The organism is Agrobacterium sp. H141 (assembly GCF_057158725.1).
In genome coordinates, this window is sequence record NZ_JBXENI010000003.1 from 107,672 (window position 1) to 165,342 (window position 57,671).

Genomic DNA, 57,671 nt, shown 5'->3' on the forward strand with positions numbered 1-57,671 from the left:
AAAGGTATCCCATGACCGATTACGTTCTGTCCGACGCCACACGCAACAAGCTCAAGCGTGCCTCCACCGCTTCGATCGCAACGCAGCTCTACAAACGCGGACTGCGCAACCAGTTCATCCAGGGGGTGCGCCCCGTAGCGGCCAAGCCCGAGACAATGGTGGGCCAGGCCTTTACGCTGCGCTACATTCCGGCGCGAGAAGACCGCAATGCCCTTGAGGTTTTCCGCAACCCAGAGCACCCGCAACGCGTGGCAGTCGAGACCTGCCCGCCCGGCCACGTGCTGGTCATGGACGGACGCAAGGATGCCTCCGCAGCAACCGCAGGGTCGATCCTGGTGACGCGGATGGCCGTGCGTGGCTGTGCCGGCATCGTCACCGATGGCGGTCTCCGCGATGCGGCGGGTATCGGCGCGCTCGATATGCCGGCCTTCTTTGCAGGTCCCTCGGCGCCGACCAACCTGACCAAGCATGAGGCCCTCGACATCAACGTGCCGATCGGTTGCGGCGATGTTGCAGTGTTCCCAGGCGATGTGATCGTCGGTGACAGCGACGGTGTCATGGTCATCCCCGCGCATCTGGCAGACGAAATCGCCGAGGTCTGCGCCGGCATGGAAAGCTTCGAGGAATTCGTACTGGAAGAGGTGCAGAGCGGGACCTCGATCATCGGTCTCTATCCGTGCACCAAGGAAGAGAACCAGAAAAAATACGAAGAATGGCGCGAAAAGACAGGCCGATAAGACGCCTCGACTTCAACCCAGGCACTCGCTTCCACTTGGGGAAAGCGAGTGCCAAGAATTGAGATTACGCAACTGAATTTACCGGGCGACAGCCGCTCGAGCTGATCGCCTGTACCGGGCGCGACCAGCGTGTCGCTTGGTCCCTCTCTGTCTCAGCCGACCGTGGCAGAGAGCGCGGCATTGCCAGCCACCGCGCGATCGGGCTGGTGTGGATCCCATTGACCACCTCACGCGCATCACCGCCTTCTGTGTCTGCCGCGCCATCTACGGCTCGATCTTTCGCCGCGATCTTTCCGCACCGGAATATCGCGAGCGCCACAAAAAAATGATCGCTGATGCAGTGCTTGACTACCTGAAAGCCTAGCTGGCTGATACTCCTTCAATCGAACATAGGTGGACAATATCGGATCGGTTCGCTGCGGAACCAATTCATTCCAAGACAAGGACCGCAAATATGACATGGCGCATGCCTTCCGAAACCGCCCGCCATGACCGCACCTGGATGGCATTTCCGCGTACGGGCACGACGCTTGGAGACGGCGAGGCATGGCGTGAGACGGGCTATGCAGCCTGGACCGCCGTGGCCCATGCCATTTCTGAGTTCGAACCGGTCACAATGGTCGTTGATCCGTCCGAGCGCGAGCGCGCCCGTCGCATGCTTGGCAGCCATATCGAACAGATCGAGGCCCCGCTTGACGAATTCTGGATGCGCGACTTCGGGCCGACCTTTGTGCTCGATGACGATCGTCCCGGTGTGCTGGGCGCGGTGGACTGGATCTTCAACGGCTGGGGCGATCATGGTTGGGCGGACTGGAAAAAGTCGGCCGAGATCGCGCGCTTCATCGCGGCCCATTCGGGAGCAGAACTGGTGTCCAGCGTCCTTGTCAACGAGGGCGGCGGCATCCATGTCGATGGCGAAGGCACTGTTCTTGTCACCGACACCGTGCAACTCGATCCCCGTCGCAATCCCTATGCCGACCGCAGCCGGGTCGAAGCCGAGCTTGCCAGAACCCTCGGCGCGACCAAAGTCATCTGGCTGCCGCGCGGCCTGGCCCGCGACTACGACGAATTCGGCACCAGCGGCCATGTCGATATCGTTGCAACCATTGCCTCGCCCGGCGTGCTGCTTTTGCACCGTCAGAGCAATCCAGAACATCCTGACCATCAGGTGATGCAGGAGCTGCGCGCCCATCTCGAAAAAACCACAGACGCAACCGGACGACGCTGGACGATCTTGGAGCTCGATGCGCCGGCACAAATCCGGGACGAAGAAGGGTTCGTCGATTACAGCTATGTCAATCATCTCGCCGTCAATGGCGGCGTTGTCGCCTGCGGCTTCGGCGACGAGGAGGCGGATGCGGCGGCCAAGGATGTCCTGCAGCAGGCCTATCCCGGTCGACAGGTGGTCACCCTGGATTCCCGCGCCATATTCGCACGGGGCGGCGGCATCCACTGCATCACCCAGCAGCAGCCCTCTGTCCCGTCGAAGGTCGCGTAATATGAGCAAGTTCGATGTGATGGAAAAGTCGATCGCGGACTTGCGCGCAGCGCTCGAGGCGGGCGACGTCACGAGTGTAGATCTCGTGGAGGCGTACCTCACCCGCATCCGCCACTATGATCTGCCCGGCACCGAAACCGCCTTGAATTCCATGGTGGTCATGAACCCCGACGCGGTTGCAGAAGCCGAAGCCTCCGATGCAAGGCGGCGCGAGGGCAAAATCCTGTCTCCCCTCGACGGCATTCCTTACACCGCCAAGGACAGCTACCTCGTGCGCGGGCTGACCGCGGCTGCAGGCAGCCCGGCGTTTGAACACCTGATAGCCCAACGGGACGCCTTCACCATCGAAAGGCTGCGGGCGGGCGGTGCCATCTGCCTTGGCCTCACCAATATGCCACCCATGGCCAATGGCGGCATGCAGCGCGGCGTCTATGGGCGTGCCGAAAGTCCCTATAACGCGGAATGGCTCACAAGTGCCTTCGGATCCGGATCGTCGAATGGTTCGGGCACGGCTACAGCCGCCTCGTTCGCGGCCTTTGGCCTTGGCGAAGAGACGTGGTCAAGCGGAAGGGCACCAGCCTCCTACAACGCGCTGTGCGCTTACACACCATCGCGTGGCATCATTTCGGTTCGCGGCAATTGGCCTCTGGTGCCAACCATGGATACCGTCGTGCCCCACACGCGCAACATGGCCGACATGCTGGAAGTACTCGACGTCATCGTTGCCGACGACGCGGAAACGCGGGGTGACTTTTGGCGGGCTCAGCCGTGGATCGAACTACCGCAGGCTTCAGCTGTGCGACCGGCGAGCTATCGAATGCTCACGGACGAAAGCAATGGTGACCTGCGCCATGCGCTGGCCGGCAAACGCTTTGGCATTCCACGCATGTACATCAATGCCGATCCCGACGCGGGCACAAACCCGCAAGGCGGAATTGGCGGTTCGACCGGGAAACCGATCGAGACACGCGCCTCCATCATCGAGCTGTGGCAACAGGCCAGACGCGATCTCGAAGCTGCGGGCGCAGATGTGGTACCCGTCGATTTTCCTGTGGTGTCCAATTACGAGGCCGATCGACCGGGCGCGCCGTCTATCCTGACGCGCGGTCTCCTCAGCACCGACTTCCTGAAACATGAGATCATCGATCTATCCGCCTGGGCCTGGGATGACTTCCTGCAGGCAAACGGCGATCCGGCCCTCGATAGTCTGGCCGCGGTGGATGGGGCGATGATTTTCCCACGTCCGCCGGGTGCCTTGCCGGATCGATACACCGGCTTTTCCGACGATATTTCGACATATCCGGAACAGGTGCGCGCCCATCCCTATCGCTCGTTGGAGGATATACCCACCCTTGAGGCCGGTTTGCGCGGGCTCGAAGAAACGCGCCGCCGGGACCTCGAACTCTGGATGGACCAACTCGGTCTCGATGCGGTTGTCTTTCCCGCCGTCGCAGATATCGGCCACGCCGACATGGACGTCAACGAGGCCCACGCCGATCTCGGTTGGCGAAACGGGGTCTGGGTCGCCAACGGAAATCTGGCCATCCGCCATCTCGGCATCCCGACGATAACCGTGCCGATGGGCACTATGGACGACACCCGGATACCGATAGGCCTGACCTTTGCCGGCCGCGCCTATGATGACAACAAGCTGCTGACCATCGCGGCTGCATTCGAACGGACAGGCAAACGCCGTATCGCGCCACCGCGCACTCCGGCACTCTGACAGCGCGCTTCAGGGGCGCCATGAACTCGATGAACCCTTACCGGCTACGGCATTCCAGCGCGCTGATGAGAGGCGGAGATTACTCTAATCGGATCGAGCAACAACTTGTTGGCTGCGGTGAAAACAATGACCCCGACGTGACCGGGAGCTGCGGGCGATCTCTCGGCCTGGATCAGTTCCTCGCTGGATTTCGCAAGGCTCGCATACCGATCATGACCAAGTCCATCGCTGTCTTTCAGTGCCGTGATATCGAAAATCCTGAGATTCATGTCGCGTGCTATCGTGGCTATTCTGGGATCGTGAACATCGGCCTGCCCGACCCGCGGGCGCTCCTGGCCAAGGAGGCTGGAGAAGGACAGAGCCCTGTCCTGCTTTGACACCAGCAAGGTGATGGGGTGCGGCAACCTGCCAATGTCGGCAAGCTGTGACCGGAAGAGATCCACATCTATATCGGCGGCAGCCAAGTAGATCTCGAGCTTGTGGCTGACATCCTGACGCTCTTCGAGCTGCAATTGCCTGACTGCCTCGATTGCGATCAGACTTCCCATGCTATGCGCAAACAGCACGATATGTTTGACGCCTCGCGCGCGGCTCACCAATTCCAGCAATCTTGTCAACTCTGTCCGTGACGCAAGCGCCTCGTCCCTATCCGCGACATAACCGGTCAGGCTTCCCTGTGATGGCCATGCGAAAAGCACAGGAGGCGGCACATTCCCGGCATCGGCGCCAAGTTGCGCGGTCCAGTAAACAGCCTCCTGGTAGCTGTAGTTATACCCATGGACGAAGACCGCGATGGTGCCGCTCTCGTCGACGGACAACTCCAGCTCCCTCAGGAATTCTGGCCTATCCAGCGGATCACGCTCGGTGACGAGAAACTGTTTGCGCGGATCCGGCGAGGGTTTGGGATAGACGACACCAACCGTCGGGCGCTGCTTCGGAATTGAAAACCGAAAGGCCTCGAAAGTCAGCTTGTCGGAGCGCATGTCGACCGGATCGTCGCTCTTTGCACTCAAGTTACGGTTTGTCGCAGAGAGGATGGTAATTTTCCTCTCAGAGGAATCCGCCACGGCCACGGGCTTGAGGATCTCCTCCGTGGGACGGGATGCACAGGCCTGCAGAGAAAAAATCAATGCGATGGCCACGACAAGTCTGCTGGCAAATGTGTGGCGGAAGAACGACATCGACGCCCTCAGAATAACTCGAAGTGAAAACGAGAGACACCCGGGGGCGGGGGTGGGGCGGGATCCACGGGTGTCTCTCATCACTGCCGCTTAGGTTGCAGCAGATTCTGTCTGTGGCACGTCATCCTGAGGTGGTTTTATACGAAACCAAACGAGATAGAGCGCCGGCAAGAACAGCAGAGTAAGCACGGTGCCGACAATGATCCCGCCCATCATGGCAAAGGCCATCGGGCCCCAGAAGATCTCCCGGGCAATCGGTATCAATGCCAGACTTGCTGCCGCAGCCGTGAGCATGATCGGACGCATTCTATGCTCGGCGGCCACTCTTACGGCATTCCATCCATCCTTGCCGGATCTGCGCAGGGTATCGATCTCGACAACCAGGATGACCGAGTTACGGATCAGAATACCGATCAGCGCCAAGACCCCAAGGATGGCAACGAAGCCCAGTGGAGCTCCACTTGGCAAGAGCGCCGCAACGACACCGATCAGGCCGAGCGGAGCGACAATAACAACCATGACCAGACGCTGGAAGCTTTGCAGCTGGAACATCAATATGGTTGCAATGGTCAAAAGCATGATCGGTATGACGGCCGCAATCGGAGCCTGGCTATTGGCACTGCTTTCAACCGACCCACCAGTCTCGACCGTATATCCGTTCGGCAACTTGGCGGCAAAATCCTTGATGAAGGGCTGCAGGTACTTGTCGACAGTCGCTGGCTGGGTGCTGTCTGTGATCGCAGCCTTCAGTGTCACTGTCGGTATGCGGTCACGACGCCAGATCAAGGGCTGCTCGAGCTCGTAGTGGAAAGTGGCAATCGAGGCGAGTGGGATCGAATTGCCATCGGCCTTCGGCAACTGCAAGTTGCGCAGAGTTTCGATCGACTCCCTTTCGCTTTTCGTCGCACGACTGACAACATCGATGAGGTAGATACTGTCACGGATCTGGGTGATCGTCGAACCGCCCGTCAGATTGTTGAGTGCCGTCGCGATATCGCTGGAACTGATACCCAACTGGCGGGCCTTATCCTGCATCACGTCAACCTTGACCACACGCGCAGGCTCGTTCCAATCCAGAACGACGCGGCCAAGTCTGGTGTCGTTGGCCATCACGCCAGCAAGATCCTGGGCGTAAGTGCGTACCTTTTGCGGCTCTGGTCCACTGATGCGATATTGGATCGGGCGACCGACCGGCGGGCCGAGTTCCATCTTTTTGATAAAGACATCCGTACCGGGATATTCCTCTGTTGCAGCAGCGGACAGTTCTTCGATCAGACGATCACGCGCCTCTATATCCTTTGCCACCACGACCATTTCACCGAAGTTGTCGGTACTGGGCTGCACATCGAACGAAAGCACGAAACGCTTGGCACCCTGACCGACATAGGAGGTCCAGTGATCGACATCGTCGTTGGATGCCAGGTGATCGGATTCGAACTTGTCCATTTCGGCTTTGGTTTGCGCGATGGTGTAGTTCTGTCGCGCTGTCCAGTCGATGATCAGCTCAGGACGGTCTGAAGCAGGGAAGAACTGCTGCTGCACGAAGGTCATGCCATACAGGGAGCTGGCGAACATGGCGGCTGTGATCAGAATTGTCACCTTGGGCCAATGCATGCAGCCGGAAAGAATGCGGGAAAAAGCACCGCCCAGATAGCTCTTGTGTTCGTGATGCTTCTTCATCGTTTTCGGCAGCATCAAGACGCCGAGCAGAGGAGCGAAAAGGACTGCGACAATCCAAGATGTGATCAGGGAAATTGCAATCACCACGAACAGCGAGAAGGTGAACTCACCGGCCGCGCTGTCGTTAAGACCGACCGGAATAAAGCTGGCAACCGTCACCAGGGTACCGGTCAACATGGGAAAGGCAGTGGAGGTCCAGACAGCAGTGGCGGCCTTGGACAGAGGTTCACCCGCCTCGAGCTTCGACACCATCATCTCGATGGCGATCATCGCATCGTCGACAAGCAGGCCGAGCGCGATGATGAGGGCGCCAAGTGAAATACGCTGCAGCGATATGCCGAGATATTCCATGAAGATGAAGGTGATTGCCAGCACCAGCGGAATGGAAACGGCCACAACCAGACCGGCTCGCACTCCAAGGCTCACGAAACTGACAACAAGCACAATGGCGATGGCTTCGAAGAGAGCCTTGGTAAAACCGCCGACCGCTTCATCGACGACAACCGCTTGGTCCGCCACATGATGCACACCGATACCGATGGGCAGATTGGCGATGACCTTATTCATCTTTTCCGTCAGCGCTTCGCCGAAATGAAGCAAATTCGCTCCCGGCTTCATACCGATGGCAAGACCAATGGCGGGCTTGCCGTCGACACGAAACAGAGCTTGCTGCGGATCGGAATAACCCCTCGTTATCGTTGCGACATCGCTCAGACGAAAGAACCTGTCATTGACGCGAAGGTTAATGTCGCGCAACGCGTCAGCTCCGGCAAACTGGCCCGACACGCGTATATTGATGCGTTCCGCACCGGTTCGAAGCGTGCCAGATGCGACCACCGCATTCTGGTTCTGAAGCGTCTCGAGAATCTGCTGCTGGGTCACACCCAGTGCTGCCATCCGCTTCGTTGAAAAATCCAGATAGATGACTTCGTCCTGTGCGCCGACCAGGTCGACCTTGCCGACATTCGGTACCGACAGGATTTCCTGGCGCGCAGATTCGAGATAATCCCTCAGCTGTCGTTGCGTCAGGCCGTCAGCGGTAAAGGCATATATGTTGCCGTAGACGTCACCGAAACTGTCGATGAAACTGGGGCCTTGCACCCCATCCGGCAGAGTGGACGCAATATCATTGATCATATTGCGGACACGGACCCATGTCGGCTTCACATCCGCCGCCTTGGTATTCTCCAGCAGGTTCACATAGATCGTTGTTTGGCCGGGTGTACTGAGACTCTTGGTGTAATCAAGAGAATCAAGCTCCTGCAGCTTTTTCTCGATCCGATCGGTCACCTGGCTTGTCATCTCTTCAACCGAGGCTCCGGGCCAGGAGGCCTGAATGAGCATGGTCTTGATCGAGAAGTCCGGATCTTCCTCACGGCCGAGGTTGATATAGGAAAAAACGCCTGCCACCGTGGCAAGGATCATGAAATACCAAACGAGCGACTTGTGCTGCAGGGCCCATTCGGAAAGGTTGAACTTGTTGTTCATAGGGGCGTCTCATCCGGAATTTTAACAGGTTGATTTTCTGTGAGCGAATGCACGCCCGCGGTAACGACGCGCTCACCCTCGGTGAGACCGCTGAGTACATCCACGCCGTCCGTTGCAGAGGGGCGTATCGTAACCGTGCGCTTTTCGACCGTCTTCGCATCCATATCGACGACCCATACGAAATGTTCGTCCTGATCACCTCCCACCGCGCTTAGTGGCAACCAGATATGGCCGTCGCTCGGTGACACGGGAAAAGCGGTGACGGTGCTGCCAAGGCGATAGCTAGCGGGCGCAGCCTCGAGTGCGATCTTCGTCCGTCTCGTCCTCGTCGCCGCATCGGATTGCGGAGAAGTCTCACGGACAATGCCCCTCACCCTGGTGCCGGAACTGGCTTCAAGCGCAACCTCATAGGGCATGCCGATCGCGGTCAACTTGCTGTAGCTGTCGGGAATATCGACAACGGCATCGCGCGCCTCCAGCCGGGCAATCGTCATGACCGTCTCTCCCGCGGAGACAACCTCTCCCACCTGGGCAGACACCGACGACACCACGCCATCGGACTCGGCTTTGAGTACGGCATAACCAAATTGTTCACGTGCCTTTGAAAGGCTCGCCTGCAACTGCTCGGTTGAAGCCTTGGCAGCCTCACGCGATTGAATGGCTTCTTCCAATTGCTCTTTTGTACTGGCCTTGGCGGCAAACAGCTTTTCTTGCCGCTCTTCGTTCGTGCGCGCGAAGTCCAGCTTGGCAACGGCAGAGGCGAGGTCGGCTTCCGCCTGATTGACGGCAAGTTGCAACGCCGTTGGATCGAGCCTTGCAAGGACCTGCCCCTTCTTGACCAGATCGCCGACGGTGACATCGCGCGCTATAATGCGCCCAAGCACCTGGAAGCTGAGATCGGTACTGAATTTGGCTTCGACCGTGCCGGCGAATCCAAATGTGGTTGGCTCTCGCGGCTCCGCAATCATGGACAATACGGGCCGCACAGGTTCTTCGGCAGCTTTTTCCTGCGAGCATGCGCTCAAGGCAGCGGCCATGATGACGATAGGAAGGACGATCCCGGACTTCATTGTGCAGCCTCATCGATGTAGGAAACTGGTTGTCCGGCACGCAGGAACTGGCCACCATCGATCACGACGAGTTCGCCGGCTTCCAGTCCGTCTGCCAGGACGACATTTGCCGCATCGTAGCGTTCGATCTTGACTGGCTTCATATCGACCTTGTTTGTCTTTGGATCCATGACCCATACTGCGGGTGTGCCCTCGCGGGAAAAGAGAGATTGCCAGGGAACGGATATTCGCTCTGCCCGCTCCAGGACGACATCTGCTGAAATTGCGGTGCCCAGGCTCATTTCGGGTGGAGGATCGGTGATCGCCAACTTCACCATGACCGTGCCAAGCGAACGATCAAGGGCGGGACTGATTTCGCGGATCGTAGCCGCCGCCTTGACGTCAGGGCGCGACACCAGTGCCACATCTATCGATATCGGCTTTTTGTTGCTGCTAAGCGCGGATTCCTGGACATTGAAGACTGCATCGCGCGGTCCATCCTGAGCGAGTGTGTAAACGGCGGCTGAGGCCTGCACGATCTGCCCGGTCTCAACGTCACGCTCGGTGATGATCCCGTCGGCGTCGGCATGCAATTCTGTTTGTTCCAGCACATTGAGGGCAGTGGAAAGCTGCGCGCGAGCCGAGTTCAGATCCTGCTCTGCGGACTGGTTTTCCTGTACCGCGCTGTCGAGATCTTCGCGCGAGATCACGCCCGACTGCATGAGCGCGCGGCGGCGCGTTAACACCGAACTTGTCCGGCGCAGTGTCGCCTCCTGCGAGGCCACAGCCGCCCGAGCGGATTCGACATCCGCCTTCTGCTCGGTCGGATCGAGCGTTGCAAGCAATTGCCCCGCAACAACATGATCGCCGACATCGACGAAGCGGGAAAGAACCCGACCGGATGTCTTGAAGGACAGGACACTTTCGACGCGCGCCTTCACCTCGCCTGTGCCCGACGCATGCACGAGATCGGCTTCCATCTTTACCGGCTCCACGAGAACATGCTCCGTAAACGTCTGCACATCTCCTTTTCCGTCGTCACACCCTGTTAGGGCAAACACAATAAAGACTGCCGTCACGGAGACCATTCGGGATCTTCTATCGATGCACAGGCATTGTTTCCGCGTAGCGGCAGTTTGTGGCATTGGCGTCTTCCAGATTTGCTCAACGTAGGGCATTTTTATTCATCAGTCGTTGAATACATGCCTCTACTGGTCTATCTTGTCAATATATATAAGGAAAGAGCGTTGAAATCAGGTGAACACGGCAAAACGCGCACCCGCGGGCGTCCCAGACGGGGCCAGGAGCATGACGGCGGGGAACTTCTCGACGCGGCCCTTGCATGTTTTGCCGAGCATGGCTTCGAGAAAACCTCTCTGAGGACAATTGCCGCACGCGCTGGCGTGGACGTCGCATTGATCTCCTATCGCTTCGGCTCAAAAATGGGCCTTTGGACCGCGGTAGTCGATTCGGTGGCCAACGACAGCGTCACCCGCATGGCTATCTGGCCGGAACAGCACCGAGAGCTTTCGCCCGAATTGCAAATGGAGCAACTTTGCACCGGCATGGTGGAAATGATGGCCGAGCGCCCTCTCTTCGCCCAGTTACTGATCAGCGAGATCATGACGACGGGGAAAGGCGAGCGACAGGCATTGATCGTCGACAGGCTGGGGCGGCCAATCTATGCGATGCTTTTCGAGCGGATCGCAAAGATACGCAATATCGACAAGCACGATGATCCTGATGAGATCGGCATGTCGATCCTCGCTTCAATGTCCATGATCGGCGTTCTGATTTCGACACGTCAGTTCGTTTCGAGCGTTTCCGGAATTGAGGAAGACGACGACACGTTGAAGCGCCGGCTTGCGGCGATGATGTTACGTCTCTTGAAATAGTCTGACCCATCGACATGAGGCAGACACGAGATGTCATCGACCGACACTGCGCTCAGATGCGAAATCCGGTGTCTGCCGAAAACAGATTGAGATGAACATCTGAAAACGTGACGGAAATCATGTCCCCCGGCCTCGCGATGGTACGCCCGGCTTGCAGGATCATCACCTCCGGCGTGCCTGCAGTTTCGACATAGCTGTTGGTGCCGGTCATTTCCACGACGCCCACCTGCAACTGTAGAAGCCCTTCGCCATCGGGCACGATTGTCAGATGCTCGGGGCGCAACCCCACCACCAGCTTTTCACCAGCTGGCCTGGCCGTGGACAGCGGAATGCGCTGCGGCACTTCCAGTTCCAGGGTCAGGTTGCGGCCATCCGCATCGACCACTGCAGGAATGAAGTTCATGGCCGGTGAACCGATGAAGCCGGCAACGAATTTGTTGACCGGGCGGTCATAGAGATCGAGCGGTGCGCCCTGCTGCTCGATCACACCCTGTCGCATCACCACCACATGATCGGCCATGGTCATCGCTTCGATCTGGTCATGGGTGACGTAAACGGAAGTTGCACCCAGCCTGTCGTGCAGGGCGCGGATTTCCTTGCGCATATGCACACGCAGCGATGCATCGAGATTGGACAGAGGTTCGTCGAACAAAAACGCCTTGGGGTGCCGGATGATTGCCCGGCTCATCGCGACACGCTGCCTCTGACCGCCGGAGAGTTCACGCGGATAGCGATGCAGGAGGTCGCCAAGGCCGGTCGTTGCAGCCACTTCTGCGGCGGCCTTCTTTGCTTCGGCCTTCTTCACCCCGCGCACGCGCAGCGAATAGGTCAGATTCTCCTCCACCGTCATATGCGGGTAGAGCGCATAGGACTGGAAAACCATGGCCAGGTCACGCTTGCGCGGTGGAACGTCGTTCATCCGCTCGCCGCCAATGAGCAGGTCACCCGAAGAAATACGCTCCAGCCCGGCAAGCGACCGCAACAATGTCGACTTGCCGCAGCCCGATGGTCCGACCAGCGCGACAAAGGCGCCTCTCTCGATGCGCAGATCGATATTGCGCAGCGCATGATAGGCGCCGTAATATTTGTTGACGCCATTGAGTTCGATCTGGTGGGTCACTTGAGGGCTCCGGATGTAAGGCCGGATACGATCCGACGCTGCAAGAGAACGAAGACCGCGAGGATCGGTGTCACATAGATCGTCGCAAAGGTCATGATGTTGTTCCATTCATTGGTATTCGGCCCCATGAAGGAATTGAGTCCCACGCTGGCAGGCTGATATTCAACGGCCTGGATGATCGACTTCGAATAGACGAACTCCCCGAAGGCCTGCATGAAGATCAGGATGGCGGAGACCAGGATACCGTTGCGCGCCAATGGCAGGACAATGTTGAAGAAGGCGCCGAGACGCGAACTGCCATCGACCAATGCCGCCTCTTCCAGTTCCAGCGGCACGCTTATGAAGGTTGCCCTCACCAGGACGACAAAAAAGGGCATGCTCTTGGCCGCAATGGCAATGATGACGGCCACGCGGGGATATTCCAGCATCCCGACCTGCGAGAAGCCGACAAAGATCGGTGTGATCATCAGCGAGGCCGGCAGCACCTGCAGCATCAGGATCAGGAACAATCCGGCATCGACCCAGCCATTCCGATAGCGCGCCAGCACATAGGCACAGCCGGTTCCAAGGACGGCGATCAAGGCGACAGCGCCTGCGGCAATGACGAGCGAGTTCCAGAGAAAACGCCCCATATTACGGCTTTCCCAGACATAGGGATAGGAACTCCATTGCGGATCGGCAGGCCAGAAGCTCGGGGGCGTGGCAAACATGGCAGAGCCGCTTTTCACGGTCGTGACATACATCCAGTACAGCGGAAAAAGATAAATAGCGGCGAGCAAGAGCGCGACAGCCAGCATGATCCGGTTTCGGTGAATCTCACTCATCCATGCACCTCCTGACGCGTGGAGCGCACATAAACCAGGGACGCGAACATGACGAAGATGATCATGATGACGGAGATGGTCGCCCCTCGGGCAAAGTCATATTGCTTGAACGACTGGTCCCAGGCCCAATATTGAGCCACATTGGAAGAATTGTTTGGTCCGCCGGAGGTGATGGCGGCAAACAGGTCGAACTGCTGCAGCGTGAAGATCAAGCCCAGAGAGACGACTGCGCCGATGGTCGAGCGCATCATGGGCAGGGTTATCGTGTAAAACCGCTGCCAAATGTTGGCGCCATCCAGTTCTGCCGCCTCGTAGAGATCCTTTGGAATGCCGGACAGGCCGACCGACAGCAATATCATGTTGAACGATGTTCCCAGCCATATGTTGGCGATGATCACGGCCCAGAGGGAATAGCTGGGGTCCGACCGCCAGAATATATTGCCGGAGATCAGTCCGCTCTCGCGCAGCATGTAGTTCAGCACGCCGAAATCGCCGGACAGGATCCAGTTCCAGATGGCACCGACGACGAGCCCCGGCATGATCCACGACACGAGAAACAATCCGCGCAGCCAGGATGCGCCGGGAAAACCGACCCAGAAGAAAAGCGCCAAGGCGAAACCGATCACGAACTGGCCGGCAATCGAGGCCGCGAGGAAGATCGCCGTATTGGTCAAAATCGGCCAGGTTTCCCGTTGGGCGAATAGCGACACATAGTTGTCCCAGCCGACAAAGGGCCGGATCAACTGGCCGAGCGAAAACATGTCCACTTCCTGAAAGCTCATCAAAACATTGTAGAGCAAGGGCAATCCCGACATGACGAACAGGAAGCCGAGCGGAACCCCGACAAGGCCTATGTCGAAGCCTCGCCCATCCCTGAGGCTGGAAAGGATCTTTCGCATTGTTATTCTCCCGGTGGCTGGCCGAACTCCGCTCGGATCGCCCCGCACTTCCCAAGCGTTGGAAATGCGGGGCGCATCCTGCGGGAGGGTTCAATAAGAACAGGCGACCTCAGCCGCCTTGACGTCAGCCCAGCACTGCATCGATCGTCTCGGCAGCCTGGTCTAACGCGTCCTTCGGTGACATCTGGCCGGTCAGCGCTGCCTGGATGGCATCCTGAATTGCCTTGGAGATCTTGGGCCATTGCGGATGCGGACCGCGAGGCTTGGCGTATTTCAGCTGCTCCTGGAAGACTTTCAGCGCCGCGTCTTTCTTCGCATTGCCGGTTTCCGGCAAGGTGATGTCGGAGCGGGCAGGCAACTGACCGTAATTCTTGAACATCTTGTCATCCTGCGAGGCGAAGTATTCCAGCGCCTTGAAAGCCTCCTGCGGATGCTTGGTCGACGAGAAGATCGCCCAGTTGAAATCGCCCATGGCCGAGGAGCGCTCGGCGCCCTCTTCGGGAACGGGCAGAAGAGCAACGCGCCAATCGAACTTGGCCTCGTCCGACATGCGATTGAGCTCCCAGGGACCTGAAATGGCCATGGCCGCATTGCCGGAATTGAAGGTGCCGGTCGAGTCCCACTGTCCGCGCGTCAGGCTGTCGGGAGACACCAGCTTTTCGTCCATCAGCGTCTTCCAGGCTTCAAGCGCCTTCACCGAACCCTTCGAATTGATGTCTCGATAACTGCCGCCACCCATTTGTGCCCAGGGCAGAAACTGGAAGGTTCCCTCCTCGCTTGCCTTTGCCGAAAAGGCCAGACCGTAGACGTTCTGTGCGGGATCATTGAGCTTGCGGGCGGCATCGATCAGTTCGGCCCAGGTCTGCGGTGGCTTGTCTGGATCGAGGCCCTTGGCCTTGAACATGTCGGCATTGTAGTAAAGCGCAATGGTATTGGTTGCCTTGGGCACCCCGAAAAGCTTTCCATCCCAGGTGACCGAATTCAGCGGGCCTGGAAAATAGTTGTCCTTGTTGATCACGTTCGAGCCGGCAATCATGTCGGTCAGGTCGAGAAAGGCTCCGCGTGATGCAAAAAGCGCGTGTTCCGGATTATCGATGGCGATGATATCGGGTGCCTGTCCGGTGGAATAGGCGCGCATCGCTTCGCTGACGACGTCGTCGAACTGGATCAGGCGGTATTCGACCTTGATACCCGGCTCCTTCTCATCGAACTCGCGGGCAAGGTTCCAGGCCGGCTGTTCTGGCTTATCAAGGCTCCAGACCGTGATGGTAACTTCATCCTCGGCCATGACGACAGGCGCAAGCGCCGAAACGGAGGCAAACGCGACAACGCCTGCCAGCAGGGATTTCCGAATAGACATGCTCTCCTCCTATGGTTTTCAATGGGACCCGCAGGCTTCCTCCAAGCCTTTGGGCAGTCTCATTGCGGGTCGGCGACGAAGTCCCCTCCCCGGCAATTCTTCAGGTAGTTCAGTGCATGGATCTGCCCGGTCATTTCCAGCGCATCACGGTAGACCGGGTCGTGCCAGCCCTCGATGTCGATTGCGCCGGACCAGCCGGCAAGCCGCAGTTCGGAAATCACATCGGTCCAGTTCGTATCGCCAAACCCCGGTGTGCGCATGAAGACAAATTTCTCCTTGCCGAAAATGCCGTGCTCGCGGATCACATCCCAGCGGATCGTGGCGTCCTTGCCATGCACATGAAAGAATTTGGGTGCCCATTTGCGGATCTGCGGCAGCGGATCGATCAGGTAGACCATCTGGTGGCAGGGTTCCCATTCGAGCCCGATGTGATCGTCCGGCGTCTCGTTGAACATCAGTTCCCAGGCATCGGGATTGTGGGCGATGTTCCAGTCGCCCGTCTGCCAATTGCCGTCCATGGCACAATTCTCAAAGGCAATCCGGACACCCTTGTCGGCCGCGCGCCGGGCAAGCTCGCTCCAGATCTCCTTGTATCGCGGCAGGCTGTCGGTGAGCGGCTTGCCGCGAATGCGGCCGGTAAAGCCTGCGATACACGACGCTCCGAAATGATGGGCATTGTCGATGCAATCCTTCCATCCCTGCAGAGTCTCAAGGTCGACGTCCGTCTCTTCCAGCGGATTGCCAAACATGCCGATGGTCGACATGGTGATATCCCGCTCACCGATTGCATCGCGGCAACGCTTGCCCAGTTCTGCCAGATCCTGCCCATTGGTGGTCTGCCAGAAGAACGGCTGGAAGCTCTCGAAACCCATATCGGAAAGCTGCCCTATGCGACGAGCGGCCTCGCCACCGCTGGCGCTGATCATGGTTCCGACACGAATGGATGTTGCGGGATTTGACACGGTATTATGATCCTTCCTGGGACAGTAGAACTGGCTGGCCGGTCCGAGCGCTTTCAATTGAGCCGAAGACCATGGCGAGACTTTTGATATTGTCGGAGCTGACCGTCTCCGGCTGCCGCCCGCCCTTTATGGCCAAAATGAAGTCGACAACTACGCTGCGGTGGCCGTGGGTCTGGCCCTCGTCCGGCGGGAGAGGAACATCGACGGCTTTGTAACCGCGCAACAACCCGGTGACGTCACCGGCAACCGTTGCTTCGAACCGGTCTTCACCATCCCAGGTCAGCATTCCCCTGGAGCCGACCAGTCGCCAAGCACTTTCCCAGCTCGTCGGACGTCCCTCCGCGCACCATGAACCGCGATAGGTGAACACGGCCCCGCCAGAGAACTGAAAGATGGCATTGGCCGAAGCGCCGTGGGCATACCAGGAGCCGGATGGATTGGTCTCGACGCAGTAGACCGAGAGCGGTGTCTTGCCCGACACGAAGCGGGCGGCATCGAAGGTGTGTATGGCCATATCGAGAAGAAGCACATTATCCATAGCATCGCGGAAGCCGCCGAAATGCGGAGCGAGGAAGAAATCGCTGTGAAGCGCGGTCAACTCGCCGATCAATCCCTCATCGACCGCACGGCGCATACGGCGCACGCCGGCGATGAAGCGACGGTTCTGAACCACGGCATGGATACGGCCCGCTTGCCTGGCAAGCACCATCATCTCGCGTGCTTCTTCCATCGAAGTTGCCAGCGGCTTTTCGGAAAGGACATGACATCCGTGGCGAAGGCCCGTCTGCACCACGGCGCGCCTGGCTCCCGGCACGACGATATCAAACAGCATGTCTGCAGCGGTTTCCTGAAGAACGGTATCGAGGTCACTGCCCACGCAGACTTCGCCAAGGCCGAATTCGGCACCGAGCGCAGTGGCAATGGACGGATCCAGGTCGACCAGACCGACGATCCGGATGGCCTCACTGAGCTCTGGATCTGATTGCAACGCACGAAGCCAGCCTTTGGCCATAGCTCCGCATCCGCATATCACGGCTTTGAATGACAATAATTCCTCCCATTGACCGGCTCGGGAACTCCCCTTCCCGCACGGCCGTAAACGTTTACGATACTATGAACAGCTTGCGCGTTGTGTCAATAGACATCGTAAACGTTATCGGAAGCGGTTTGCCGAAAGGGACCTCACATGAAAGGCATACGCAAGCTGGCTGACCATCTCGATCTATCGATCGGTACGGTTTCGCGCGCGCTGAATGGAAAGCCCGACGTCAACAAGGAGACCCGGGAACGGGTCTTGAAGGCGGCCGAGGCCTATGGCTATGTCGCCAATCAGGCAGGTCGCTCTCTGCGCAAGGGATCAACGGGCATCATCGGCTTTGTTATGGAAACAAGCCATGACGTAACCGGCCAGGGCGGCACATTCTTCATGACGGTGTTCGACGGTGTCCAGGCCGTCCTTGCGCGCCACAAGCTCGATCTTGTGGTGCTGTTGTGCTCATCGGAAGAAGACCCGGATGACTATCTGAGGCGCAATGTGGCGCGTGGCTTTGCCGATGGAATTATCCTCAGCGCTACCCGCCGCCAGGATCACCGCTTTGAGATACTGCACCGCGCCGATATCCCTTTCATCACCCTCGGCCGCAGCCTCATCGATGTCGGACAACCGTCATTCGACCTCGACTTCGAGGGCATCGCGCAGGCGTCCGTGGAGCGTCTTGTCGCCCATGGACACACCAATATTGCCATCAGCCGTCCGCCCGGAGAAATCAATCTTGGCTACGTCTTCGAGGCCAGTTGCCGGGAGGCTCTGGCACGGCACGGACTGGCGCTCGACCAGCAGAATGTGTTCCGCACGAGACCCAACGAAAGAGGCGGCTATCAGCTGGCGCAGGAACTGGTCGCACGCAAGGAACGACCGACGGCCATCGTGCTCGTCAACGAGGCAACCGTTGTCGGCTTCTACCACGGACTGGAGGAAGCCGGATTGCGACCGGGCAAGGACATTGCTGTCATCGGTCAGTACAGCCCCCAGGCGCAATTCCTGGTGCCGAAACTGTCCTGCTTTCGCCAGTCCCTCAGAGATCTGGGCATCTCACTTGCCGAAACTTTGCTGTCCACCATGCCGGCCTTTGCCGAGCACTATCCCGACGTCACGCATCGCCAGCTCTGGCCGATGGAATTCATCGAAGGCGAAAGCGACAGCTTTCGCCTGTAGTCGACGGTCTTCCCTCACACAGCCAGGAACCCTCCATCGACCGGTAGAACGGCACCTGTGATCATGTTGCTGTCATCCGAGAGAAGCATGGCAATGCTGGCGGCGACATCGTCAGCCTCGGCAAAACGCCCAAGCGGGTGGCGCACCATCATCGGCTCGCTCTTGGCCGGGTCGCTCCAGGCTTCGACCGCCAGGTCCGTCAGGGTGATCGTTGGCGCAACCGCATTGACGCGGATATTGTGTGGACCGAGTTCCCTCGCCATCACGCGCGTGGCGCCTTCAAGACCGGCTTTCGAGGCGGCATAGCACAGATGCTCGGAGGAACCGCGATGTCCGGCGATGGAGGTGATATTGACGATTGCACCGCCGCCGCCTGCCGCCCGACGGGCCCGTGCGAATTCCTGGCAGGTAATCAGCGCTGCCCGAAGATTGATCCCCAGCACGGCCTCATAGCCCTCATCGCTCATGTCGAATGTGCTCTCGAGCACGTTGATGCCGGCACTGTTGATGAGGAAATCCGCAGTGCCGGCCTTGGCCATTGCGGCGCGGGCGGCCTTGGGGTCTTTCAGATCAACGCTGACAGTCCGGCAACCGATTTCCGCTTTCAGGCTGTCGAGATCGGCTTGGGTACGACTAAGTGCAATGACCTCGGCGCCACGTTTGGCCATGAGCTGCGCACAGGCGCGGCCGATCCCCTTGCCTGCACCGGTAATGATGACGGATTTGCCGGAAAATTGCATGATGCCTCCACTGGCTTGAATATGATCGAGGTCAGGCGAGGAGCGGCGCTGGTCACGATCGGCGCTCCTCTTGGCTAGAGTGTCAAACCCTGTCGAACGCCGTCGGCAGGACGATCATGTCACGGATGGTAACCGTCCGCTTGCGGGTCAGCATGTATTCGACCGCATCTGCCACCTCTTCCGGGTCGATCAGCGCGCCCGCCTCTTTCGCCTTGCGCAGGTTTTCTTCCGGCCAATCGGCCAGAAGCGCCGACACCACGGGTCCGGGCGATACTTGCCCCACGCGAACGCCATGCGGGATCATCTGGCGCCGCATGGTTTGAACGAAACAGGTGACGGCCCATTTCGACGCGGTATAGACGGGCTCCCAATAGGCCGGAAAGTGGCCGGCAATCGAGCAGGTGACGATAATGTCGCCGGTCTTTCTTTCCATCATGTGCGGCACCACCGCGTGAATGTTCTTCATAACCGCATTGACGTTCAGGTTCAGCATCCGGTCGATTGTGGCCGGATCGGTGTCGACCAGATCGCCGCCGATATAGGTACCGGCATTGCAATAGAGGATATCGATATGATCGACCCTTTGCAGGATCTCGGCGACCATCGCATTGCAGCTGTCAAAATCGAGCAGGTCGGTCACCTGAGGAACAGCTTTAGGGCCAAAGCGTGCGGCGAGTTCGGCCAGCGCCTGCGCGTTGCGGTCGACCATGACCACGGTCGACCCGGCAGCGAGAAGCTTCTCGGTTGTTGCAAGCCCGATGCCCGAGGCCGCACCGGTGATGACCGCGATTTTGCCTTCCAGCGATACAGACATTCTTTTCTCCTAGAATCTGGATCTTAAATAAAACACGTGTTTGTCGTTGCGATCGGAGCGCCGCGTGGGTGGCGGCGTTGCGGACCGGCTGTCGTTGACCAATATTCAGCGCCACTCGCGGCCGATATAGATGGCGAGCAGGATGATGAATCCCTTGATGACGTCCTGCAGATACGGGTTGATCCCCACCAGGTTCAGACCGTTGTTGAGAATGCCGAGAAGGACCGCCCCGATCAGCGTGCCAAGCACGAGACCGCGTCCGCCGGCAATCGCGGTCCCGCCGAGCACGACGGAAGCGATGGCATCCAGTTCGAAGCCGACCCCGGCATTGGGCTGGCCGGACATCAGCCGTCCGGTGAGGATCACGGCTGCAAGTGCAGAGGTCAGTCCCGAAATCGCATAGACGGCAAACTTCACATATTGGGTCTTCACCCCGGACAGTTTGGCCGCCGTTTCATTGCCGCCGATGGCATAGACATGGCGGCCGAAGGGTGTGCGCTGAAGCAGAACCCAGGCGAGGCCATAGACCACGAACATCAAGATGACGGGAACCGGAACCGTGCCGATGCGCCCGATCCCGAACCAGGCGATCCAGGATGGAAGACCGCTGATGGGATAGCCGCCCGAGTAGATCAGGCCCAGACCACGGGCGATCCCCATCGTGGCCAGCGTGACGATGATCGCCGGCATCCGCCCCCATGCGACCAAAGCACCGTTGAAGAAGCCGAGACCGAGGCCAACGCCCAGCCCACCCAGAAGCCCGACCCAGCCGGGCAGCCCCATATTGACCATCAGGCCTGCCGCAATCGTTCCAGCCAGTGCCATGACGGCACCGACAGACAGATCGATACCGCCGGTCAGGATGACGAAGGTCATTCCAACGGCCAGGATGCCGACAATGGAAACCTGCCTCAGCACGTTGAAGATGTTCGACACGCTGAAGAAGTTGTCGCTGGCCAGCCCCATCAGGATCGAAACGACGATCAGTCCGGCCAGGGGCAGAAGAAGCGGCGAATGCAGCAGCCAGCTCCAGTTCCTGTCGCGTGTCTTGTCGTGTGCGTCGGCCGCACTGGCGTTTGCATCATGCGACATTGAGAACCCTCCCGGTGGTTGCATGGCTCATTATTTCTTCTGAATTGATACTCTTGCCCGCGACCGTGGCGACGATCCCGCCCTGACGAAAGACACAGACCCTGTCGGACATGCCGACGACTTCCGGGAGCTCCGAAGAGATCATGATGATGGAGTGACCCTGGGCGGTGAATTCCCGCATCAGCTGATAGATTTCGGCCTTGGCGCCCACGTCGATGCCGCGAGTTGGCTCATCGAAGATCAGGATCTTCATATCGTGGTTCAACCATCGCGCGATCACCACCTTTTGCTGATTGCCGCCCGACAAGGTGTCGACCCGCGCATGGGCGCCCTGTGCCTTCACCTGCACCTGCTCCATGGCAGTTTGCGTGCAGGCCAGCTCCTTGTTCATGTCGATGAAGAACCGGGCTACCCGGTATTTTCCGTAATTGTTGAGGGAGACATTCTGCACGATGGAAAAGCTGGTAATCAGCCCTTCCGTCTTGCGGCTCTCCGGCAAAAGCCCGATGCCTCGGGCCAGCCCATCTGCGGGTGAGGAAAGACGGGTTTCGATGCCGTCGATCTGCAATTTGCAACGGGTGGCTGGATAAGCGCCAAGCATGGCAAGCGCGGTTTCCGTTCGGCCAGAACCGACCAGGCCTGCAAAACCCAGGATCTCGCCCTCGCGCAGCGCGAATGTCGAGATCGGGCCGCCCTTTCGCAGCTGGATTTCCTTGACCTCAAGGCATATCGCCGCGTTCGGTCTCGGCTCGGGCTTCGGCGGAAAGCTGTTCTCGATGCGGCGGCCGACCATCATTTCGACCAGTCGGTCATTGTCGACATCCGCGACCGGACAGGAGGCGACAAACTCACCGTCGCGCAACACCGTGATGCGGTCGCAGATCTCGAAGATTTCCTCCAGATGGTGGGATATGAAAACGATTGCGACGCCCTGATTGCGCAGCTCCCGCATGACCTTGAACAAATGCTCGACTTCCGATGGCGTAAGCGTCGCCGTTGGCTCATCCAGCACAAGGATCCGTGCATTGAGAGACAGGGCCTTGGCGATCTCCACGAACTGCTGTTCGGCGACCGAAAGCCGGCCAACCGGCACATCGAGCGGAAGATCGACGTCGAGTTGCTGCAGGATTTCCTCGGCGCGCCTGCGCATCGCCTTGCGGTCCAGCAAGCCGAACCGATTGCTGATCTCACGCGCCAGGAACATGTTTTCCACCGCTGTGAGATAAGGGATCAGGCTGAACTCCTGAAAGACGATGCCGATGCCGGCTTCGATCGCCTCATCGTAATTGGCAAAACGGCATGGCTTGCCGTCGACACTGATCGTGCCTTCGCTCGGACCGAAAATCCCGCAGACAATCTTCATCAGGGTCGATTTTCCGGCTCCATTCTCGCCCAGGAGTGCATGGATCTCGCCCGCCTTAACGTGGAGATCGACGCCGTGCAGAACCTCGATTCTGCCGAAGCTTTTCTTGATCCCGTTCAATTCCAGCATGATCTGCTCCTGAGCATGGACGATGGCGGCATCGCCCCCGGCTCCAAGCGAACACGGGGGCGATTGGGAGGAAATGTTACCAGCTGAAGTCAGCTGCGTTCTTGGAGTCGACGACACGAACGTCAATCGGCACTTCCTTTGGAACCACGCGCGCACCCCACTTCTGGGCGAGCGCCATGGCGAGGCCGACGCGAACCTGATCGCGCGGGAACTGCGCCGTGGTTTCGATGAATGGCGTACCATCGCTGATCGCCTTGACCGCTTCCGGCGCACCATCAACCGAGGTCAGCTTGATGTCCTTGCCGGATCCCTGGATGGCCGAGAGCGCACCCATTGCACCGCCATCATTGACGGAGAAGATACCAGCGAGATCGGGATGCGACTGGATCATGTTCTCAACCACGCCCAATGCGACCGAGCGGTCCTGACGTCCATTCTGCGTATCGACCAGCTTGATGTCCTTGAACTCTTCCAGGGCTGCCTTGCAGCCTTCGACGCGCTGCAGGATCGGGATAACGGGAATGCCGTCCAGGATGGCGACCTCGCCTTTGCCACCCAGCGCATCGCCGAGATATTTGCAGGACTGGTAGCCCGCATCACGGTTCTTGGAGCCGACAAATGTATCGACCGGACCGGCGGCATTGGCATCGACGGCCACGACGATGACGTTTTGTTGCTTGGCCATCGTCACGGCGGACTCGACCCCGGCGCTATCGGTCGGATTGAGCAGGAGAATATCGATACCCTGCTGCAGCATGTCTTCGACGTCGGAGATCTGCTTGGCCACATCATGGCCGGCATCGGTCACGATCACTTCGGCGCCAAGGCTTTTGGCTGCCTCATCCAGCGCCTCCTTCATGGAAACGAAATAGGGATTGTTCATCTCCTGAAAGGTCATGCCGATTTTCAGCTTGCCGTCCTGGGCCATGGCTGGCAGCGCGGTGGTCGCGGCAAGGGCTGCAACCGACAATGTTTTCGTCAGAATATTCATTTTAAATCCTCCCATTGCTTACGGGCAGGCAAAGACCACCCGTTTCCGGACGACCCCATGTCGCCCGAATTCCTCAGTTTCCGTGTTTCGTCAGCGCTTAGTCGGCCATGGCCAGAGCCCCGTTGGCCGCAAACGTCGTCCTGAATTGCGAGGGCGACATGCCCTTGAGCTTCAGGAAGTGACGATTGAAATTCGACAGGTTCGAAAACCCGACTTCGTAACAGATCTCGGCCACCTTGATTTCTTCTGAATCGAGAAGAAGCTGGCAGGCCAGATCGATCCGTAACTGGTTCTTGTAGCGAACGAGCGTCGTCCCCGTGTGTCGCTTGAAGGCACGCGAAAAGGCGCTTGCGCTTTGACCTACGATATCTGCCAGTTCGCCCTCGCCGACCGGTTCGGTCAGGTGCTCTCGCAGATAGGCGATGGCCCGATTGACCCCGCTGGCATCGATATCGGAGAGGTCGAGTTCGTAGCTCAGGCTTGCCAGCACTTCCGGCTCCGGCGCCTGCGCCAGGGTATCGAGCACCTGCCAGAATAGCGAAAGTCGCTTCAGCCCACGTGCTTCGATCAACTGCTCCATGAGCGGGCGAACGGCCGCGCTCGTGCCGTCATCGAACAGCAGGCCGCGATGGCTGCGATCCAGCAGCGGCCGGATGACATCCATCTCCGGCATCGTGGCACAGGCGTCCTCGATGAAGTTCTCGGCAAACTGTATGACCAGTGAGCGCGCCGGGACAATTTCGTCCGACTGCACATCGCTGATCCAGTTTTGCGGCAGGTTCGGGCCCGTCATGATCAGCTGGCCGGGTTCGAAGTCGCCAATGAAATCGCCGATGTAGAATTTGCCGCTGGTCGCCGCGATCAGATGGATTTCATATTCGGGATGATAGTGCCAACGGACAGTCCGGAAAGGATAGCCGTGCATCCATGCCGCAAAGGATTCACCTTTGCGAATATGAACAAGCTCGAGATCCGGCTGCATCATGGCTCCTCCCTTCCCGTCGACTGCCTTTCGGCGTGTATCGTGGCTCCCCCCACGACCTCGGCGTAGTCGAAACACTAAGCTGCTATCGGTGTCGTTCTCAACATCACCACAGGAAATATACTGATACTTTTTTGACGCCTCAGAGCAGATAAAACGGGAAGGAGGGGGGCGTGGTCAAGGGAGAGATTGCCGCAGTGCAGGACATCGATACCGCAACGCAACCTGATAATCGTAGGATTTCGACCTAAATTGAGGAAATGACTGGCGAAAGACGATGGGTTTCGAGGCTGTGCATCAAGGGGACCGGTGAGATAAGCACCATACGACCCTTATACTTTTCTTACAGTCTCCCGCAGCGAGACGCAGATTTTTCATCAGTGTGGCGAACCCTCAAGAATGGCCGGGCCTGCCTTGCGGCAAGGCCCAGCCGCTGATCGGTCAATCCGGCATGACGATCTGTAGTTTGACGTCTGTTTCGCGCGCCTCAACGGCACGGTCGAAGGCCGCAATGCTGTCGGCAAAGGGCAGTGTATCCGAGATCAGAGGCTTGAGATCGACTTTGCCGGAGGCCATCAGGGCAACGGCGCGATCGTAGACATTGGCGTAGCGGAACACGGTTTCGACCCGCAATTCCTTGGCCTGCAGGCCGACGATATCGACAGGAGCCGGATCAACCGGCATGCCGACCAAGACGATCGCACCGCCCGGACGGGCAAGCTTGTCCACACCCAGGATCGCCGGCGCTGCACCCGAGCATTCGAAAACAACATCGGCGCCCCAGCCGCCCGTCGCCTCAGCCACCGCCTCAACGGCCGGACGGTTTCGAATATTGACCGTCTCGATACCGTCATAGGCACCGATGATGTCGAGCTTGGGCTGGGCGAGATCTGCCACGATGACCTTGGCGCAACCGCCGGCAAGGGCAGCAAGCGCCACCATCATGCCGATCGGGCCAGCGCCCGTGACCACGGCGATATCGCCAGGTTGGATGCGGGCGCGCAGCGCCGCCTGCATGCCGATGGCGAAGGGTTCGACCATCGCACCTTCCGCGAAGCTGACCGTATCCGGCAGCTTGTAGGTGAAGGCGGCGGGATGGATCACTTCCGGCATCAGGCAACCATGGATCGGGGGCGTGGCCCAAAACCGCACTGCGGGATCGACATTGTAGATCCCGAGCTTGGATGCCCGCGAGGTAAAATCGGGTATACCCGGCTCCATGCAGACCCGATCTCCCGCTTTCAGGTCAGTGACCTCTGATCCTGTCTCGGTCACGGTGCCAGAGGCCTCATGACCCAGGATCATGGGCTCGTGAACGACGAAATGGCCGATCTTGCCATGGCTGTAATAGTGAACATCGGAACCGCAAATGCCGACCGTGTGGATCTTGATCCGCACGTCCTTCGGGCCCAGTGCGGTCGGGACGTCGAAGTCGCGAAGCGACAGCTCGCCCTTCTTCTCCAGGACCAGTGCTTGCATGTCATGCCCTCCCTTTCGAATTCGAAATCATCGCAGCCATTCCGCTTACGGTGACCTCTCGCTAATCCCTTTCAAAGTCCCGCGTAAACAAAAAATCGTGTTTCATTGTCGACAAATTGTGCTGCGGTGAAAAAAGTATCGGAGCGCGTCGAAGGGTGTATCAATGGCGCGACAAGGCAGCATAGTCCCTCTCGCCCGACATCAGGCAGCGCAGGATTGCAACCGGTGGAGACGACGCAAGGCAAACGCCAAGACGGCGTTAAAGCACATCGAGATGATGCGACGCCTCACGCCATTTCTGTGCATAGGCTGCCATTGTCGCATCGGGATTGACCGTTGCACTGGGAAGAGCCTGATCCGGATTATGGCTTCCGGCCACCAGCATCGCCGCGCCAATGCTCGTACCGGTTCCGGCCACCGCAGACACGCCCCTGCCCGTGGCAGAGGCCAGCATGTCCAGATAGACGGGATTATCGGCGAATGGTCCCTCAACAAAGGTTGTCCCTTTGGCACCCGTCATTTCGAGTCCTGTCGCCGTCATCAGCGCGAGATAACAAGAGACGGCGCAAAAACGCTCTCCATCCGTCAGCAATGCCTCATCGACCGTCCAGCTGTATTCTCTGCCCGGGAAAGGTCCGGAGCGCGTTTCCACCGCTGGCAACAGCATGGCCTCGCGCTCCATGACCGACGCGACATCTTGCGGATGGTAATCGCGCGAGACGCCTTTGAGCATACGCTCAAATTCACGACCGCCCATGAAGCGTGCCGAGGGCACAGGATCGCCAAATGCGTTGACGTTGATCAGTGTGTCGCGGGCAGGATCGAGCGCGGCGTCAACGCCACCGATTGCAAAGGAGATGACCCAGGTGCCGGTGGACACGACGGAGAAAGGGGGCTGCCGGACCGCGAGATGGGCATACAGAGATGCGTTGGAATCGTGAATTCCGCAATAGACCTTCGCACCCTGGGAGATGCCCGTCGACGCCGCGACAGTTGGCACGATGGTGCCGAGGCAATCTGACGCCTTTGCAACCGGCGCCATCAAATCGGTCCAGTCCATCTTGTCGACCAGCGACGAAAAGTTCTTTTCCCGTGGGCACCAAAGGTCGGTGTGACAGCCCAGCGACGTGACCTCGTTCACGGCCTTTCCGCTCAGCCGGAATGCCCAGTATTGCGGGTAGGTGACGATGGTCTCGGTACGCTGCCGAATGTCTGGAAAGGCAGTGAACTGCCAGAATAACTGCGCTCCGAGATTGAGGCCCATAGGCAGACGTGGCGATCCGGTTTCATCAAAATGCGGACGGACGGCATCATAGTCTGCGCTCAGCGCGTCCGGTGCGCCATGCTCGTAGTCGAGAACGGGCGCTGCCAGTTCGCCGCTGTGGTCGAGAAGTGCGGCAGAGGCTCCGTGGGTGGTGACGGTGATGGCATCGATGGGCCTCAGCATCTGCAGCTCTTGCAGGGCCGTCAGCATGAAGTGCCACAAGCCGTCTGTGTCGTAATGTGGATAAGGCGGGCGCGCCAGCACCGTATTCGACTGCCTGCGCACAGCGACTTCGCTGAGCGTCTCCAGATCGACCAACGCCACCTTGGCATTGGTCTTGCCGATATCGATGACGGCGACGTGGCGGTGTTTGCCCATCGTTCAATCCATGTGAAAGACGGGTTTCAGGTCGACCGAGAGCGGCTCTTGGTTCGCATTCGTCGCCATGATGTCGGCCATATGAGCCCACCACTTCTGCATTACCGGATGGTCTGGAAGGGAGGCCATGGTGTGGTCCCTCCGCCGCCAGAGAACGGCGAACAGTGCGTGGGTGTCCTCATCGAGAAAGATGGAGTAGTCGTTGACGCCCGCCTCATGCAGCAGATCCACCAGTTCCGGCCAGATCTGGTCATGCCGACGCTTGTATTCCTCGGCCATCCCCGGATTGAGCACCATCTTGAACGCGTGCTTTTCCATGCCATCCCGGCTCATGCGCGCTTCTCCATCACCTTGCGATAGACGATGGGGAGCGCGATGACGAAGATCAAAAGCGCGCCGATGAAGATCGACATGACGATGCCCGGGACATTGAGAAGACCGAGGCCGAACGTCACCAGCCCCATGATGAAGGCCGCGATCACGACGCCCTGTATGGTCCCGGAACCGCCAAGGATAGAGACCCCCCCAAGCACCACCATGGTGACGACCTCCAGTTCCCAGCCGACAGCAATGGAGGGACGCGTCGAGGCAAGGCGTGAGGTGAGCAACACCGCTGCAATGCCCGACATCAGGCCGGTGAGACAAAAGAGCAGAAACTTCACCCGTTCCACGCGCACTCCGGAGAACCGCGCCGCAACGGGATTATTGCCGATGACAAAGATGTGGCGGCCGAAATTCGTCTGGTGCAACAGTATATAGTACAGCAGGGCAAATCCGAGGAAGAGCACAAATTCAAACGATACCACCCACCAGACATAGCCCTGACCGAAGAAATCGAAGCTGGCTGGATAGCCTTTGAAGGCCTGGTCTCCGAGAACGATATAGGAAATGCCACGGAAGAAGCTCATCGTGCCGATGGTGACGACAATCGACGGCAGGCCGAGACCGGTAACGAGAAATCCATTGAAGGCACCGCACACCAGGCCGGTGGTGATGCCGATTGCAACAAGCCCCGGTGTACCGATGCCGAATTGCAGCGCAAACCCCATGGCGGTAGAGGCAAGGGCAATGATCGAGGCGACCGACAGATCGATTTCCCCCGAGATGATCAATAGCGCCATAGCCAGTGCAATGATGGCCTTTTCGGTGAAGTTGAATGTGGCGTCCGAAAGCGACCAGGGCGACAGAAAATACGGTGAGGCAAACGAGTTCACCACGAACAGACCAACGGCCACGATCAGCAGCAGCGTCGGCCATGAGACGATGGCACCGCGAAGCGGGCTGTCCAGCCTGTCGGGAATGTGACGGGTTTCGTGCGTTATATCGCTCATGACGGCACCTCTGTCTGGCGAAGGATTAGCCTGTTGCCGCGCTTCTCTCCGCGCGCATTGACGACGACAGCCAGAATGATCGCAGCGCCCGAGATCGCCATCTGCCAGAAGGGCGAAACATTGATGACCGGAAGGGCGACATTGATCACGCCCAAGAACAGCGCACCGAGGATCGCGCCGGCAACGGTGCCGACACCGCCCGCAATCGATATGCCGCCGATGACACAGGCTGCAACGATGGTGAGTTCATAACCTTTGGCGACTTCGACAGAACCGATCACATAACGGGATACCCACAGATATCCGCAGAATCCGGAGACGGCGCCCGAAATCAGGAAGGCAGAAAACTTGGTGCGACCGACATTGATGCCGGCATAGACCGACGCTGTTGGGTTGACGCCGATGGCGTAGATTGCACGGCCCAGCGATGTGCGCGTCATCAGTAAGAAGAAGCCGACGGCAACCACGATCGCATACCAGGACAGAAGAGGCAGTCCCAGAACCTCGATGCGGGTATATTGAACGAAGGCCGGGCTCATCGCGTCCGCGTTCACCCATTGCCCGCCGGCAATCAGGAAGATCATGCCCCGATAGATGGTGAGCGTTCCCAGCGTGACGACAATGGCGGGGATGTCGAGCAGCCAGATCAACAGGCCGTTGAAAGCACCCAACAGCAAACCACAGATGACGGCAAACAGCATCAGTGCAGGGATCGGAATTCCGGGATAGGCAGCATTGATCAGCGCGACGATCATCCCCGTCAAGGCGAGGTTGGATGCCATGGAAAGGTCGATCGAGCGCGTCAGAATAACCGCCATCTGCCCGAGCGCCAGAATGATCAGCATGGCGGTATCATTGAAGATTCCGGCCAGATTGCCGAGCGAGGCAAAGCCCGGTGCACGCAGATTTGTGGCCAGAATCATTGCAGCAACAATGATGGCAAGCCAGAATTCGCGGGTGCGTAAAAGCGTGGTCATGCAGCCTTCTCCCCAATGCCGGCGGCCGCGCGGACAAGAACCTCCGCGTTGAAGCCGCTATCGCTTTCCACGACGGTTGCGATACGTCCTTCCCGCATGACAATGATCCGGTCGCTCATGCCCATCACTTCGGGCAGTTCCGAGGAGACCATGATGACGGCCAGCCCATTGGCAGCCAGTTCGCTCATGAAGGCATGCACTGCGGCCTTGGAGCCGATGTCGATGCCCTTTGTCGGCTCATCGAGAATGATCACGCGGGGCTGAGTGGCCAACCACTTGGCGATCACGATTTTTTGCTGGTTGCCGCCGGACAGGGTGCCTACATTCTGGCTCAGCGATGCGGCTCTGAGATCGAGACGTGTGGCATATTCCCGGGCCAGCGCAAATTCCTCGGCCATCCTCAAGAACCCGTTTCTCGATGTCCGGGCCAGCGAGGGCAGCGATATGTTCTGGACAATCGGCAGGTCAACGACCACGCCCTGCTTGCCGCGTTCCTCGGGCACATAGACAATGCCGTTCTCGATTGCCTCGGCCGGGCTGCGGATGACGGCAATGTCGTCTCCGATGCGTACAGCACCCTTGGATGGCTTGGTGATCCCGATCAGCGCCTGCATCAACTCGCTTCGACCCGCACCGACAAGGCCGTAGAAGCCGAGGATTTCGCCCTTGCGCAGCGTGAAGCCGATATCGGCGAATTCGGTGGGATGGCAATAGCCGGAGACAGTCAGCACAGGTTCCCCCAATTCCACCTGCTGCTTCGGGAAGACCCGATCGACCGAGCGGCCCACCATCATCTGTACGATCTCGTCCTGCCCGGTGTCGGCGAGCATTCCGTGGCCCACCAGTTCGCCGTCACGAAACACCGTATAGCGGTCGGCGATGCGGTAGATCTCGTCGAACTTGTGGCTGATGAAAAGCACCGCCTTGCCATTCTTCTTCAACAGCTCGATCAAGGCAAAGAGATCCTCGATCTCCTTGTAGGACAGCGCTGCGGTGGGCTCGTCCATGATGACGATGTCGGCATTGATGGACAAGGCGCGCGCGACCGCCACCAGATGTTTGTTGGCTATGCTCAGATCCTTCAATCGTGCGTCCGGCAAAATATGCCCTGCCCCGATATCGTCCAGCAGTGTCTTGGCCTTCTGACGCATGGTCTTCCAGTCCACCGTTTTGAACCGGGTCTTCGGCGCATGACCGAGGAAAATGTTCTCAGCCACGCTCAACTCGTCGAAAAGCACCGTTTCCTGATGGATTGCAGTGATGCCGAGCTGGAAGGCCGCATGCGGCGACGAGAGCGATACGGGATTGCCGTCGATCGAAATCTCGCCTTCGTCCGGCTGATAAATACCGGTCATGGTCTTCACCAGCGTCGATTTGCCAGCACCATTTTCACCGATCAGTGCTGTAACTTGGCCGGGATAGAGGTCCAGCGCCACCTGATTGAGCGCGCGGACACCCGGAAAGGTTTTCGTGATGCCGGTCAGGCTTATCTTCGGCTTTGCTGTGCCGGAGACGACCTCCGGCTTTTTGAGCGGCAATGTCATGAGCGTGGCGCTTCGTCTGTTTCTGTTTCAACGACTGACCAGGAGCAGGTCGGACCAATGGATCGAGGTCCGACCAATCCCGTGTCCGCCCGAAATGCCGGCGGCGCAAACGCCACCGGCCGTTCCCGGCAGGGATCAGTAGATCTTCGAGAACTCGTCGATGTTGGACTTGTCGAAGGTGTATGGGGCCGCCATCGGTGCCGAGTTTGTGTCGTCAAGTGTGATCTCGCCAACCTTGCCGATTGCGAATGTCTCGCCGGGCTTGGCTTCCTTGCCGCCGATCAGTGCATGGCTCAGATAGACGGCGGAATAGCCGAGATCGATCGGGTTCCACAACGCCACGGCCTGCGAAGCGCCATTGTCGATGAACTGCTTGAACTCGGATGGCAATGCGAGGCCCGTTACGTTGATCTTGCCGATCAGGTTCTGGTCGGTCACCACCTGGGCGGCTGCAACGACGCCGACAGTGGTCGGCGCGATGATTGCCTTCAGATCCGGGTAGCTGGAAATCAGACCCTTGGCTTCGTTGGTGCTCTTCACCGAATCATCGTCGCCATAGACCACGGAGACCAGATTGATGTTCGGGAATTTTTCCGGAAGGACCTTCTTGGCAGCGTCGATCCAGGCATTCTGGTTGGTCGCCGTCGAAGAGGCCGACAGGATCGCAACATCGCCGCCATCCGGCAGATAGTCGGCTGCCAGCTTGATGATAGTCTCGCCAATCAGATTCGTATCCGACGGATTGAGGTGCAACATCCGGCCTTCAGCCGCAACACCGGAATCCCACGAAATGACCTTGATGCCGCGGTCCATGGCCTTTTTCAGGGCCGGCACGAGAGCATCCGGATCATTGGCCGAAATGGCAATCGCATCGACATTCTGGGCGATGAGCGAGTTGACGATCTCGATTTGACCTTCGGCTGTCGCCGAGGTCGGTCCGGTATAGATGACCTCGATGTCGCCGATTTCCTTGGCCGCTTCCTCCGCACCCTTGGCTGCGGCGTCAAAGAAGCCGTTGCCGAGTGATTTCACCACAAGAGCGATGCGCTCCTGTGCCATGGCCGGCGCGGCCAGCATGGTCGCCGCAATCGCGGTGGTCATGGCCAGTGTCTTTAGAATATTCATGCGTTGTTCCTCCTCCCAATAAGGTCCAAAGCCTCCGGCGCGTCATGCGACTGAGGCTGTCTTTTCACTTCCTGCCTTATCCGCAATGACCAGGCCCACCCCTGCATTCTCCAGCATGAGGCGGTCTTCGTCGCGAATTCCGTTGTCCGTTATGATTGTTGTGATGCGCTCCAGACGGCAAAGAATAAGGCTGGAACGCTTCTTGAACTTCGAGGAATCGGCCAGCACGACCAGTTCATCCGCCTGATCGATCAGCTTCTGTTCTGCCTGTATCAGCAGTGGATCTGCTTCCATCAGACCCAGATGACCCAGCCCCTGGGCACCCATAAACATGCGTTTTGCATAGAAATTGCGCGTCACGTCGTTATCGAACGGGCTCAGAATGATATTCTGTTCTCGGTAGATCACGCCGCCCGACAGCATGATCGTGTTCTTTGAATGCTTCAGCAGATGTTCCGCGATTGGGAACGAGTTGGTGAAGACCTGACACCGCTTGCTTGCCAGTGGATGCACCATCTGGAATGTCGTGGTACCGCCATTGATGATGATCGGATCGCCATCCTGGCAGAGCTCGACCGCCTTGAGCGCGATTGCGCGCTTTTGAGCAGTATTGATCGATTCATTGACGCTGAACGGTCGCCCGGCAAGACCGACGAATTGCGGTGGATTGACCGATTCGGCACCACCACGAACGCGCCGCAGTTTTTTCTGCACATGCAAGGTGGCGATATCACGCCGGATCGTCGCCTCTGAAGACGCCGTCAATTCGACCATCTCCTGCACGGTGACGACAGGTTTTTCCTGCACCGCTGACAAGATGATTCTGTGGCGTTCGGTCTCGTGCATTTGCTTCCTCCCGATTGACAGATTTCCACTGAAAATACGCATTGTCAATCACAAACGATCAAATACTTTCATATTGCGTCGCACAATGATTGTTTTTGATCGTTTGTGATTGACTTTCTGCTGCGATGAGGGCAACGATATACGAAATACCAATTCTACAAAGCGTCTATGGGAGGAGCGTCATGCTGAATAAACAGGCCGGTTCGCGGCTGGAAAACCTGTGGGACAAGGATCGCGCCTCCGGCATGAGCCAACCCGAATTGCTTCTCTACCGCTCGAACCTGCTCGGCTCCGACAAGCGCGTGACCAATTATGGCGGCGGCAATACCTCGGCGAAGGTTATGGAAAAGGATCCACTGACCGGTGAAATGGTCGAGGTCCTGTGGGTCAAGGGTTCAGGTGGCGATGTCGGCACCATCAAGATGGATGGCTTCTCCACCCTCTACATGGACAAGCTGAATGCGCTGAAGGACGTTTATCGCGGCGTGGAATTCGAAGATGAAATGGTCGGCTATCTGCCGCATTGCACCTTCAATCTCAATCCACGCGCTGCCTCCATCGATACGCCTCTGCATGCCTATGTGCCGAAGAAGCATGTCGACCATATGCACCCCGATGCGATCATTGCCATCGCGGCATCTGCCAATAGCAAGGAACTGACAGCCCGTATCTTCGGTGACGAGATTGGCTGGCTGCCGTGGAAACGGCCCGGATACGAACTGGGCCTGTGGCTGGAGAAATTCTGCCTGGATAATCCCCATGCCAAGGGCGTCGTCCTCGAAAGCCATGGCCTGTTTACCTGGGCCGATACGGCGGAAGACTGCTACGAAACCACCATCGATATTATCAATCGGGCAATTGCCTGGTTCGAACAGGAAACGAGCGAAAAAGCTGTTTTCGGTGGCGTCAAGCACAAGACGCTTGAGGCCAAGGAGCGGCAAGAGATTGCGGCAAGCCTGATGCCGGCCATTCGCGGCATGGTGTCCGGCGAAGTCCACATGGTGGGACATTTCGACGATTCCGACGCCGTGCTGCAGTTTGTGTGCTCCAATGACATGGAGGCGCTCGCGGCGCTGGGCACCAGCTGCCCGGACCACTTCCTGCGCACCAAGATCCGCCCGCTGGTGGTCGAATTCGACCCCGCAAACCCGAATATCGACGCGACTCTCGAAAGCCTCACCGGCAGTGTCGAACAATATCGCAAGGACTACGCCGCCTATTACGAACGCTGCAAGCACGACAACAGCCCGGCGATACGCGACCCGAATGCCGTCGTCTATCTGGTTCCCGGCGTCGGCATGATCACCTTCGCCAAAGACAAGGCGACGGCGCGTATTTCCGGCGAGTTCTACACAAACGCCATCAACGTGATGCGCGGCGCATCCACCGTTTCGACCTATTGCGGCCTGCCGGAGCAGGAAGCCTTCGATATTGAGTACTGGCTGCTCGAAGAAGCGAAGCTGCAGCGCATGCCGAAACCGAAGAGCCTTGCCGGCCGCGTTGCGATCGTCACCGGCGGTGCCGGCGGCATCGGCTCGGCGACGGCGGCGCGGCTGCTCTCGGAAGGCGCCTGCGTGGTGCTGGCCGATATCGATGCGGCGGCACTTGAAAATACGGCTGCACAGCTTTCCGCCGCCTATTCGAAGGATGTGGTGCGCACGGTCAACATGAATGTGACGGACGAAGGTGCCGTCGCGGGCGCCTATGCAAACATGGCCGTCCAGTTCGGCGGTGTCGATATCGTCGTCTCGAACGCGGGTATTGCATCGTCCGCTCCTGTCGAGGAAACCTCGCTCGACCTGTGGAACCGCAATATGGCGATCCTGTCGACGGGCTATTTCCTGGTGGCGCGCGAAGCCTTCAAGATGCTGCGCAAGCAGGGGATCGGCGGTTCGATGGTCTTCATCGCCTCGAAGAACGGCCTTGCCGCTTCGCCGAACGCGTCGGCCTACTGCACGGCCAAGGCGTCGGAAATCCACCTGGCCCGCTGCCTGGCGCTCGAGGGTGCCGAAGCCGGCATTCGCGTTAACGTCGTCAATCCCGACGCCGTGCTTCGTGGCTCCAAGATCTGGTCCGGCGAATGGCTCGACCAGCGCGCTTCAACCTACAAGACGGACAAGGAGGGCCTGGAAGAAATGTACCGCCAGCGCTCCATGCTGAAGCGCTCGGTTCTGCCCGAGGATATTGCCGAAGCCGTCTATTTCTTCGGATCGGAAGCCTCAGCCAAGTCGACCGGCAATATCATCAACGTCGACGCGGGCAATGTGCAGGCGTTCACGCGCTAGCATTGTTTGAGACCGATCGGGAGGAAATAACATGATTGAAAAAGACGTCATCGCGCGCGTCAACGACAGCGCATCCGCGGCCCTGAAGGCCGACTACAATGCCCTTGGCGAGCAGCTTGCCCGCCGCGGCATCGACATCGATGCCGTGAAGGCGAAGGTGTCTGCCTATGGTGTCGCCGTGCCATCCTGGGGCGTGGGCACGGGTGGAACACGCTTTGCCCGTTTTCCAGGCAAGGGCGAGCCGCGCAATATCTTCGACAAGCTCGACGATTGCGCCGTCATTCAAAAGCTGACCGGGGCAACGCCGACGGTCTCGCTGCATATTCCCTGGGACAAGGCGAACCCGGCGGATCTGAAGGCAAAGGCCGAGGAAACCGGTCTTGCCTTCGACGCGATGAATTCCAACACGTTCCAGGACCAAACCGATCAGGCACTGTCCTACAAATTCGGATCCCTGTCCCATGGCGATGCAGCTACGCGCCAACAGGCCATCGAGCATAACATCGAGTGCATCGAGATCGGCAAGGCGATCGGCTCCAAGGCTCTGACGGTCTGGATCGGCGATGGATCGAACTTTCCCGGACAGACCAATTTCACCCGCCAGTTCGAGCGCTATCTCGATGCGATGAAGAGTGTCTACAAGGCTCTGCCCGAGGACTGGAGGATATTCTCCGAGCACAAGATGTACGAACCGGCCTTCTATTCCACCGTGGTCCAGGATTGGGGCACGAACTTCATGATCGCCCAGGAACTTGGCCCGAAAGCTTTCTGCCTCGTCGATCTCGGTCATCATGCGCCAAACGTCAATATCGAGATGATCGTTGCCCGGCTTGTCCAGTTCGGCAAGCTTGGTGGCTTCCATTTCAACGACTCGAAATATGGCGATGACGATCTCGATACGGGGTCCATCGATCCCTACCGCCTGTTCCTTGTCTTCAATGAACTTGTCGACGCTGAAAACCGCAAACCGGCGGGCTTCGATCCTGCCCATATGCTGGACCAGTCGCATAATGTGACCGATCCGATTGAAAGCCTCATGGTGTCCGCCATGGAAGTCCAGCGCGCCTATGCACAGGCGCTTTTGGTCGACCGAAAGGCTTTGGCTGAGCATCAGGAGGCCAATGACGCGCTGATGGCGACAACGACCTTGAAAAAGGCCTTCCGGACCGATGTCGAGGCAATCCTCGCAATGGCGCGGCTGGAAAAGGGATCGGCCATCGATCCGGTCAGCACCTATCGTGCGTCGGGTTACCGGGCCAAGGTCGCCGCAGAGCGTCCGGCAGTTTCCGGCCTCGGTGGCGGGATTATCTAGGCCATCCTCTATGTTGCCGTGGGTCCTTCGCCAGCCTTCTTTGCCGCTGCGGCGGAGGACCACGGACTGTCCCCGATTAAATTATTCCTGTCCCCGCCAGATCTGTCGCCAGGCCGTAACCCACGCTGTCTGCGCCAAAAGCGACGGCTGAACCTCGGGCGCAATCGCTTACGCGGCATCCCCACCTCTCGCACCTCTTAAGGCTGCAACGCACAGGTCCAATCACACGCTGTCTGCGCTTGACAAAATGCCGCCTTGGCATTTTGGTAAGATGTCAGACCAATTCTGAAGCGTTGATATGAGGGGATCGGCCGCAATGACGGCAAACGACGCAGGAGAAGGGCCGAAGATCAAACCGCTGGCACCCCTGGACAGGGCGCGGCAGGTGAGCGATGCCCTTGCCAACTTTATCTCCGGTGAAAATCTTCAGGCCGGTGACCGCCTGCCGGCGGAGCGCGAACTCATGGATGCTCTGGGTGTCGGTCGCTCCACCATCCGCGAAGTGGTCGGCCGCTTTCAGGCCCTGGGCGTCATGGAAACGCGCAAGGGCTCCGGCACCTATCTGCTGAAGCCGATCAACAGCGCGACCATTCATATGCCGCTCTCTCTCAATGCCACCCATCTAAGCGACGCGCTGATGCAGACGCTCGAAGTCAGACGTGGACTGGAAGTCGAGGCGGCCACGGTCGCCGCCCGCCGCCGCACCGCCGAGGATCTCGCAAACATTGAGGAAAAGCTCAACATAATGGAGCGTGTGCAGCTATCCACAGGCACTTCGGGGCCGGAAGACCTCGCCTTTCACCTTGCGATCTACGACGCCGCACACAATCCGCTTTTCCGTCAGTTGCTCGAGCAGATGCGGGAAACCTTCGAGCGTTTCTGGTGCAAGCCCTTCGATCGGCCGGATTTTGCCCGCCGCTCCTTTCCCTATCACCGAACCCTTTTCAACGCGATCGCCGCCCAGGACACCGAAGCGGCGCGGCGCGAAACACTCAAGATCCTCGATGTGGTCGAGGAAGACATCAAGGAAATGTCCCGATGAACAACGGCCTGGACCCGTTTGAAGCCTTTTCGCTGATCACCGCGCATGACGAGGCCCACGCCTTCGATGCGGTGGTGCCGCCGATCGTCCAGACGTCGCTTTTCACCTTCTCGACCTATGACGAAATGTTGTCGACCTATCGCGGCGAAAAGAGCAGGCCCGTTTACTCGCGCGGCCTCAATCCGACGGTACGGGTGTTTGAGGAGATGTTGGCCCGCCTCGAGGGCGGCGAGGATGCGCTGGGCTTCGGAAGCGGCATGGCGGCGATCTCCTCCACCGTTCTGGCTTTTGTCGAGCCGGGAGACCGCATTGTCGCCGTGCGCCATGTCTATCCCGACGCCTTTCGTCTGTTCGGCACCATCCTCAAACGCATGCGCATTGAGGTTACCTATGTCGATGGCGCCGATGAAGCAGCGGTGGACAAGGCACTTCCGGGCGCCAGGCTGCTTTATCTGGAAAGCCCCACAAGCTGGGTTATGGAGACCCATGATGTCGGCGCCCTGGCGGCGCTTGCGCGAAAACACGATGTCCTTTCCGTGATCGACAACAGTTGGGCGAGCCCTGTCTTTCAACAGCCGCTGACGCTTGGCGTCGATCTCGTCTTGCATTCCGCCTCCAAATATCTGGGTGGTCACAGCGATGTCGTGGCGGGTGTCGTTACAGGCTCCAAGCAGTTGATCGACACGATACGCGGCGAAAGCCTGCCTTATCTCGGCGGCAAACTCTCTCCCTTCGATGCCTGGTTACTGGTACGCGGCATGCGCACCCTGCCTGTGCGCATGAAGGCCCATGAAGCGTCCGCTTTGGAGATTGCCCGCCGCCTTCAGGCGCATGCAACTGTCGATCAGGTGTTCCACCCGGCCCTCGCCAACCGCCTTCCACCCGGGCTCAAGGGAACGTCAGGCCTTTTCTCCTTCACATTCAAGGATGGCGTCGACATCCAGAAGTTCTGCGATCGCCTCAAATTCTTCAAGCTGGGTGTGAGCTGGGGCGGCCACGAAAGTCTCGTTGTGCCGGGCGAAGTCGTCCTCCAGCAAAAGGCACAACCCAATTCCGCGCAGACCTTCGGGATCAGTGCGCGTTCAATCCGTCTCCATGTCGGCCTTGAGGGAACCGAGGCACTGTGGGGCGATCTGGAGGCGGCGATCGCTGCTTCCCAAGACTGAAAGAAAGACGGCAGTCCAACCAGAAACTGAACCAGAAGGGCGAACTACGATGAAAAGACTAATCACCGCTGCACTCCTCACCACGATGATGGCTGGTACGGCGCTTGCCGATACCACGTTGAAGCTGGTCGAGGTCATCACCAGCCCGGATCGCACGGAAACGCTTAAATCCATTGTCGCGAAATTCGAGGAAGCCAATCCCGGTACGCATGTCGAGATCATCTCGCTGCCTTGGGGCGAAGCCTTCCAGAAATTTGCAACCATGGTTTCGGCTGGTGACGTTCCGGACATCATGGAAATGCCGGACACCTGGCTCTCGCTCTATGCCAATAACGGCATGCTGGAGAGCCTTGAGCCTTATCTCAAGGACTGGGAATATACCTCCGACCTTTCCGACCGGACACTTGAGCTGGGCCGGGATGTCAAGGACACAGCCTATATGCTGCCTTACGGCTTTTATTTGCGGGCCATGTTCTACAACAAGAAGCTTCTTGCAGAGGCAGGCGTTTCCGAACCTCCGAAGACCATGGACGAGTTCCTCGATGCCTCCAAGAAGGTCTCCGCCTTGCCCGGGAAATACGGCTATTGCCTGCGCGGCGGCCCCGGAGGCCTGAACGGTTGGGTCATGTTTGGCGCCACCATGGCTGGCTCCAATGCATTCTTCAACGAAGACGGCACCTCCACCTTCAACTCCGAGGGCTGGGTCAAGGGCCTCACCTGGCTGATCGACCTTTACAAGAATGGTTACGCGCCAAAGGATGCGGTGAACTGGGGCTTCAATGAGATCGTCTCGGGCTTCTATTCCGGCACCTGCGCCTTCCTCGACCAGGACCCGGATGCCCTGATTGCCATTGCGGACCGCATGAAGCCTGAAGACTTCGGTGTGATCGGCATGCCGAAAGGCCCATCCGGCAAGGCTTTCCCAACCATCGGCTATGCCGGCTGGTCGATGTTGTCTTCCAGCGAAAACAAGGATCTCTCGTGGAAGTTGATTTCCGCGCTGGAAGGTCCCGAAGGCAACATTGCCTGGTCCAAGCGTACGGGCACACTGCCGGCGCTGAAATCGGCTGAAAACGATCCTTTCTATTCGAGCGATCAGTTCAAGGGCTGGTTCGAGGAACTCGGCGACAAGGATGCCGTGCCGACAACGATGCCCACCTATCTGGAGGAATTCGCCTACTTCAAGGATTCCCTGGCGATCAGCACATCGCAGGAGGCGCTGCTTGGCGACATCACGCCACAGGAACTCGCCGACCAATGGGCCGACTACATGACCAAAGCCCAGCAGAAGTACCTGGAAAGCAAGAACTGATGCGACCGAACGGGCGGGGAGTTCTCCCCGCCCGGATCCTGTTTTTTAAACGCCAGAGACCCGTGATTTCATGACCAGCCATTCCCATACGCAGGATCGCCGTCCGCTGATGCGCCGGATCGCCCATGCGACGGAACCCTATCTCTACAGCGCGCCGGCGCTCATCCTGATCGTCGTCGTGATGCTGGTGCCGCTGGTTTTGGGAATTTCCTACGCCTTCCGGGACATCCAGCTTCTGAAACCCTTTTCCGGCGGCTTCATCGGGCTCGATCATTTCCGGGACCTCAGTCACGACAAGGCCTTCCTGCGGGCGCTGCAAAACACGCTCTGGTGGACAGGGGCATCGGTATTTCTGCAGTTCTTCTTCGGACTCATCCTGGCGCTTCTGCTCGACAAACCCTTTGCCGGCCGCGGCCTCGTTCAGGCACTCGTATTTCTGCCATGGGCCGTTCCGACATTCCTGACAGGCCTCACCTGGGCCTGGCTCTTCAACCCGGTTATCGGTCCCCTGCCCCACTGGCTCTTTGCACTCGGTATATTGAGCGAACCCAACAACATTCTGTCCGACCCGCATCTGGCGATGTGGGGTCCGATCATCGCCAATGTATGGTGGGGCATTCCCTTCTTCGCGATCACGCTTTTGGCAGCGCTCCAGGCAATCCCGCGCGATCTCTATGAAGCAGCAGCGATCGATGGGGCGAGCCCCACGCAGCGCTTCCTGTCGATCACCGTGCCTTTCCTCGCGCCGACGATTGCCATTACCGTTTTGCTGCGCACCGTCTGGATCGCAAACTTTGCCGATCTAATCGTCGTCATGACCAATGGCGGGCCTGCCGACCGTACGCAGATTGTCGCCAGCTACATATTCACCCAGGCCTTCAAGCGTCTCGATTTTGGCTATGCCTCTGCGGTGGCACTGGTGCTGCTCGGCCTGCTGTTGATCTATTCCATGCTGATCATCGTTTTGCGCCAGACGCTTCTCAACAAGGATTGATGCCATGCGCGCCCGCAAAATCCCCCTCATTCTCGCGCATCGCCTGGCGATCCTCGTCTATATCGTCTTTGCACTCTTCCCCTTGTTCTGGCTGTTGAAAGTGGCCGTAACGCCGAACGACCTGTTGTATTCCGAGGGCGTTCGAATGTGGCCATCGCGCACGACATTCGACCACTTCCGCTTTGTGATCGCCCATAGCGATTTCCCGATCTTCTTTCGCAACAGCGTCATCGTTGCAGGATCGACCGCCTTTATCGTCACGATCCTGGCGTCTCTGTCCGGTTACGCGCTGTCGCGCTTCTCCTTCCGCGCAAAATACTGGATTGTCGCACTGATGCTGATCACGCAGATGTTTCCGCTGGTCATGCTGGTTGCGCCGATCTTCAAACTTCTGTCGCCGCTTGGACTGACCAACAGTCTCACCGGCCTCATCATCGTTTACACGGCCTTCAATGTGCCCTTTGCCACCTTCCTCATGCAGTCCTTCTTCGACGGCATACCCAAGGATCTCGAAGAGGCGGCCATGATTGATGGTGCCACGCAATTCATGGCATTTCGGCAGATCATCCTGCCGCTCACCCTCCCCGGCATAGCCGCCACGCTGGGCTTCGTGTTCACCGCGGCCTGGAGCGAGTTGTTGTTCGCGCTGATGCTCATCTCGGGTTCCGACGCGGCCACCTTCCCTGTCGGTCTTCTCACCTTCGTGTCCAAGTTCTCCGTCGATTTCGGGCAGATGATGGCGGCGGGCGTATTGGCGCTCATTCCAGCCTGCCTCTTCTTCCTGCTCATACAGCGCTACCTCGTGCAGGGCCTGACGGCCGGCGCGGTCAAAGGCTGAAAGGTTTTACAATGGCATCCATCGATATTCAGGGCGTCCGCAAGAATTACGGCAATTTTCCCGTCTTGCACGGCGTCGATCTGACCATTCAGGACGGCGAGTTCATCGTTCTCGTCGGTCCTTCGGGCTGCGGAAAGTCCACACTTCTGCGCATGATCGCCGGCCTCGAAGAGGTGAGCTCCGGAGACATCCGCATCGCCGACAAACGCGTCAACGACCTTCCACCGAAGGATCGCGACATTGCCATGGTGTTTCAGTCCTATGCGCTCTATCCGCATATGACGGTCGCCGACAATATGAGCTACAGCCTGCGACTGCGCAAAAAGGCCAAGGAGACAATCCAGGCTGCAGTCAAAGGTGCAGCAGACAAGCTCGGTCTGGAGCCCTATCTCGCGCGCCGGCCGAAGGCCTTGTCGGGCGGCCAGCGCCAACGTGTCGCCATGGGCCGGGCGATCGTTCGTGAGCCAAAAGCCTTTCTGTTCGACGAGCCGCTGTCCAACCTCGACGCCCGCCTGCGGGAACAGATGCGCGCCGAGATCAAGAAGATGCATGCGGATCTTGGTGCGACATCGATCTATGTGACCCATGACCAGATCGAGGCAATGACACTCGCCGACCGGATCGTCGCCATGCATGGCGGCGTGGTGCAGCAGGTCGGCGCACCGCTCGACCTTTACGATCGTCCAGCCAATCTCTTCGTGGCCAGTTTCATTGGCTCACCGGGCATGAATTTCCTCGAAGGTCGCTACCACGCCACCGCAGATCACGCCGAGATCAAGCTTGCCAATGGCACCCCCATTCCGGTGACACCGCGCAGTGGCCTTGGAAACGGAAGTGTCGCCACTTTGGGCATTCGCCCGGAACATGTGGTGATTGCCGATAAGGGCCGATGGAAGGCTGACGTCGAGCTGGTCGAACCCACCGGCTTTGGCATCATCCTCCACCTCTCGATCCACGGTCAGCGCTTCAAGATCTACACGCTCGATCGTTCCGTTCTCAACCCACAACCGGTCATCCACGTCGATTTTCCAACCGAGCATATCCATATCTTCGATGCCGACGGCAACCGCGTCGATTAGGCTGCCGCAGGCGGCACTATGGAAAGGACTGATCGCGGGGCAGGACAGCCGACAACGGAGCCCTTATGGGCTCCGTGGTCGCGGCCCGAGCGGTCAGGAAGAATACCGGTCAATCGTCAAATTACCCCCCAGGCCCGAAATCGCCCCCTCCCCGTCATCTCGCGAAGCCCCAACTCGCCCACGATGCGCCGCGCCGCCTGCGGTGTGACGTCGAGTGTCTGCACCACCATGCCGGTGGATACCAGCGGCCGCGCCATGACCAGCTCAACCAGCTCCGGCAGTTTCGAGGATGTTCGCCGTCCAATCAATTTGCGCTCCATCATCTGCCGCGCCAGCGCCAGCCGGTCATGTTCTTTAAGACCGATCTCTGCGGACGCCAAAAGACCATGGGCAATGGCAAGCAACCGGGTGTCGCGATCCCGATGACGGCGTTGATTTACAGGAATGGATTTGAGGCCGAGATTGAATGCGGCCAGATGCGCAACCGTCGTCACCCCGGCCTCACGCAGAATTGACGATGCGAGCAAGCGTCCGAGCCAGGGCGCATGCTGCAAAACGGCCAGTTCGTTCCAGGCATCCAGAGCGAGTACAGCCTGCATGGCTGGCGGCAGGTCGTGTAACTGTCGCAAGACACCCAGCCACTCTTCCAGCCGTTCGTCCTCGTCCCAGTCGAGGTCGTAGACCAGCGGATCCTTGTCCCGAACCCGAGCCGGTTTGGGCTTCATCGCCTGTTCGATGGCAGCGTCTGACCGCGCCAGCAGCGCATCGATTGCGGCGAATTCGGCCTCAAAGCCTGTCGCGTCTTGCGTCGCCTCGTCACCCTCCCCCGCTATCCCCTCCGCCTTGGCATCCGGCGCGGCAATCCTGCTCGCCACGGCGCGATCCGCCACCGTCTCCCATGCATGCCCTCGTAAGCTGCGCAGGCCGTCAGCCGACAGGGCCCAGCCCGGCGGCTGTGCAGCAATGCGCCGGCGCGTTTTCAGGATGTCTCGGGCAATCGTGAGTTCATGGGTGGGAGCACGTATGTCGCGGGTGGCATCATGGAGGACGAGGTCCTCCAGATGCACGAGTTCGCCGTCGATCCAAAGCGAGGCGCAGGCGTCGCTAAAATGGGATCGCTCGATCCAGCCCTGACCCACGGCGGAACGGAGGACGCGCTCATCGAGGCGCGACAATGCGACGCCCGCCGCAAATGCGGGGTTCGACAGCGATGCCACAGGCAATTTTGCGAGATCGTAAGACATTGAAATCATGGTAAATGATTTATTAAACGAACTCTATATCAAAATTCATATTCCTTACTGCATATGACTAGAGGTCGGCATTCTCACTAACGATAGTTTGCAGATATCGATAATGATAGATTTAGGCCCTAAGAACGGCTAGGCTGCGCTGGTTATGCTCTTGTCGCCAATTCCAATGCTCTCGAAATCGTCCTGAATGATCAAGCACACAGTCCCAGCAGACGCTCAGATCCATAAACGTGCGGAAGAGCTGGATGCCCTGGACGCCATCCTGCCCTTCGACCGCCGCGACCAGTTGGCGGGACTTCTGACAGATGACGATGTCGCCACGCTGAAACATCTGGCCCATGAAGGCATGGGCGACAATACGCTTCGCGCCCTCGCCTCCGACCTTGCCTATCTCGAAGCCTGGTGTGCCCTGTCCACCGGCACGGCATTGCCCTGGCCCGCACCTGAGACGCTGTTGCTCAAATTTGTGGCGCATCATTTATGGGATACCGACGAAAGGCGGCAGGACAAGGCCCATGGTATGCCGACCGACGTGGAGGCGGGACTGCGCGCCAAGGGCCTGCTCAAATCCGTCGGCCCGCATGCGCCTGCGACGGTGCGCCGGCGATTGACATCATGGTCGATCCTCACCCGTTGGCGCGGGCTGCAAGGTTCGTTCTCCGCGCCGGCAGTGAAGAGCGCCATGCGCCTTGCCGTTCGTGCCACAGGCCGGGCCAGACAGCGCAAAAGCAAGTCTGCGGTTACCGCTGAGGTTCTGGCGGCGCTTCTCGCCACCTGCTCCGAGAATACGCTCGTCGATCTGCGTGACCGTGCGATCCTTTTGACCGCCTTTGCATCCGGTGGTCGCCGGCGGTCGGAGCTTGCCGGTCTGCGTGTCGAGGATCTCATCGAAGAGGAACCGGTGCGCGCAGATCCCAGGGATGAGAACTCCCCTGCCCTCCCCTGTATGACCATCAATCTGGGACGGACCAAGACGACCACCGCCGACGACAACGCCCATGCCTTGATGATTGGCCGCCCGGTCACCGCACTGAAAGCGTGGCTCCGTGAGGCCAGGATCGAGGGCGGTCCCGTGTTTCGCCGGATTGATCGATGGGGCAATCTCGACCGACGCGCGATCACGCCGCAATCGGTCAATCTGATCCTCAAGTCGCGATGCAGGAAGGCGGGCCTGGATGAGACGAGATTTTCCGCCCACGGGCTTCGCTCAGGCTATCTGACGGAGGCGGCCAACCGCGGCATTCCGCTGCAGGAGGCCATGCAGCAATCGCAGCACAAGTCGATGAGCCAGGCCGCTGCCTATTATAACGATCAGGAACGGAAACAGGGCAAGGCCGCCCGCTTGATGATCGAGTGATGGCCGGTCGGAATGTGCGTCAAATCTGACGCGGAGTCGTCTCAGTCACAGAGACTGCTGCATGAATTTCACCTGAAACCGGTTCCGTTCCGGCGAATTATGCAGTAGCGCGTACGCACAACTCAACGCGCCATCCAACAATGACGGCAAAAGCTGAAAATTTCCTCAACAAGACAGGAATTCTGCATGGAAACCACCACAATTGAATCGCGCAGCGATTTTGCCCAATGGGCCATCGAGCGCGCCCGGGCAATTGTTGCCGATCAGGCCGGCGATCTGGCTGTCGCCGCCCGCGATGGCAACGAGGAAGAGATTGCCAAAACCGCCAACGCACTCGGTCAGGCGATATCTGAAGCCTTGATCGAAGTCTTCGACGGATTGCTCCAAGAGGAGTAGGACGCGCCACGCCGCAGAGCCTGCGGCTTGATGTGAAATAGCAGACCGGTCGTCTCTGACCAAGGAGGCTGTTGTCTTAGCCGATGTTGTCGTCCGCCACCCGGTGTTTCTCAGTCTGAGCGCAAATTCATCCTTGCAATTCTGGAGCGTCCCTCCATAAATGCAAGGATGATAAAGCGCCATATTGCCACCGAACTTGCAGAACTCGTCGATACCAACCCCGCTGTTGCCCTTCTCGGGCCGCGACAGGTTGGAAAGACCACGATTGCACTCGAGCTCGCGCAAAACCGTCCTTCGATCTATCTCGATCTGGAATCCGACGCCGACCGGGCCAAGCTGTCCGATCCGGAACTCTACCTTGCCGGACACGCCGACAAGCTGGTGATCCTGGATGAAGTCCACCGTCTGCCGGACCTCTTTCAAAATCTTCGCGGTCTCATCGATCGGGGCCGGCGCGAGGGGCGCAAGACCGGTCGCTATCTGCTGTTGGGTTCCGCCTCTATTGACCTTCTCAAGCAGTCGGGGGAGACGCTTGCCGGTCGCATCGCCTATCTTGAAATGCAACCAATCGATGCTTCCGAAGTCGCGTTGACATCTGTCAACGATCTTTGGGTGCGCGGTGGCTTTCCCGACAGTCTGCTGGCCTCCAGCGACCGCGCCAGCCTGCGCTGGCGGCAGAATTTCATCCGCACCTATCTGGAGCGCGACATCCCGCAGCTTGGACCGCGCATTCCTGCCGAAACCCTGCGGCGCTTCTGGACCATGCTCGCCCATCACCAGGCCGGGCTTTTGAATGCCGCCTCGCTTGCCCGTTCGCTTGGCGTGGATGGCAAGACGGTCGCCGCCTATCTCGATCTTCTGGTCGATCTTCTCCTCGTTCGGCGATTGGAACCCTGGCATGCCAATGCCGGCAAGCGTCTGGTCAAATCGCCCAAGGTCTATGTGCGCGACAGCGGCCTGGCGCACGCTCTGCTGGGCATCGGCTCGCTTGAAGAATTGCTGGCCCATCCGGTCGCCGGATCCAGCTTCGAAGGCTTCGTCATCGAGACACTGGCAGCCGTTGCCCCCCATGGATCCGAATGCCACTTCTATCGCACGGCTGCCGGCGCCGAGATTGATCTTCTCATCACCCTGCCCGGCGGCAAGCTCTGGGCCATCGAGATCAAGCGCTCCTTGTCGCCAAAGGTCGAAAAGGGATTTCACCTCGCCTGCGACGATCTCAAACCGGCGCGCCGCTTCGTCGTTTATCCGGGCAGCGAACGCTATCCCCTCAACACGGAAACCGATGCGCTGTCTTTGACCGCCCTTGCCGAGGATCTCGCGGCTTTGCGGTAAGGTCTGCATGAAGCCGGTCATAGCCCCTTCCCTATTGCCGCTGTCGTTCAAGCGCCTGAAGCATCGGGAAGATGCTGAATGTACCCTTTTGAGCCTTGGTCGTCAGATCGCGCAGATAACCGCCGGGGGACCGGATCGTATCCGCCTTTTCAAGCATGATCGCCACGACGACCGACGCTGCCTGCTCTCCCATCGCGGTCTTCGCCTTTTGCCAGGCATCAGGAGAAACCCCCAGCATCGAGCGGACGAGATCCGCCGTTTTGATCAGATCCGCCCAGCCGGCAATCCCATCCTTGGCATAATCCCCTATTTGCGGGCAGGTTCGCCTGAACCTTGCAAGACTGAGAGCAAGCTTTCGTTCAGGTGCCTGGGTTTCGGGTTTCTCGACTTCGCCCGTGTTGGGGTCATAGCCGCTTATTTCAAATGATGAGTCTGTGTTTGAATTCTGTTGTTGGCGCTCAGAATTGACGTCATTGGCGCTCATTTCTTCTTCTGACAGGGTTTTCAGGTAGGTATCTTCGACCTGCTTGCGCAGGATAAGGAGCTGTTCCCGGCGACGTTCAAGGTCGGCAGGCGGTGCATTGCGTGGCATGGTGATCGCAACAGACCCGAGTTCTGCAGCAAGGCCTTCCCAATCCCCTTCACGGCCCTCCTCCATCGCACACGCGATGATCTTGGCGACATCGCGCCGATGGAGGGTAATTTCGCTTCTGAGGGCTCTTATAGCCTTGTCCTCGGCACGGGCCTTGTCGGCAGCCGCATGGATTTCGCCCGCTCTCAGCGCTAGCGGAGACAGATCGAATCCATAGGCATCTTCCACCTGTCCGTGATCGTCACGCCGGCAGAACCGTTTTCCGTTCGGACTATCGCGGCGAAAGATCAGGCCGGCCTCGACCAATGCCGACAAATGACGGCGGATGGTCGCTGGGGCCATGCCGCGCGAACGCAGCGACAGTTCCCTGTTCGACGGGAAGACAATAATAGGCTGGCTGCCATCGAGCATACGCTCTGTCGTGAAGCTCAATAGAGCTTCCAGCAGGCCGATGGTGCGGTCACCCAGGCCATATTGGCCAGCCGCCTCCGTCAGCGCCCTGATGAGCTGCCATTTGTCTGTCTGGCCACCATCATTGCCGCCGTCGCCAGCGCGCAGTTTCTCCTGCCTGTCAGCCACAGCCTTCTGCCTGGCAAAAAGCCGCGCAGACATACTGCCGCCGCCGAAAGGCGTCGTTGCAAGTCTCTCAATCATGTCACGGTCCCCGGTCTAGGAGACAAGCTGGATCCCGCGACGCTTCATTTCCGGACGCAAATCATCGCTCATCGACACGGATGCGTCGCTGACTCTTGACTTTGATCCTTGGAAGTGATTCTCTCGAATTGCTACATAGAAGAGGGCTTCCGAAATGGTGACGTTTTGGGGGCCTTTTTTCTTGTCTCGACGCTTCCTTTCAAGTGATTGCGATTACCCTGATGCGGTGGCTAGCAGCCTCGCACCTTACGAATCACCGCCTTCGTTCTTCACGAAAGCCGCGTAATCTTCTCCAAGCCGAGCCTTGAGCGTCTCTAAAAACTGCTCCGACACATCGGCTTTGAATTCTATTTTTACCGCCCTGCCCTGCCGGCTCATCCGCGCGAACGATTTCCCGTCCGGGCCTTTGAGATCCTCGGCGACAGCCTTGGCCTGTTTCGATCGGCGTGACAGGCGGTCAAACAAAAGCGTAAAGCGTTCGTCGCTTTGGGCGGATTTGAAGCGTTCCGAATAAACCTCATCGGTCGCCTTCTCGATGCCGGCGCCGGTTGAAAGCAATTCGCCCAGCGCCATCCAGCGGGCACGGCCGGCTTTGGGTGCTGGACCAATCTGTCGGGCAAAGCGGATCGGAACCGCCTCTGCCACCTGCAACAGGCGCGACAGCTCGCTCTTTTGCACAGCCAGGGCATCGCCGATCAGCTTGCGCTCAAAGCCGCGATCCGTCAGCGTTTTGGCAAACAGCGCACGCTCGATAAAACTGAGATTGCGCCGCTCGGCATTTTCCTTGCCCTGGGCAAGCACCAGCTCTTCGTCGCCCAGTTGGCGCACGATCGCCTTGACAGGCACACCCAGACGACGGGCAGCGCGCAAACGGCGATGCCCATAGGCGACCTGAAAACGGTCCTGCGCTTGCGGATGCGGGCGCACCAGGATAGGCACCTGCTGGCCGCTTTCACGAATGCTCTCGATCAAGGTCAGAAAGTCCGGATCGTCGCGCTGCTCTTCGCTCAACCGGTCGCTGACAAAGGAACCGTCGATCTTGTCGGCGTCGAGCGACAGAATACGCTCGCCCTCTTCCATGGCCTGGCGCAGCGCGCGTGCCTCCTCGGCTTCGCGCGCGATCGCCGACAGCGACAGACCCATGGCCTTTACGGCACCGGATGTCGCCCGTGGCGGATCGCTTTTCACAGCTTGCGACGGCACATCCGAATTATCGCCGGATGGCATCGACTTGGTTTCCGGTGCCGGCGGCATCGGTTCGCCGAACAGTGCTTTCAGGGAAGATTTGCGATTGCTCCCGCTCATGATTTGCCACGCCCCCATGCGGAATGAATAAGTTGCTCGATCTCCGCATTGACGGCATCGAGCGATTCCATGGCGCGGTCATAGGTGCCGCGCGAGAAGTTTTCCCGACCGACCTCATACAGCGTCTGCTTGGTCAGACCGGCATCGGAGACTGCGGTCGATTTCACCATGGGTGCGGTCAGCACACGCTCACCAAACAGCGAGCGCAGGAAACCGACGATCTGCGTCTGCGGCCCATCATGCGGTTCAAAACGGGTAATCAGATAGCGCAGGAAGTCGAACTTCAGTTCGCCGCCCGCCTCACGCACGACGCTCAACAGATCAGATGTCATGAACAGAAACTGGCTCATCGAGGCCACATCCAGCATTTGCGGATGCACCGTCACGATCACAGATGTCGAGGCACAGAGCGCTGACAAGGTCAGATAGCCAAGCTGTGGCGGGCAATCGATCACCACCACGTCATAATCATCGGCGACCGATTGCAGCGCCGATTGAACGCGGGTGAAGAACAGGTTCTGCGTCTCGCCCGGCAGCCGTTGCGCCAGGGCACGCGGTGTCGCGTGTTCGAATTCCTGCAGTTCCAGATTGCCCGGCAGAAGATCGAGATTGTGGAAATAGGTCTTGCGGATGATTTCATGCAATGGGCGAACGTCACCATCATAGCGAATGGCACCATAAAGCGTGTCATTGCCCGACAGATCGAGTTCCGGCTGATAACCAAACAGCGCCGAAAGCGATGCCTGCGGGTCGAGATCGACAGCCAGCACCCGATGCCCGGTCATGGCAAGCGATTGCGCCAGATGAACAGCCGAGGTGGTCTTGCCGGATCCGCCCTTGAAGTTGGTGACCGTGATCACCTGCATATGTTCACCGCGCTCGGGATCGCGCCGCTTCACATAGGAACGCGCCTTGGCGTCGTTCCCCTTGGCCAGAGCCTGCTCGGCCAGAAAGTTTCTCAGTGCATCAATATCGGCCAGCGAATAATAGCGCCGCCCACCAGCCCCCACTTCCGGCTGCGGTCCGTCACCTGCCAGCGAGAGCTGACGCAGGTAACCGTCGGATACGCCGATCAGGCGCGCGGCTTCGCCGGAGGTAAAGCTGCGCAAGGTCTTCTGCGACTTCGGCGGAAACAGCCGTTCGCGCATCGCCTTCAACTGGGCAGACAGCGCCTGTGCGTCTTCCGCGATTGTTTCATCAGCCGGGCGCAAACTAAAAACCTCTTCATTGATCTTAACTGAGGACTGATTGGCCATCCTCTCGTCTCCTCGTGTCCCGCCACTGCCGCGTCTCAAGTCTTCATGGCCTCACGCGTTGTGACGGGGTATTTTGCAAAGCCTATGCGATTCCCGCCAGCGTGAATATACGCGTTGGAAGTTCACTTACATCAACCCAACTCATTTACGGCGAACGCAGAGATATCCACCAACAGCCGTTAGACGACGCTGTAGGATCAAGCGAGTCGCGTCAAGTGTTTTCTAGGATCTAATTTCCAGCCGATGCGGCCTATCCAAGGATGATTTTGGCACAATTCGTGTCGATCTGACGGAGAGACTCAGTGGCTCGCCGTTCGGGATTCGAGCTGTTGACAGCTGTCAACTTGTTCGCACCAGCTTATCCCCAGCTAGGAATATCCACGAATGCGCTTGCTGCGTTCGATTTGCGAAAGGCGCAAATATGCGCCGTTCAGGTCTGCAACGAACTCCGCCTTCTCCTGACCCCGTGTGCCGATCCGGCCCCACTGGCGCAGAACCACCGGATGGCCGAACAGGTCAACACTGATACTGAGGCGATAAAACCGGTGCATGTTGCGAGCCGGTTCGATGCGACGAAGATGGATGGTGAATGCTTGATCGATCATCAAGCGATTCTGCGCGGGCAGCTTCAAGCCGTCCAACGACGATTTGGAATCAATCACACCCTACCGATTCACGCCAGTGATGCATGGCGCAATCTTTCGAAGGCAACACCTGTCCTTTTGAAGCGTGCTAGTAACCGGCAACCGGGTCGACGCGAGATTGCAGAGGTTCACCCTGAACATAGGCGTCAAGATTGGACAACAGCCGCTCCAGGAACATCCCGTCCTGGTCGCCGCCGCGCCAGGATATATGCGGACTGATCAGAACATTGGAGTGACCGTAAAGAACATGACCATCCGGCAATGGCTCCGGCGTCGTCACGTCGAGTGTGGCTTCTGCAATCACACCCTCCTCCAGTGCCGCTAGAAGTGCATCCTGATCGACGAGCGCACCGCGCGCAATATTGATCAGATGAAGGCCCGGCTTGGAACGAGACAGGAGCGCGGTATTGACCAGCCCATGGGTCTCATCTGTCAGCGGGGCCGCAATGACGAGATGATCGGCCTTGGCAAACACTTCCTCAGGCGAGGGGCAGGGCGTTACGCCATCCGGCACACGATCCCACGCGCCCCGGCGATTGACGATAACCTTCATGCCGAATGCCAGTGCCCGCGACGTGATCGCCTGACCGATCGAGCCATAGCCGATCAGGCCAATGGTCCGACCGTGAAGACTGCCGATTTCGGGATGGACCCAGTCTGCTTCTTCGCGCGCGCGGGTTTGTTCGATCTTCTTCTCGACCCGCAACATGGCGGCAAACACGAACTCCGCAATCGGAACGGCATTGAGACCGCGACCACAGGTCATCACCGGCCCTGTTTTCAAGCCCGGCGGGTAGACCTCCACCCCGGTCGATGCCACCTGCACCCACTTCAATTTTTCCGCAGCGCGCCAATGGTCAGGCGCTTGCTTCCACTTGGAGAACGACCCTGTGACCAGAATGTCGGCGTCCTCGTCAATCAACCATGGATGATCCGGTTCAGGGGCATTGATGACCCGCGGCCTGCTTGGATGTGCAAGAAGCGCCTCGCCAATCTCAGCGCTCAGATGATTGACGATCACGGGGGGAGGGGACATGAGCATTCCTTGGCAATAGCTGTGCAACAGCGAGGGTCCGAAGCCACAGAACCCGACGCTTCACACGGGTGAGATGACATGAGAGGCACGACCAATCCGATCGCGCAATATACGGCAGGAGAACGGACATTGATCGCCCGCACCGCGATACCATTGGTCGAGAGCAGGATCTTGTCAATCACCGGCGCCCCGCCGACAGTGAAACCGAAGGACAAAGAACAAGAGGCCAGACATGCCGCACGGCCTATCCGAGCCCAGACGATCTCGTCATATGCACCAGCGTCGGCTTGAGAGGGAAGGGGACGTGCGGGAGATCCACGACCGCAGGTCCAATGACATTCCGAACTATATTGTCAACAAGGCCGTGTTCGCCTATTCGGACGGCTTAGTCAGCATGCCGCAAGCGCATGGTCTTGGGGTAGAAGTCGACGAAAACAATGTGATAGAGCGCATCAGGGAAGGCCATCATTGGCGCATCCGATCTGGCACCATGAGGATGGCAGCATTCTCGAAGGGTAAGCGGCAGCAAACAACGGCAGTAGCAATATGACAGACAGCGCATCCACTTCAGAAAACACCGCGCCGGCCTATGTGGCCGTCGATTGGGGCACAACCAGTTTCAGGCTCTGGCTGCTGTCGCCCGCAGGTACGGTTCTCGGCGAACGCCGCAGCCGCGAAGGCATGACCACGGGGGCGGCAGATAACAGCTTTGCAAAGATACTTGCCTCGCATCTGGACGCCCTGAAGGCGCCTGCCGATATTCCCGTGGTGATCTGCGGCATGGCCGGCGCCCGTCAGGGCTGGATGGAGGCGGGCTATATCGATCTGCCGGCCAGTCTTCCTGCCATCTTCGACGGTTCGGTCAAGATCGCCGGCCAAGCCCGCGACATCCGCATTCTGCCAGGGCTTGCACAGCGCAACGCGGACCACCCCGATGTCATGCGCGGAGAAGAAACCCAATTGGTCGGCGCTCTGTCCGGGACGACAGGCGAAACCCAGATCGTCTGCATGCCGGGTACCCATTCGAAATGGGTACAGTTGTCCGGCGACAAGGTGGAACGCTTCTCCACCTTCATGACAGGCGAACTGTTCGATGTCATTTCCACCCATTCCGTGCTGTCGCATTCGATCGCAAACGGCAAAGGGGGCGCAAGCCCCGCTTTCCTCGCCGCCGTCTCAAAAGCGTTTCATGCGCCCGAAAGCCTGACCAATCTTCTCTTTACGGTGCGTTCTGGACAATTGCTGCATGGCGTCGAGGCTGAAGCCTCCAGTGCGGCCCTGTCCGGCTATCTGCTCGGCGCAGAACTCGCCGGCGGCCTCGCACTCGCCCCGGACGCAAGGGACATCTGCCTTGTTGCCACCGGCCCTTTGAAGGAGCTCTATGAGGCAGCCTTCAGCGTGCTTGATATCCGTTGCCAGACCGTGGACGCCGACATTGCCGTTCGTCGCGGCCTCTTCGCCGCAGCACAGCACATTTTCGCGCAGATTTAACAAGGACCAGATTTATGAACCGTATTCCGTTTCCCGAGATGACCTATCCACTGGTCGCCATTCTGCGTGGTTTGAAACCCGAAGAGACCGAAGCCGTTGTCGGCGGGCTGATCGAAACCGGCTTTACCGCCATCGAGATTCCGCTCAACTCTCCCGATCCGTTCAAGTCGATCGAGATTTCCGCCAAGATGGCCCCCGCCAACTGCCTGATCGGCGCCGGCACAGTGCTGACCGTCGAGGATGTCACGACGCTTGATGCCGCCGGCGGAAAGCTGATGGTAAGCCCGAATGTCGAGCCGGAGGTTATCCGCGCCGCCTATGAAAAGGGCATGGTGACCTTGCCGGGCGTCTTCACCGCAACGGAAGCGCTGGCCGCTGCCAAGGCCGGCGCAACGGGTCTCAAATTTTTTCCGGCAAGCGTGCTTGGAGCATCAGGCATCAATGCCATTCGCTCCATCCTCCCCAAGGATCTGCTGATTGCAGCCGTCGGCGGTGTCTCCGACCAGAACTTCGCCGACTACATGAAGGCCGACATCAAGGCTTTCGGTCTCGGCACCAGTCTTTACAAGCCGGGCATGACTTCGGCTGAGGTGAAAGAACGGGCCAAGACGACGATTGCGGCCTACGACGCCGCACGCGGATAGGCGACCGACCAAAAGAGATCGATATCGCTTGCGCTTTAAGCAGGCAAATGAACGGGCGTTGCAAACTCAGCGCCCGTTTTGTCGTTTGTGCGATCCGTCTCCGCTCTTTGAACCACACGGAATGAGCGTGTCCTGCGCCTTTGCACGGAACAAAAGACCGGCTTTGCGGCTTGCTAGGAAAGCACGCCAGGAGACGTGCTGTTTTCAAAGGGATGGAACCGATGTCGAAAGAAAAAACACTGGAAGACCTCTTTCACGATACTCTGAAAGACATTTACTACGCAGAACGTAAAATATTGAAAACGCTTCCTAAAATGAAGCGTGCGGCCGAGTCCGAAGAGCTGAAGTCGGCCTTCGAGAAACATCACGACGAAACCGAAGGTCAGATCGAACGGCTGGTCAAGGTTTTCGAATTGATCGGCAAGGCACCGCGCGGCAAGACCTGCGATGCGATCGAAGGTATCATCGCCGAAGGCGAGGAGATCATCGATGAATTCAAGGGGACCTCTGCGCTGGATGCTGGCCTGATTTCGTCAGCACAGGCTGTCGAGCACTATGAAATGACACGCTACGGCACGTTGAAGCGCTGGGCAACGGAACTGGGCTACAAAGAAGCAGCCGACCTTCTTGGCCAGACACTGGACGAAGAATCCAAGACCGACAGTGCTTTGACCAAGCTTGCCATTGCCTCTGCAAATGCAAGGGCAAAGAAAGCCGCCTGAGACTTATGAGTGGGCCCATGACGGTGACCATGGGCCCACTCGCATTGCGGGCTCATGACGTCCACTTGCTTTGATACCCCCCAATCAAATCAATCTGTGACGGCGCAGACCTTTTACGAGACAGAAGGGGAGGGGAGGGCCTCCCCTGCGACCTCAAAGGTTCACGCCACCCCCGATCCCTTCCGCCCGACCGCCGGCCAAACAAGAGCGGCGTTCCGTCGGCAGCGGTCGCAGCTGCGAAACAACAGCTAATTTAATATTCGCTTAGTTATTGTTCCCTAATGTTGACAGATGCACCTCTCTGTCGTCATCGGCCAACAGGGCGCGACCGACCGGAGAGATGCCACATATCCGCAGATCGGGCGGACCTGCGCCACTGAAGGAGCTTGGACATAACGAGGCTTTCCAGGACAGGTCCATCGCAGAATGAGACAGGGCGAAGGAAGTAGGAAATTCATATGTCTAGCAGGTCATCACCCAAGAGGAACGACCGGACGCTTGGGCTTCCGTTGCAGGAGAGGATTTTCGTCAATTCCTCCCGTCCTTCGGTAAAGGTAATTGGCGATCAGACATTTCTGGACAACGTCTCTGCGGTCCTTCGGCCTCTCAATTACAGTGCAGCCGACGAGGCCAGAAGCAAGACGCCGCACTGCGAGGGATCAACCATTATCGTTATCGACGGGGCGATCCCCGAAGCCCTCAACATATGCGCTCAATTCGTCGACGATTGTCCCAAGATCCTGGTGTCGAACAATACCGATCTGACATTCCGGGTGGAATGCGCACGCGCCAATATCAGCACGATCATTGCGTCACCTGTCGATCCAAACGAGTTGATTCTGTGGCTCGAGCATCTCGGTGGCATGATCGGTCAACAACCGGCCTCCATCCTCCTCGTCGATGACGACCCGCTGTCTTCCGAAGTCTATGCCGAAATGCTGCGCGCCAGCGGCATGACCGTCAAGGTTCAAAACGATCCGCTCAAGATCATAGACACCCTCGACCGCGGTTTTTTCGACATCATCATCATGGATCTTCAGATGCCCAATACCGATGGCATCGAGATTGCCAAGGTCGTTCGCCAGCACCAGAACTATCTTTCCATCCCGATTGTCTTTCTCTCGTCTGAGGAGAACAAGACCATCCAGATGCAGGCCCGTCGCTTCGGCGGCGATGACTTCATCTCCAAGCGCGCTGATTTCGATGCTCTCGTGGCCCTTGTCCAATTGCGGGTGGAACGCGCACGCGTGATGCAAGGGCTGATCGAAA

At 58.7% G+C, this 57,671-nt stretch carries 52 protein-coding genes (1 of these 52 cut by a window edge); 22 read left to right on the forward strand and 30 right to left on the reverse strand.

Going from position 1 to position 57,671, the window contains the following annotated elements:
• Positions 1-11: 11 nt before the first annotated feature.
• The 4 genes from ACWPM9_RS22390 to ACWPM9_RS22405 all read left to right on the forward strand — a co-directional run bounded on the left by ACWPM9_RS22390 (position 12) and on the right by ACWPM9_RS22405 (position 3,961).
• Positions 12-737 carry a ribonuclease activity regulator RraA gene (locus ACWPM9_RS22390; protein WP_428189052.1) on the forward strand — a complete coding sequence of 242 codons (726 nt, stop codon included), beginning with the start codon at positions 12-14 and terminating at the stop codon, positions 735-737.
• A gap of 208 nt (positions 738-945) precedes the next feature.
• The gene (locus tag ACWPM9_RS22395; protein ID WP_484758054.1) at positions 946-1,101 is read left to right on the forward strand and encodes a hypothetical protein; all 156 of its coding nucleotides are present in this window, start codon (positions 946-948) and stop codon (positions 1,099-1,101) included.
• A gap of 90 nt (positions 1,102-1,191) precedes the next feature.
• Positions 1,192-2,235, forward strand: a complete 1,044-nt coding sequence (locus ACWPM9_RS22400; RefSeq protein ID WP_484758055.1) for an agmatine deiminase family protein — start codon at positions 1,192-1,194, stop codon at positions 2,233-2,235.
• A gap of 1 nt (position 2,236) precedes the next feature.
• Positions 2,237-3,961, forward strand: a complete 1,725-nt coding sequence (locus ACWPM9_RS22405; protein ID WP_484758056.1) for an amidase — start codon at positions 2,237-2,239, stop codon at positions 3,959-3,961.
• A gap of 44 nt (positions 3,962-4,005) precedes the next feature.
• Here the strand turns inward: ACWPM9_RS22405 and ACWPM9_RS22410 are convergent, their stop codons facing one another.
• From ACWPM9_RS22410 to ACWPM9_RS22425, 4 genes are all read right to left on the reverse strand, one after another.
• Positions 4,006-4,974: an alpha/beta hydrolase gene (locus ACWPM9_RS22410; protein ID WP_484758057.1), complete on the reverse strand. Its 969-nt coding sequence runs from the start codon at positions 4,972-4,974 to the stop codon at positions 4,006-4,008.
• A 258-nt stretch (positions 4,975-5,232) separates the two neighbouring features.
• The gene (locus tag ACWPM9_RS22415) at positions 5,233-8,310 is read right to left on the reverse strand and encodes an efflux RND transporter permease subunit (RefSeq protein WP_484758058.1); all 3,078 of its coding nucleotides are present in this window, start codon (positions 8,308-8,310) and stop codon (positions 5,233-5,235) included.
• A complete protein-coding gene (locus ACWPM9_RS22420) occupies positions 8,307-9,380 on the reverse strand; it encodes an efflux RND transporter periplasmic adaptor subunit (RefSeq protein ID WP_428189046.1) in 1,074 nt (357 codons plus the stop codon). The genes ACWPM9_RS22415 and ACWPM9_RS22420 overlap by 4 nt, the downstream gene beginning before the upstream one ends.
• Entirely contained in the window at positions 9,377-10,381 is a 1,005-nt protein-coding gene (locus tag ACWPM9_RS22425; RefSeq protein WP_428189045.1) for an efflux RND transporter periplasmic adaptor subunit, read from the reverse strand. The genes ACWPM9_RS22420 and ACWPM9_RS22425 overlap by 4 nt, the downstream gene beginning before the upstream one ends.
• A 93-nt stretch (positions 10,382-10,474) precedes the next feature.
• Between ACWPM9_RS22425 and ACWPM9_RS22430 the strand changes: the two genes are divergently transcribed.
• Positions 10,475-11,254, forward strand: coding sequence for a TetR/AcrR family transcriptional regulator (locus tag ACWPM9_RS22430; RefSeq protein ID WP_484758059.1), 780 nt, complete (start codon positions 10,475-10,477; stop codon positions 11,252-11,254).
• A 52-nt stretch (positions 11,255-11,306) separates the two neighbouring features.
• Here ACWPM9_RS22430 and ACWPM9_RS22435 read toward each other — a convergent pair whose 3' ends face one another.
• From ACWPM9_RS22435 to ACWPM9_RS22460, 6 genes are all read right to left on the reverse strand, one after another.
• A complete protein-coding gene (locus ACWPM9_RS22435) occupies positions 11,307-12,374 on the reverse strand; it encodes an ABC transporter ATP-binding protein (RefSeq protein ID WP_484758060.1) in 1,068 nt (355 codons plus the stop codon).
• Positions 12,371-13,198, reverse strand: a complete 828-nt coding sequence (locus ACWPM9_RS22440; protein ID WP_428189042.1) for a carbohydrate ABC transporter permease — start codon at positions 13,196-13,198, stop codon at positions 12,371-12,373. The genes ACWPM9_RS22435 and ACWPM9_RS22440 overlap by 4 nt, the downstream gene beginning before the upstream one ends.
• A complete protein-coding gene (locus tag ACWPM9_RS22445; RefSeq protein ID WP_428189041.1) occupies positions 13,195-14,097 on the reverse strand; it encodes a carbohydrate ABC transporter permease in 903 nt (300 codons plus the stop codon). Before ACWPM9_RS22445 ends, ACWPM9_RS22440 begins: the two co-directional genes overlap by 4 nt.
• Positions 14,098-14,221: 124 nt before the next feature.
• The gene (locus ACWPM9_RS22450) at positions 14,222-15,457 is read right to left on the reverse strand and encodes an ABC transporter substrate-binding protein (RefSeq protein ID WP_484758061.1); all 1,236 of its coding nucleotides are present in this window, start codon (positions 15,455-15,457) and stop codon (positions 14,222-14,224) included.
• Positions 15,458-15,516: 59 nt separating this feature from the next.
• Positions 15,517-16,419, reverse strand: a complete 903-nt coding sequence (locus ACWPM9_RS22455) for a sugar phosphate isomerase/epimerase family protein (RefSeq protein WP_484758062.1) — start codon at positions 16,417-16,419, stop codon at positions 15,517-15,519.
• Positions 16,420-16,423: 4 nt separating this feature from the next.
• Positions 16,424-17,467 (reverse strand): Gfo/Idh/MocA family protein, encoded by a 1,044-nt coding sequence (locus ACWPM9_RS22460; RefSeq protein ID WP_484758063.1) that lies wholly within the window; start codon positions 17,465-17,467, stop codon positions 16,424-16,426.
• A 138-nt stretch (positions 17,468-17,605) separates the two neighbouring features.
• On the opposite strand from ACWPM9_RS22460, the gene ACWPM9_RS22465 reads away from it, so the two are divergent.
• Entirely contained in the window at positions 17,606-18,634 is a 1,029-nt protein-coding gene (locus ACWPM9_RS22465; RefSeq protein WP_484758064.1) for a LacI family DNA-binding transcriptional regulator, read from the forward strand.
• Between the two features lie 14 nt (positions 18,635-18,648).
• Here the strand turns inward: ACWPM9_RS22465 and ACWPM9_RS22470 are convergent, their stop codons facing one another.
• The 14 genes from ACWPM9_RS22470 to ACWPM9_RS22535 all read right to left on the reverse strand — a co-directional run bounded on the left by ACWPM9_RS22470 (position 18,649) and on the right by ACWPM9_RS22535 (position 33,689).
• Positions 18,649-19,374: an SDR family oxidoreductase gene (locus ACWPM9_RS22470; RefSeq protein ID WP_484758065.1), complete on the reverse strand. Its 726-nt coding sequence runs from the start codon at positions 19,372-19,374 to the stop codon at positions 18,649-18,651.
• Positions 19,375-19,456: 82 nt separating this feature from the next.
• Positions 19,457-20,188 carry an SDR family oxidoreductase gene (locus ACWPM9_RS22475; RefSeq protein ID WP_484758066.1) on the reverse strand — a complete coding sequence of 244 codons (732 nt, stop codon included), beginning with the start codon at positions 20,186-20,188 and terminating at the stop codon, positions 19,457-19,459.
• 105 nt (positions 20,189-20,293) lie between these two features.
• Positions 20,294-21,280 carry an ABC transporter permease gene (locus ACWPM9_RS22480; protein ID WP_428189034.1) on the reverse strand — a complete coding sequence of 329 codons (987 nt, stop codon included), beginning with the start codon at positions 21,278-21,280 and terminating at the stop codon, positions 20,294-20,296.
• A complete protein-coding gene (locus ACWPM9_RS22485) occupies positions 21,270-22,772 on the reverse strand; it encodes a sugar ABC transporter ATP-binding protein (protein ID WP_484758067.1) in 1,503 nt (500 codons plus the stop codon). The genes ACWPM9_RS22480 and ACWPM9_RS22485 overlap by 11 nt, the downstream gene beginning before the upstream one ends.
• A 76-nt stretch (positions 22,773-22,848) precedes the next feature.
• The gene (locus ACWPM9_RS22490) at positions 22,849-23,763 is read right to left on the reverse strand and encodes an ABC transporter substrate-binding protein (RefSeq protein ID WP_428189032.1); all 915 of its coding nucleotides are present in this window, start codon (positions 23,761-23,763) and stop codon (positions 22,849-22,851) included.
• Positions 23,764-23,860: 97 nt separating this feature from the next.
• Positions 23,861-24,745, reverse strand: a complete 885-nt coding sequence (locus tag ACWPM9_RS22495; RefSeq protein ID WP_428189100.1) for an AraC family transcriptional regulator — start codon at positions 24,743-24,745, stop codon at positions 23,861-23,863.
• Positions 24,746-25,186: 441 nt separating this feature from the next.
• On the reverse strand, positions 25,187-26,224 hold the full coding sequence (locus ACWPM9_RS22500; protein ID WP_428189031.1) for an NAD(P)-dependent alcohol dehydrogenase: 1,038 nt from the start codon (positions 26,222-26,224) through the stop codon (positions 25,187-25,189).
• Between the two features lie 259 nt (positions 26,225-26,483).
• Positions 26,484-27,866 (reverse strand): FGGY-family carbohydrate kinase, encoded by a 1,383-nt coding sequence (locus tag ACWPM9_RS22505; protein WP_484758068.1) that lies wholly within the window; start codon positions 27,864-27,866, stop codon positions 26,484-26,486.
• Between the two features lie 3 nt (positions 27,867-27,869).
• Entirely contained in the window at positions 27,870-28,184 is a 315-nt protein-coding gene (gene rhaM, locus ACWPM9_RS22510) for an L-rhamnose mutarotase (protein ID WP_484758158.1), read from the reverse strand.
• A gap of 11 nt (positions 28,185-28,195) precedes the next feature.
• Positions 28,196-29,197 carry an ABC transporter permease gene (locus tag ACWPM9_RS22515; RefSeq protein ID WP_484758069.1) on the reverse strand — a complete coding sequence of 334 codons (1,002 nt, stop codon included), beginning with the start codon at positions 29,195-29,197 and terminating at the stop codon, positions 28,196-28,198.
• Positions 29,194-30,174, reverse strand: coding sequence for an ABC transporter permease (locus ACWPM9_RS22520; RefSeq protein ID WP_428189027.1), 981 nt, complete (start codon positions 30,172-30,174; stop codon positions 29,194-29,196). The genes ACWPM9_RS22515 and ACWPM9_RS22520 overlap by 4 nt, the downstream gene beginning before the upstream one ends.
• On the reverse strand, positions 30,171-31,718 hold the full coding sequence (locus tag ACWPM9_RS22525; RefSeq protein WP_484758070.1) for a sugar ABC transporter ATP-binding protein: 1,548 nt from the start codon (positions 31,716-31,718) through the stop codon (positions 30,171-30,173). Before ACWPM9_RS22525 ends, ACWPM9_RS22520 begins: the two co-directional genes overlap by 4 nt.
• 135 nt (positions 31,719-31,853) lie before the next feature.
• Positions 31,854-32,843, reverse strand: coding sequence for a rhamnose ABC transporter substrate-binding protein (gene rhaS / locus ACWPM9_RS22530; RefSeq protein WP_428189025.1), 990 nt, complete (start codon positions 32,841-32,843; stop codon positions 31,854-31,856).
• Positions 32,844-32,885: 42 nt separating this feature from the next.
• Positions 32,886-33,689, reverse strand: a complete 804-nt coding sequence (locus ACWPM9_RS22535; protein ID WP_428189024.1) for a DeoR/GlpR family DNA-binding transcription regulator — start codon at positions 33,687-33,689, stop codon at positions 32,886-32,888.
• 182 nt (positions 33,690-33,871) lie between these two features.
• Here ACWPM9_RS22535 and ACWPM9_RS22540 point away from each other — a divergent pair, with 182 nt between their 5' ends.
• The 8 genes from ACWPM9_RS22540 (at position 33,872) to ACWPM9_RS22575 (ending at position 43,717) form a co-directional block, all read left to right on the forward strand.
• Positions 33,872-35,974 (forward strand): bifunctional rhamnulose-1-phosphate aldolase/short-chain dehydrogenase, encoded by a 2,103-nt coding sequence (locus ACWPM9_RS22540; protein WP_484758071.1) that lies wholly within the window; start codon positions 33,872-33,874, stop codon positions 35,972-35,974.
• 31 nt (positions 35,975-36,005) lie between these two features.
• The gene (rhaI, locus tag ACWPM9_RS22545; RefSeq protein WP_484758072.1) at positions 36,006-37,286 is read left to right on the forward strand and encodes an L-rhamnose catabolism isomerase; all 1,281 of its coding nucleotides are present in this window, start codon (positions 36,006-36,008) and stop codon (positions 37,284-37,286) included.
• 316 nt (positions 37,287-37,602) lie between these two features.
• Positions 37,603-38,328: a FadR/GntR family transcriptional regulator gene (locus ACWPM9_RS22550; RefSeq protein WP_428189021.1), complete on the forward strand. Its 726-nt coding sequence runs from the start codon at positions 37,603-37,605 to the stop codon at positions 38,326-38,328.
• The gene (locus tag ACWPM9_RS22555) at positions 38,325-39,494 is read left to right on the forward strand and encodes a PLP-dependent transferase (RefSeq protein WP_484758073.1); all 1,170 of its coding nucleotides are present in this window, start codon (positions 38,325-38,327) and stop codon (positions 39,492-39,494) included. The genes ACWPM9_RS22550 and ACWPM9_RS22555 overlap by 4 nt, the downstream gene beginning before the upstream one ends.
• 49 nt (positions 39,495-39,543) lie before the next feature.
• The gene (locus ACWPM9_RS22560; RefSeq protein WP_484758074.1) at positions 39,544-40,806 is read left to right on the forward strand and encodes an ABC transporter substrate-binding protein; all 1,263 of its coding nucleotides are present in this window, start codon (positions 39,544-39,546) and stop codon (positions 40,804-40,806) included.
• A 70-nt stretch (positions 40,807-40,876) separates the two neighbouring features.
• Complete coding sequence (locus ACWPM9_RS22565; protein WP_428189018.1) at positions 40,877-41,800, forward strand: carbohydrate ABC transporter permease; 924 nt, start codon at positions 40,877-40,879, stop codon at positions 41,798-41,800.
• Between the two features lie 4 nt (positions 41,801-41,804).
• Complete coding sequence (locus ACWPM9_RS22570; RefSeq protein WP_428189017.1) at positions 41,805-42,638, forward strand: carbohydrate ABC transporter permease; 834 nt, start codon at positions 41,805-41,807, stop codon at positions 42,636-42,638.
• 11 nt (positions 42,639-42,649) lie between these two features.
• Positions 42,650-43,717 (forward strand): ABC transporter ATP-binding protein, encoded by a 1,068-nt coding sequence (locus ACWPM9_RS22575; RefSeq protein WP_484758075.1) that lies wholly within the window; start codon positions 42,650-42,652, stop codon positions 43,715-43,717.
• 116 nt (positions 43,718-43,833) lie between these two features.
• Here the strand turns inward: ACWPM9_RS22575 and ACWPM9_RS22580 are convergent, their stop codons facing one another.
• Entirely contained in the window at positions 43,834-44,970 is a 1,137-nt protein-coding gene (locus tag ACWPM9_RS22580) for an RHE_PE00001 family protein (RefSeq protein ID WP_484758076.1), read from the reverse strand.
• A 187-nt stretch (positions 44,971-45,157) separates the two neighbouring features.
• Here ACWPM9_RS22580 and ACWPM9_RS22585 point away from each other — a divergent pair, with 187 nt between their 5' ends.
• The 3 genes from ACWPM9_RS22585 (at position 45,158) to ACWPM9_RS22595 (ending at position 48,058) form a co-directional block, all read left to right on the forward strand.
• Positions 45,158-46,327, forward strand: a complete 1,170-nt coding sequence (locus tag ACWPM9_RS22585) for a site-specific integrase (RefSeq protein ID WP_484758077.1) — start codon at positions 45,158-45,160, stop codon at positions 46,325-46,327.
• Between the two features lie 186 nt (positions 46,328-46,513).
• The gene (locus ACWPM9_RS22590) at positions 46,514-46,723 is read left to right on the forward strand and encodes a hypothetical protein (protein ID WP_428189013.1); all 210 of its coding nucleotides are present in this window, start codon (positions 46,514-46,516) and stop codon (positions 46,721-46,723) included.
• A gap of 168 nt (positions 46,724-46,891) precedes the next feature.
• The gene (locus tag ACWPM9_RS22595) at positions 46,892-48,058 is read left to right on the forward strand and encodes an ATP-binding protein (RefSeq protein WP_484758078.1); all 1,167 of its coding nucleotides are present in this window, start codon (positions 46,892-46,894) and stop codon (positions 48,056-48,058) included.
• 31 nt (positions 48,059-48,089) lie between these two features.
• On the opposite strand, the gene repC is transcribed toward ACWPM9_RS22595, so the two are convergent.
• The 5 genes from repC to ACWPM9_RS22620 form a co-directional block, all read right to left on the reverse strand.
• A complete protein-coding gene (gene repC, locus ACWPM9_RS22600) occupies positions 48,090-49,304 on the reverse strand; it encodes a plasmid replication protein RepC (RefSeq protein WP_484758079.1) in 1,215 nt (404 codons plus the stop codon).
• Positions 49,305-49,550: 246 nt separating this feature from the next.
• Positions 49,551-50,609: a plasmid partitioning protein RepB gene (repB, locus tag ACWPM9_RS22605; RefSeq protein WP_428189010.1), complete on the reverse strand. Its 1,059-nt coding sequence runs from the start codon at positions 50,607-50,609 to the stop codon at positions 49,551-49,553.
• Positions 50,606-51,865, reverse strand: coding sequence for a plasmid partitioning protein RepA (gene repA, locus ACWPM9_RS22610; protein ID WP_428189009.1), 1,260 nt, complete (start codon positions 51,863-51,865; stop codon positions 50,606-50,608). The genes repB and repA overlap by 4 nt, the downstream gene beginning before the upstream one ends.
• Positions 51,866-52,233: 368 nt before the next feature.
• Positions 52,234-52,470, reverse strand: a complete 237-nt coding sequence (locus tag ACWPM9_RS22615) for a WGR domain-containing protein (RefSeq protein ID WP_484758080.1) — start codon at positions 52,468-52,470, stop codon at positions 52,234-52,236.
• A gap of 127 nt (positions 52,471-52,597) precedes the next feature.
• On the reverse strand, positions 52,598-53,545 hold the full coding sequence (locus tag ACWPM9_RS22620) for an NAD(P)-dependent oxidoreductase (RefSeq protein WP_484758081.1): 948 nt from the start codon (positions 53,543-53,545) through the stop codon (positions 52,598-52,600).
• Between the two features lie 304 nt (positions 53,546-53,849).
• Between ACWPM9_RS22620 and ACWPM9_RS22625 the strand changes: the two genes are divergently transcribed.
• The 5 genes from ACWPM9_RS22625 to ACWPM9_RS22645 all read left to right on the forward strand — a co-directional run.
• The gene (locus ACWPM9_RS22625) at positions 53,850-54,095 is read left to right on the forward strand and encodes a hypothetical protein (protein WP_428188835.1); all 246 of its coding nucleotides are present in this window, start codon (positions 53,850-53,852) and stop codon (positions 54,093-54,095) included.
• Positions 54,092-55,036 carry a 2-dehydro-3-deoxygalactonokinase gene (locus ACWPM9_RS22630; protein WP_484758082.1) on the forward strand — a complete coding sequence of 315 codons (945 nt, stop codon included), beginning with the start codon at positions 54,092-54,094 and terminating at the stop codon, positions 55,034-55,036. The genes ACWPM9_RS22625 and ACWPM9_RS22630 overlap by 4 nt, the downstream gene beginning before the upstream one ends.
• 14 nt (positions 55,037-55,050) lie before the next feature.
• A complete protein-coding gene (locus ACWPM9_RS22635; protein ID WP_484758083.1) occupies positions 55,051-55,680 on the forward strand; it encodes a 2-dehydro-3-deoxy-6-phosphogalactonate aldolase in 630 nt (209 codons plus the stop codon).
• Between the two features lie 221 nt (positions 55,681-55,901).
• Positions 55,902-56,402: a YciE/YciF ferroxidase family protein gene (locus ACWPM9_RS22640; protein ID WP_428188832.1), complete on the forward strand. Its 501-nt coding sequence runs from the start codon at positions 55,902-55,904 to the stop codon at positions 56,400-56,402.
• 458 nt (positions 56,403-56,860) lie between these two features.
• Positions 56,861-57,671, forward strand: the 5' portion of a protein-coding gene (locus tag ACWPM9_RS22645) for a GGDEF domain-containing response regulator (RefSeq protein WP_484758084.1). Its footprint extends 533 nt past the window's final position; the window shows 811 of its 1,344 coding nt (coding positions 1-811); the start codon lies at positions 56,861-56,863; its stop codon lies off the right edge, out of view.

Bases quoted from the DNA above. Each gene is read 5' to 3' on its own strand.
- ACWPM9_RS22390 (WP_428189052.1), top strand. From the start codon at position 12: ATGACCGATTACGTTCTGTCCGACGCCACACGCAACAAGCTCAAGCGT.
- ACWPM9_RS22400 (WP_484758055.1), top strand. From the start codon at position 1,192: ATGACATGGCGCATGCCTTCCGAAACCGCCCGCCATGACCGCACCTGG.
- ACWPM9_RS22405 (WP_484758056.1), top strand. From the start codon at position 2,237: ATGAGCAAGTTCGATGTGATGGAAAAGTCGATCGCGGACTTGCGCGCA.
- ACWPM9_RS22415 (WP_484758058.1), bottom strand. From the start codon at position 8,310: ATGAACAACAAGTTCAACCTTTCCGAATGGGCCCTGCAGCACAAGTCG.
- ACWPM9_RS22420 (WP_428189046.1), bottom strand. From the start codon at position 9,380: ATGAAGTCCGGGATCGTCCTTCCTATCGTCATCATGGCCGCTGCCTTG.
- ACWPM9_RS22440 (WP_428189042.1), bottom strand. From the start codon at position 13,198: ATGAGTGAGATTCACCGAAACCGGATCATGCTGGCTGTCGCGCTCTTG.
- ACWPM9_RS22445 (WP_428189041.1), bottom strand. From the start codon at position 14,097: ATGCGAAAGATCCTTTCCAGCCTCAGGGATGGGCGAGGCTTCGACATA.
- ACWPM9_RS22450 (WP_484758061.1), bottom strand. From the start codon at position 15,457: ATGTCTATTCGGAAATCCCTGCTGGCAGGCGTTGTCGCGTTTGCCTCC.
- ACWPM9_RS22465 (WP_484758064.1), top strand. From the start codon at position 17,606: ATGAAAGGCATACGCAAGCTGGCTGACCATCTCGATCTATCGATCGGT.
- ACWPM9_RS22470 (WP_484758065.1), bottom strand. From the start codon at position 19,374: ATGCAATTTTCCGGCAAATCCGTCATCATTACCGGTGCAGGCAAGGGG.
- ACWPM9_RS22475 (WP_484758066.1), bottom strand. From the start codon at position 20,188: ATGTCTGTATCGCTGGAAGGCAAAATCGCGGTCATCACCGGTGCGGCC.
- ACWPM9_RS22480 (WP_428189034.1), bottom strand. From the start codon at position 21,280: ATGTCGCATGATGCAAACGCCAGTGCGGCCGACGCACACGACAAGACA.
- ACWPM9_RS22485 (WP_484758067.1), bottom strand. From the start codon at position 22,772: ATGCTGGAATTGAACGGGATCAAGAAAAGCTTCGGCAGAATCGAGGTT.
- ACWPM9_RS22490 (WP_428189032.1), bottom strand. From the start codon at position 23,763: ATGAATATTCTGACGAAAACATTGTCGGTTGCAGCCCTTGCCGCGACC.
- ACWPM9_RS22495 (WP_428189100.1), bottom strand. From the start codon at position 24,745: ATGCAGCCGGATCTCGAGCTTGTTCATATTCGCAAAGGTGAATCCTTT.
- ACWPM9_RS22500 (WP_428189031.1), bottom strand. From the start codon at position 26,224: ATGCAAGCACTGGTCCTGGAGAAGAAGGGCGAGCTGTCGCTTCGCGAC.
- ACWPM9_RS22505 (WP_484758068.1), bottom strand. From the start codon at position 27,866: ATGGGCAAACACCGCCACGTCGCCGTCATCGATATCGGCAAGACCAAT.
- rhaM (WP_484758158.1), bottom strand. From the start codon at position 28,184: ATGGAAAAGCACGCGTTCAAGATGGTGCTCAATCCGGGGATGGCCGAG.
- ACWPM9_RS22515 (WP_484758069.1), bottom strand. From the start codon at position 29,197: ATGAGCGATATAACGCACGAAACCCGTCACATTCCCGACAGGCTGGAC.
- ACWPM9_RS22520 (WP_428189027.1), bottom strand. From the start codon at position 30,174: ATGACCACGCTTTTACGCACCCGCGAATTCTGGCTTGCCATCATTGTT.
- ACWPM9_RS22525 (WP_484758070.1), bottom strand. From the start codon at position 31,718: ATGACATTGCCGCTCAAAAAGCCGGAGGTCGTCTCCGGCACAGCAAAG.
- rhaS (WP_428189025.1), bottom strand. From the start codon at position 32,843: ATGAATATTCTAAAGACACTGGCCATGACCACCGCGATTGCGGCGACC.
- ACWPM9_RS22535 (WP_428189024.1), bottom strand. From the start codon at position 33,689: ATGCACGAGACCGAACGCCACAGAATCATCTTGTCAGCGGTGCAGGAA.
- ACWPM9_RS22540 (WP_484758071.1), top strand. From the start codon at position 33,872: ATGCTGAATAAACAGGCCGGTTCGCGGCTGGAAAACCTGTGGGACAAG.
- rhaI (WP_484758072.1), top strand. From the start codon at position 36,006: ATGATTGAAAAAGACGTCATCGCGCGCGTCAACGACAGCGCATCCGCG.
- ACWPM9_RS22550 (WP_428189021.1), top strand. From the start codon at position 37,603: ATGACGGCAAACGACGCAGGAGAAGGGCCGAAGATCAAACCGCTGGCA.
- ACWPM9_RS22555 (WP_484758073.1), top strand. From the start codon at position 38,325: ATGAACAACGGCCTGGACCCGTTTGAAGCCTTTTCGCTGATCACCGCG.
- ACWPM9_RS22560 (WP_484758074.1), top strand. From the start codon at position 39,544: ATGAAAAGACTAATCACCGCTGCACTCCTCACCACGATGATGGCTGGT.
- ACWPM9_RS22565 (WP_428189018.1), top strand. From the start codon at position 40,877: ATGACCAGCCATTCCCATACGCAGGATCGCCGTCCGCTGATGCGCCGG.
- ACWPM9_RS22570 (WP_428189017.1), top strand. From the start codon at position 41,805: ATGCGCGCCCGCAAAATCCCCCTCATTCTCGCGCATCGCCTGGCGATC.
- ACWPM9_RS22575 (WP_484758075.1), top strand. From the start codon at position 42,650: ATGGCATCCATCGATATTCAGGGCGTCCGCAAGAATTACGGCAATTTT.
- ACWPM9_RS22580 (WP_484758076.1), bottom strand. From the start codon at position 44,970: ATGATTTCAATGTCTTACGATCTCGCAAAATTGCCTGTGGCATCGCTG.
- ACWPM9_RS22585 (WP_484758077.1), top strand. From the start codon at position 45,158: ATGATCAAGCACACAGTCCCAGCAGACGCTCAGATCCATAAACGTGCG.
- ACWPM9_RS22590 (WP_428189013.1), top strand. From the start codon at position 46,514: ATGGAAACCACCACAATTGAATCGCGCAGCGATTTTGCCCAATGGGCC.
- ACWPM9_RS22595 (WP_484758078.1), top strand. From the start codon at position 46,892: ATGATAAAGCGCCATATTGCCACCGAACTTGCAGAACTCGTCGATACC.
- repC (WP_484758079.1), bottom strand. From the start codon at position 49,304: ATGATTGAGAGACTTGCAACGACGCCTTTCGGCGGCGGCAGTATGTCT.
- repB (WP_428189010.1), bottom strand. From the start codon at position 50,609: ATGAGCGGGAGCAATCGCAAATCTTCCCTGAAAGCACTGTTCGGCGAA.
- repA (WP_428189009.1), bottom strand. From the start codon at position 51,865: ATGGCCAATCAGTCCTCAGTTAAGATCAATGAAGAGGTTTTTAGTTTG.
- ACWPM9_RS22615 (WP_484758080.1), bottom strand. From the start codon at position 52,470: ATGATCGATCAAGCATTCACCATCCATCTTCGTCGCATCGAACCGGCT.
- ACWPM9_RS22620 (WP_484758081.1), bottom strand. From the start codon at position 53,545: ATGTCCCCTCCCCCCGTGATCGTCAATCATCTGAGCGCTGAGATTGGC.
- ACWPM9_RS22630 (WP_484758082.1), top strand. From the start codon at position 54,092: ATGACAGACAGCGCATCCACTTCAGAAAACACCGCGCCGGCCTATGTG.
- ACWPM9_RS22635 (WP_484758083.1), top strand. From the start codon at position 55,051: ATGAACCGTATTCCGTTTCCCGAGATGACCTATCCACTGGTCGCCATT.
- ACWPM9_RS22640 (WP_428188832.1), top strand. From the start codon at position 55,902: ATGTCGAAAGAAAAAACACTGGAAGACCTCTTTCACGATACTCTGAAA.